Origin of the sequence: Falsiroseomonas oryzae (assembly GCF_027856955.1) — a bacterium.
Taxonomy (GTDB): Bacteria; Pseudomonadota; Alphaproteobacteria; order Acetobacterales; family Acetobacteraceae; genus Falsiroseomonas; species Falsiroseomonas oryzae.
Genome location: NZ_JAPSMD010000003.1, coordinates 1 through 57,671, shown reverse-complemented (window position 1 = coordinate 57,671; position 57,671 = coordinate 1). Strand labels below are relative to the sequence as shown.

The window sequence follows — 57,671 nt, the reverse complement described above, 5'->3', positions numbered from 1 at the left end:
ATGCTTACTACGGAGCTGGAGACGATGCCGCGATCCGAGGCGCTGGCGCTCGCAGCTGCCTGCCGCGGCCTGATCGCCGCCGCCGCTGCCATGGCCGCCGGAACCACGCCGCTGCTCGCCAGCGGGACGTCCGTGCTGCGGCTGGCGCAGCTCAGGCGCGTCATCGAGGAGAACCTAGGTTCTGCCCGTCTCGACGCGGAATGGCTCTGCCGCACGCAGGCCATCTCGCGCGCAACGCTCTACAGACTGTTCGAGCCTTTCGGCGGCGTCGCGGCATATATCCTCGAGGCCAGGATGCGGAAGGCGCATCGGTCGCTGGCCGCGCGGGACGATATCCGCTCAATTGCGGAGATCGCCATCAGCGTCGGCTTCTTCGACGCCGGCGCCTTCGCCCGCGCGTTCCGCCGCCGATTCGGCTGTACTCCGCGCGAATTCAGGGTAGACGCGTTGACGGCGCTCATTTGCGCGCCGGAACCGATGCGGGGTGCGACTGCGGCGCCGCCGTCACTCACACGCCTGCTGGTGCAGCTGTAGCGTCTCCGCACCCGCTCCGCCGAGGCGGCGTGATGCACCTCCCTTCGCCGATCGTGCAGTGCTGACGCCGACGTCGCGAGGTCGGGTGTTAGCGCAAGTTTTATGCTTTCACCGCCCGTGGGCTCAAGCTACACGAATGACTGTCGGGGTCGCCTCAGAGAACGGTTGGCGTGGGTTCCCTTTCCTACGCCACTCCGCATGAAACTGAGAACCTGAGTCGGCAGTCGACTGAGGGCGGTGACGCGCCACGGCGCCAGCCAGAGCTGCGGTGGGGCCGGATACCTTGATCTCCGTGTCACCGACGACGACCTGCCGGACGAACAGCCTGACGTAGGCCCGCCTGAACTCCGGTGTGCCCGTCCGGAGCGCCTCGCGGATGGCCATTCCGAGCCGCTCGATCTTGGCCGGTGTGATATTCTGAGGCTTCGCCTGAAGCCCTTCTGTTTCGAGAAGTGCGATCTCCTCCTCCGCCCGGCGTCGGCGCGCCTCTGTGTTGCGGAGCTCCTCCGCCAGCTGCGGATCATCGGGTTCGACGGCCCCCGCGGCGACGAGCTTCATGAGGCGGGCCTTGGTGCCGACCGCCCCTGTCGCGTCCTTGCGGGCCCGCGCCAAGCGCTCGCGCCGAGCGACGTCCCCCTCTGCGCTCCGGGCAAGGTAGGCCTCGAGGATCCTGCTCAGGCGCTCTGGCTTGAGAACAGCGTCGGCCAGGACGTCGACGACAGCTTGGTCAAGGCCGTCCATGGGGAGGGAGCGCCCCGGACAGACGGCCTTCCCGGAATGCGCCGCTGAGGCGCAGGTATAGTACCGGTAGCGGCCCGACTTGCCGGTACGCAGGGTCATGCCTCCGCCACAGGTCGCGCATGTTGCCAGCCCGGTCAGAAGGACTGGGCTGCTCGTGATGCGAGGCGGGGTCTTTTTCGGGGCGCGAGAAGCGAGGACCTCCTGCACCCGGTCGAAGTCCTCCTTCGACACGGTAGGTGGCACTGAGACTGCCACCCACTCTTCCCGGGGACGCAGAACTCCTGTGCGCGCGCAGATCCGATTGTACCAGAGCGTTCCAGCATAGACCTCGGACGTCAAAATTCTATATACATTCGAGGTCGTGAAGCGCTTACCACGAAACTTCAGGCCTTCGCCGTGGAGACGCTCCACGATCCGCTTTAGGCCTAGTGGCTCCCCTTCACGACCGAGGCACATGGCATAGGCGCGCCTCACGATGCTCGCTTCATCTTCGTCGATATCGAGAATTTTCTTGACCCGCGCGCCCTTCTTGCCGACCGCATTGGCGTGGAACCCGAACGGAGCGATCGATCCGTTGAAATAGCCTTGCCGCGCATTCTCCAGCATGGTTCGGTGCGTATGCTTCGAGTTTTCGTGCGATTGGAATTCGTCGAAAACGGCGATGATCTTGCGCGTCAGTTCACCCGTTGTGCCCTGACCGACATTCTGCGTGATCGAGATCATTCGCGCACCCACCTTGGCCAACTGCCTGTGGGCAAGCTCGTTCGCTACGCTATCGCGGGCGATCCGGCTGTATGAGTGCACAGCGACGACTTCGTATGGGCGGGGCAGCGCTGTCGCAGTATCGATGAGCTTGGTGAACTCCGGCCGGTTGTAGTCGGTCGCCGTCGCGGCTTCGGTGTAGATCGCGACGACCTTCCAGCCCTTTGCCTCGCAGTACTCCGTCATGCGAGCGATCTGGTCCGGCACAGACAGTTCCCCCGCTGCTTGGCGCCCTGTGGACACCCGCACGTACAGGGCGACACGAACGGTACCGTCTGGGCCTTTGCCGATGACCACGTCTGAGGCGAGGGGGAGCTTTGATGTCTTCCGCATCTGATCCTGTGTCCATCAACCGTCACGAAGACTGGGCCTGAAAAGATCGAGCCAGCCGAGCACCAGTACGCCGACTGGTCACTCTCGGATTTCGCACCGCGAGGCGCCCGCCGACCGCGCGTCCGAGTGTCACGACGCTACGTCATCCGGCATCGTCGACGATCTCTGCGATCTCGCGGGCGAGACAGTGCATCAGGAGGGAGACCTCGTCCGGCAGTGGCTCATCGCCGAGCAACCCAGCCAGATCTCCCTCGAGCGTCGCGTTGAACACCTTGGACGGCCGCTGACCTCGATCGCCGCAGGCACGCGTCGTAGTCTGGCGTCGATCCGGCGGCAGGCGGGTTTTCGAAACACGTCGAGCAGGCATGGCCCACTCGGAGATGCCGCTCGACAAACGGCTCGCCACAATAGTCGGCCGTTGGTCCAAGTTGCCGCCAAGCCGGCCCATCGCAAGGGCAGGTGTGGCACGCGCCCAATACTTGAGAGGCTAGGTGGTGGGCGCCCTGAGGCAGACACACGCCGCGCCTGAGGCGGAGACGAAGGTGATCCCTTCCTTCTGCAGTGTGTCGACGAGCGCCTGCAGCATCATGCGCGATATGCGGCCGCCGTCCCGCTCGGCTTCGGCGACGGTTGCGCGAGCCATCACGGCCCTCTCGGCCAGTTCGCGCTGTGACCAGCCTAGCAACGCCCTGGCAGCACGCAGCTGACACGGTGTGACTTCCATGTGCACATCGTAGTGCTTCGGCGTGCCTGGGCAACCCAGGGCCGAGCATCAGCGTGGAGTTTCCGACGCCTGTCTCACCATCAGCCATGGATGTCGCCCACGCCGGGTGACGTGGAGGAGAGCTGGAGACCATGGCTATACAGCATGCATGCCCGGAAGGGCGCGATCGCGGTGGCGCAACCGCTGGAACGCTTCAAACCGCCACAGCCGGGAACCGCTGGAACGCGACAGTAGACGAACGGTGCGCGGCGGGGCTGACCGAGACCGATCACACTGCGAAGCCAACGCGAACCTGGCTCACGCAGCAGGAGTACCTCTGCCGCTACCACGCGCTGCGCGACAGGGCAGCAGAAGTCGGAGTTGGCCACGACGACCACCTCGGGTTCGCAGAATGGGTCGTTGTGGAGCGCGCCAGGATGCGGCCCGCCTATTGGCGGAAAGTGCGCCAGGCGGCGCTTGCTGGCCTGGACCTGTCGGGTGCGGCGTCGGCGCGACAGGCAGAGCGCATGATACGAGATGCCCCGCCGCCGCCTTCCTTGTCGACGCCACGGCGAGCACCGCGAGCCAAAGGGATCAAGCAGAATGATCTCGCCAAACTGCTGCGGAAGCTCAGCGAACAGGCGAAGACCTCCCGCATCGCACGTGTCCTGATCTGTTGGTTGATCGCCGGGCACGCTACCGGGCTCCGGCCGGTGGAATGGCGGGACGCCGAGTTGCTTCAATCGCCGAGCGGCGATCCACTCCTCAAGGTGCGCAACGCAAAGGCAACCAATGGCCGCGCGCATGGTGCCACGAGGACCCTCAATCTTGGTCACCTGCTGCCGCAGCAACTGGATGCGGCTTCGGAGTTGCTCAAGGCCATCCAGATCGAGGGCGTCACAGGCTTTCGCCGCTTGCACGCGTCCTGTTCCGACCTCCTCTACAAGGTCAATCGGCTGATATGGCCCCGGCGCAAAGCCATCATCGGTCTCTACAGCGCGCGGCATCAGTACGCGGCCAACGCGAAGTGCGCTCGGTCTGCCGCGGAGGTCGCCGCGTTGATGGGCCATGCCAGCAGTCGCACCGCCTACGTCCACTACGCCCGCAGGTCGCGTGCAGAACTGACGTTCGGGCCCGATGGTGAGCCATGCCTTCCAGTGCCTGCACCGGAAGAGGTCTGCCGGGTACGGGTCAGCAGGCGCTCGCCCCCGATGCAGCCGCCTCGGATGGCTCAGCACGATTGTGGTGATGGCGGCTGATCCAGCGGACGGCCGTCACCCATGGTCCTGGCGGTGCGGGTACCCGAATGGGGAGCGGCGCCGCCACCCTTTCTGGCCCGCCGTAGCGGTCCTGCTTGGGTCTTGCTCGTGGCAGCGCTTGGGTGACCCTGCCTGGATCCAATGCTGATGAGCGCTTCCTGCAGCACCCTGATCTGCTCATGTGCTGCTGCCACCTGGTCGGTACGCGCGGAAAGTTCGCCTCGGAGCCGTTCATGCTCGCGCAACTCCTGAAGGACGGCGTGGTCCCGCGAAACGCCCGCCGCCCGGCAGGCATCGAGTTCGGCTTGAAGCGCATCTTCCCGTGACCCGCGCAAGGCCAGCTCGGCGCCAAGCCGCTCGCACCGGGCCAGAGCTTCGTTGCGCTCATGCTGGGCCTGCCGGAGCTCCTGCTCCAGTTCCAATGTCCTGGCCTTCGCGCTTTCGGCGTCGTCACGTGCCGTCTGTGCGTCTGCCTGGCTCCGCTGCACGAGGATAGCCTGTTCGGCTTCAGCTTCCCGACGTCCGGAAAGCCGAGCGTCGGCCAGCGCACGGCCCGTTTCGTCATGCCGCTCCTGCAGTAGATCCTGCAGCTTGAGCGTCAGCTCCCCGAGTGCGGTCATCACGACGTCAAGCAGGCTTGCGGCCGCCCGGTCCGCCCCGGAGGCCTCATGCGCCCTCAGTCGTTCCCCAGCCATTTGGAGAGCAATCGCCCTTTGCGCCTCCCGCGCCAATTCGTTTGCGATGCGACGGTTGACCCCGAGCCGTGCCACGAGAGCGTCCGGTCCGAAGCTGGATCCGGGACCTTTCGCCAGGTTCACCGCCGTTTCCAGGTCGGTAGTCATGCTGCTTTCCTCGTCAGGTTCGCGATTGGTGTCGTGCGTACCGATGGGCGCGGGACAACTCGCGCCCATCCGGGAAGCTTGCCGTGGGGCGGCCGAACGCAAGCAGTCGGCGGGGCGGTCCGGCTGCAAGGGCGGACCGTCGCGGCCAGACCTCAGGGGCTCGGACGAAGCCTGCCGGCTGGCGCCCCAGGCAGGCTGGGTCAGTGCTATGCCCTGCCGCCAAGGGGGCGGTTGGCTGCCCGCCACCGCTGCGTCGTGGTCAGCGGCTAGCTGTGGTCAGCGGCCTCTACCTGCTGCGCCCACCTCAGACCGGCGCAACCTTTCTGCCGTGGGACGACAGCCTCGTGCTCGGCGTACCATGACCTCAGCGACTTCAGGCCGCATCCGCGACGAGCGATGGCCTCGGTCTCCGCACACTTGTAGATGTCGGACCAGCGTGCGGTCATCTGCGTCGGATCGCCCTCGCCGGAGACGAAAGCGCAGATGCGGCGCACGATCGGAGATGCGCTCTCGTCGCTGGAATTCAGCCATCTCGAACCGGCGGAACCATCGCAGCCAAGAGCGAGGCCGTAGTTGCGGCGGCTGATCACGCACCCAGCCTCCTGCAGCTGGAGGTATAGCTCTCTCGGACTGGCGACGCCCATGCGACGAAGAACTGCGTGGGGCCAACGCTCGAGCCAGCGCAGCAGGATGGCTTGCGATGGCCCAAGCAGTGACGGAGGACCGTCGCTTGTGTCGTTCTGCACGGCAGCCCAGCCGCCACCGTCAAGACCCAGGAGCCACGCGGCTTCCAGTGTGCTGTGGAGCCGTTCCTTCACAGGGCGATCAAGCCCGAGTGCCGGCACAACATCCGTCGTCAGCAGGGGCCGGTCGACAGGCAAAGCCATCTGCACTTCTCCTTTCCGCGACATGTCAGGAGGTCTGCAGCTGGTTCCACGCGTGCCGGAGTTCGGCACAGCGTGGTGTCGGACGCCGCGTCACGTCGGTCCTGCGAAGGTCGAAGACAAGCAGCGGGTCGTCCGGTTCTGCATTGAGCGCGAAAGGCAACACCCAGACGGCAGCCACGCCGTGGCGCAAGTGGTCGGCGATCGTGTTGCCCGGTGTCGCACCGCACTCAAGGCAGACCGCCGGCACCCCATTTTCTTGCGGCATGATCGCGAGGTCCGGTCGGCGCCCGTAGCTCATGGTAGCCTCGATGACGAGGCGTTCCTCTGCGCGCAAGGCGGCCAAGCCGAGGAGCAGGGCGGTGAGCTTCAACCTCGCGTGCTGCGGACCTTCCGCGACGTCCGTTGAGCCAGCCATTGCAAGCAGGGTCCGCACACGCTGATCCGGCAGAACAGGCAACTGCCAAGCCAAGGCGGTGCCGCCGAACTCGACGAGGCCGGCATCCAACTGCCGGGCAAGCCGGGTTGCGCGTGCGTGTCCCCGCTTTCCCTGGGAAGCTGTGCCATGGAGCAGGACCGACAGGTCGCGTTCTCGCCAGCCTCCAGCGCTTGCGCCCTTATCCGAGAGAAGGGCGTCAGTTGGGACAATCGCCGATCCGCCCGCTCCGCGGCCGTTAGTTGTGTTACTAGCAATCTCAGCCATGCACTGGGCTCCTGAGGCTCCGTGTCTGGTCAGGCCGGGTTCGCGGGTACCAGCCGCTAACCCGGCCGCTTCAACCTTGAGACATTGTCGCAAGGTAGTAACAGAGGTGGTGGTTTCCCCTGACCGTGTCAAGGGAAAATGATAACGGTGTTACTATGCTTTCAGCCGCTCAATGCCGGATGGCACGTGCAGCCCTCGGTCTCGGAGTCCGGGAGTTGGCAACGCTTGCCAAGGTATCGCCGAATACCATCGCGCGCCTCGAGCGCGGCGATCGCCTCTACGCGCGGACGACCGAGGCCGTCCGCGGTGTACTTGAGGAGGCTGGCCTGATCTTCCTGCCGGGTGACGATACCGTCGGACCAGGCGTCCGATTGAGGGCGTCGGAAGTCTCCACCACCGATCGCGGTAGCGGTCCGGAGTGACAGTCATGAAGCCGAGCGGCCGGCAAGCTGACGGCTGAGCCGCACGTCAGCGCCGGGTGGTCCCCGACGTCGGCCGGATCAACGAAGTGCAGCCAGCCACCCGACGACCCTCGCGAATGGGTGGGGCACGACCGCCAGCTTTCCGGCGGGCAGCATCAGAAGTGTGCCGTCGTCCAGCGCCGAGGCGGCGGCTACCGCATGGGCGGCGATCGCAAGCTGCCGTCCCTCGGCATCGCGCAAGACGAGGTAACGCCCGATTCGCATCCCGTCCTGCAGTTCCTGCCCGTCCTCGGCTGGGCAGGAATAGGTTTCCGGTCGCTCCGTATCGAGGTCGCGAGCGTCTCCGATGGAGGCATCATTGCTCATGAGTTCAGGCCTGTCTCGCAGCTGAGACCGTTTCCCGCACTTCATCCGCGGTCAGACAATCGGCAACCATCAATCGCTTCGCCACCTGCTCGACGGAACTGGCCTCGTCCCGCATGAGGCAGAGGGCGCGCTCGTAGCCTTCGTGCAGCATGGCCTCGACCTGCCGGGCGATCCCAGGATGCTGCAGCAGGAGCCGCGGGACATCATCGACATCCGGCAGGCCACGCCAGACGGGGGCATGACTGCCGCTACCGTCCAGCCCAAAAGCGGAAACGGCGACCGTCGCAAGCCAGGTCGCCATCGCGATATCGCTGCTTGGCGATCCACCGGCGCCCGCGCTGACCTCTCCCTGCAGTTGCCATTCGGCGGCCCGTCCGGCGAGCCGCTCGGCAATCGCGTTCAGGATTGCATGCCGCGTGATGGGTGTCCCCGGACCAGAACCGCAGAGATCCGGTGCTGTAGCGACGACGCCCAGCACGCCCGTATCTCCTGCCGTTCGTCCGACTGACACAGACCTCAATGCTTCTGGGCGGAGATGCAGGATTGCGACGGCGTGACCGGCCTCATGGACGGCGATCCGCCAGCGCATGTCTTCAGACAAGATGACCTTTGCATCCGACAGTTCGGAGAGAAGGTCGTTCATGCATGGAGCCCGGGCCTCATGCCTGGCGCGCTGTCGCATGCCCCGCACCGCTCGCTCCACATCCGCACCGGTCATCCCGACGCGCGATCGCACAATCATCTGCAGATCAGCGTCAGGCAGCTCCTGACCAAGATGGTGGCGGAAGATCTTCTGGAGTTCCTCGGCAGAGGGGAGGTCGATGCGGATCATCCGGTCAAGGCGTCCCGCTCTGATGAGGGCAGGGTCGAGCGCCTCGGGACGGTTGGTGGCGCCGACGAACACGACGCCGTCCCTAGCTTCGAGTCCATCCAACAGCTCAAGCATCGAATTGAGCACTTGCGTGCTGTAGTCACGATTGCGGCTATCGAACCTGCTGCGGTCCCCGAGGCTGTCGATCTCGTCCACAAAGAGGATGCACGGAGCCGCTGCACGCGCCTCGTCGAACGTGCGGCGCATTGCCTTGAGCATGTCGCCCAGGTGCCCAGTTCCTGACGCCTGCCACTTGGCCACGCTGCCCTGGATCAGCGGCACCGAGCAGGACGCAGCAAGCGCGCGGCCGAACGTGGTCTTGCCGGTTCCGGGCGGGCCTACGATAAGCGCTCCCTTGTCTACGTCACGCCACGGCAGCCGGCCGCTGCGGTAAAGCGCAAGGTCGGTGCGCAGACGGAGGCCCCATTCCACAACTGCCTGCATGCCGTGAAGGTCTTCAAGGCGAAGCTGACCGACGGCGGCTTGATGCCGGCGGGAGACAAAAACCATCGCTCTCCGCAGGTGCGCGTCCGGGTCACGATCCGGCCGGTGGGTGAGGAGCAGGTCGGCCGGCAAGATGTTCACGGAGTTCGCGTTGGTTGGCGTCCAGGAAGGCGCACGGCCGTAGTGCAGTCCCAAGGCCTCTGCGAGATCCGCCCCGTCCGGCCACTCAATCGCTGCGGTTGCATTCGCCAATTGGAGCAACTCCGGCAGCAGCTCACGATCAGGCGCGCACGCCAGTGCGTGGACTTGCCTGCCTTCCGCGAGCGCCGAAGCAATCCGCCTGACAAGATCCTCTCGATCGCGACCTCCCGGCAGCGTCGTCGTGCCGCGGATCATCAGCGCGTCCGCCGGCATGGCGGCATCTGGTTCATCGATTGATGCCTCGCATGCTACGCTGCGCCACTCTGCCGACCATGCATCCACGACGGCCTGAGCCCAACGCTCATCTGGTGCGCGGATTACGATGACCGTTGATCCGGCGCGGGAGAGCGTACGAAGGGTGGGATTGGCGTGCAGGGCACGGCGGACCATCACATGCGCGGTTGCGCGAACAGGGCACAGCTCCGGGGCTGTTCTCTGCGTGGTGCTCGGTGCGGAGTTCTCGGCGTCGCAGTTGGCGTCGAGCGCCCCGTTGTCGACCGAACTCTCTTGCTGATTGTGCCACATCGCTGCGTCACCTCGCTGCAGCCTGGGAGGTGATATCTGTCGGGCATGCCGGATCGCCGAGCCGGTAGAGCCTCGACATCGTGCGGGCCCAACCTGCCGTCGGCGCGATGACCCAGAGGTCACTTGTGATGATGCGGGGCCCGCTTGCTGTCGGGTGTCCGCTGACGACACCGGTCAGGCACGCCGAAGGGCGTGACGTGATGGACCATCCGTCAAGCTGCGGCGCACTGCGGAGGTGGCCAGGATCTGGCGGCAGGCCGCCAGCAATGCGTCTGAGATCGTGGAGGAGCCCAGCCAGCCGCTGGATCTCGCCCGCAACGGCACCTTCGATGATGCCGTTCGGACCGATGATGATCGTCATCGTGTGCAGTTTCCGCTCGAGGTTTCCGGGAGCCGTCATCGACGGCAGGCCGCGGTCGCCCGAGCGAGCAGGGAAATCTCCCAGAGTGGCTCAGGCTTGCGCGGCAGCCCGGGCTATTCGAGCGGAGAAGGAGGACAGCATGGTCCCAACTGCAGGCAACTGTGTGCCGCAGAGCTGGGTGGGCGCGCACCGGGTCGAGCGCTCATGTGTCATAAGAGAACATGATAGGAACTTGATGGCTCGGCGTCAACATCCCTCCCGCCGCAAACGTGAGTACCTAGTGGAGCAACCGGAACAGGCTGGTTCAGCCGGCGGAGGCGAGGCTCTTCACGATCGCTTCCATGACGGGGGGGGCAACGCCATTGCCCAACACCTTGATCCGGTCGCGTCGGCTGCGAACGGCAGTGAGCGAGTAATCGCCGTCGAAGCCCATCGCACGTGACAGCTCAGAAGGCTGGAGCATCCTGATCATGGGCTCCTTCCCCTGCCACGTCACCAATGCGAAGCGGTCCAGGGTCGTGATTGTTCGAAGGGGTCGGTCAAGCGGCTGCCACCCCCCCGATCCATCGCTGCCATAGTAAACGATGAGGAAATCCTCATACATCCCAAGCTCGGTCATCCCCCGCTCGGCCCGCTCGATCGTCGCGGCTGCCCTGCCTGGGGTGTAGAGCGGCTTGGTCGGCCAAAGGCCGGGTCTGTCCAGGATCCCCGCAGCCGCAGGTGCGCGCCCCTTGCGTTGGGGGATCGGCGGAGGTTCCGCCTTTCGATCTCCCACGATGAACAGGCGGCGTCGCGATTGGCGGACCCCGAACTTTGACGCGTCGAGCACTTCGACGCGGAGGCAGTAACCGAGGCGCTTCAGTTCTTCCAGAAGACCTGGGTAGCCATCCCAACTCTTCATCTGCACCACATTCTCCAGGACGATCCAGCGAGGTTCGAGTGCGGCAGCGAAGGTGAGCACGTAGCGTGCTGTTGCGCGGCTCTCCTCGTCCCGTGGACGGCTTCCCCGGGCACAGGTGTGATTGGTGCATTCGGGGGAGGCCAGAAGCAGGTCAATGCCGCCGAGATCACCGACCTCGCCGACCGTCGTGCGATCGGTCATTCGCAGCTGGACAGTGCGCGCCTCAGGAAAGTTCGAGCGGTATGCCGTGATCGCGACGTCCCAGGCATCGACCCCACAGACGATCTGTGCGCCGGCACGCCTCGCCCCGTAGCTGCTCCCACCGCCGCCGCAGAACAGGTCAAGTGTTCGAATCGTCATCGAACCTGGTCCTACCAGGCTTCCGAGGCGTCGACCAGCAGGCTGTCTATAGTTGGCCGGCGGCCTGACCGTCCGACGCACGTTCAACAAGGAGAAGCACCCGCGACAGGCATTTCGCTGGATCCCGCTTCACCTGATGCTCCCACAGGCGGATCACTGCCCAGCCCAGCCGTCGCAGACGTCGGATGTTCCGCCTATCCCGCTGGCGGTTGGCTTCGATCTTGGCCTCCCATGCTGGCGAGAGCTTGTCCCGCCATTCCGGGAAGCGCCAGCCGTGCCAGAAGTCCCCATCCACCAGGATGGCGACCTGTCGGTCACGCAGCACGAAATCGGGCCTGCCCGGCAGGTCCCGGGCATGGCTCTCGAAGGTCAGGCCGGCGTCTTGGAGCAGCCCTGCGACGATCCTTTCGGGTCCCGTATCCCGCCCCCGGATCTTCGCCATGACGGCGCTGCGCTTCTCGGGGGACATGATGTCGCCGCGGTGCCGGCGTGTGCTGCTGGAATCGAGCCGTTGCCCTTGTCCGGGCGGTGTGTCGCTTCGTCTGGTGATGGACTGCTTTCGCGGCACGCTCTGCCCCTCGCTGCGGGCTTGAACTTCTGGCCGCCAGGGCCGAATCTGTTCTACATCAGAATGGACCAGGGGGCGGCCCGGCGACTTGCCGGCCCGTAGGAAGTGTTATCAGGTAACGTGGACCATGCGCGCGGGGAAGGCTGCTTGAGCACGTCGCCTAGCCTCGGGACGCTGTTCCGGCTGACCTTGGCCTCGGGTGTTGCGGCCGCCGTGGAACTCCATCTCAGACGCGGCGCGCCGATTGACGGTCGCGACGCCCAGGGACGTACGCCCCTCATGCTGGCGGCGATGCGTGGTCACCTGGATGTCTGTCGGGTGTTGCTGCAGGCCGGTGCCAACCCAGCCCTGCGTGACTTGAGTGGTGACGACGCGATCTCGCTTGCGCGGGTGAAGGGTCATTCGCCCGTCCTGGCCCTCCTAGCGGCACACTCGGCGCCAAGCCTGCCGGCCTCGGCTGAGCCGCCTGCAGCTATACACGACGATGGTGAAGCAGCCTCACTGCTGGGTGCCGTCTCACTGCAGAAGCAGGCTGCAGAGCAGCCTGAGGCTCCTGCTGCGTCTGGCGTGGCGCCCCCACCAGCAACGTCCAACGCCTCTTGCGCCACCGACGGGCAGGCTGAGGCTCGTGACGTCTCCGTGGTTCCGGACGGCGCTGATGCATCAGACGGCTGGGTCGTCGAGGATGACCGGAGTGCGGCTCGGACAGGCTCTGGGCCTGATGACGGGGAGGCACCAAGGTCGGCGATTGAGGTTCCTGCTGCAGAGGAAGCCGAATTGGCTGACCCGCTCGTAACGGGCGAACAGGGCAGCCATCATGGCGTGCAGTCCGGAAAGGCCGCCCCTGGTCTGCTAAACTCCTATCAACTGCCGTTCGCATCTGCCGATGTGTTCACCTCCGTGGGTGTGACAGCTCTTCAGGGCGGTGGTGACGTCCCCACTATGCCGGCCGACGTCCTACTGCACGAAGGCAACGCGCCGCAGACTGGAGACCGCCCATCCGGCTGGGCGCAATCCCACGAAACCACCATCGACACGTGCGGCATCGACACACAAGCCGCGGCTCAGGATGTCTGCTGGGTTCCGGAGGATGGTGGGGCGTCGACGGAGTGGGGCTGTCAGCAGGATCCTGGGCCGCCTGTAGTGAGCCCAGGGCCCAGCGACGGGCCCCTGCCGAGACCGTCGAATGACGCGCCCCTTGAAGATGGACCCGAACGCCCGAGCGCCGAGCCGGCTCATCCGTTCGTCGAAGACGAACAGGCCTGCCATCCGGCCACGCTGGCCAGCCGGACCACCACTGACTGGTCGGACCTTACTCAGGAGGCGCTGTCACCTGTCGGCCTCTCGATGATGCGTGGAGCGGCAGCCACGCTGCGACAGGCTCACAATGGTTCATCGGAAGCTACCGGGATGTCGAACGCAGTCGACATCCTGGCGAAAAGCATAATCCCGGACGAAGCTGTCGAAGCAGCATGGGAGCCCGAACCTGAGCCGGACCTGACGCCTTCCGGGGCGGATATCGCCGCTGCGGCAGCACAGCGCGAGACGGCAGTCAGCCGGCATGCAGCTGCTTTGCCGGATGCCGACTGGGCTGACACACACATCGACCTGCCTGACACGGCACCGGACTGGACGGACGCGTTCAGGGAAGGATCTGACGGCTTTCGCGCAGTCACCCACCTGGTCTCGGCTGGTCTCCGCGAGGGCTGCATCCTTGTCGAGGAACTCGATGCCCTGCGTGAAAGCCTGGTCGACGGCGAACGGGGGCACCGCCTTGTCGCGGCGCTCGAGATCCTGCTGGAGGACCTCGGGATCCTCGTGGAAGACGAGCATGCCATCGACTGGACGCGCATGGCCGTTGTCGAGGGCGATGACCTGCGGACGACAGGGACCGGATACGAGGTCGCAGCAGCAGCCGAACGGCTGACCGAGATCTGGGGCGCGTCGCCCGATGCTGAGCGTCTTCTGCTCGAAGCCGCGGCACGCGCGCCGGTTCTGTCCAAGGCGGCGGAGACGCGCCTCTTCCACGAGATCGCTGCATCGCTGACTTTCCTGCAGCGAGCTGCTTCCTCCAACCCTCTGGTGGCATCGCTTCTTGAGAAATGGGCGGATCAGCTCAATGCTCGTTCCGTGCTTCCGCGGGAGATATCGGAGGCCGACTGGGGCGCAGACGACCAGGACGGCGCGGACGCATCGGATCCTGATCAGGACACCCAAGCGGAACCGGGAGAGAAGGCCTTCGCCGATTTTCCTGGCGATGCAGGCAACCCGGCAGCAGACGCCCTGGCTGCGCATCTTCGTGCGACCGCGAGGACACTCCTTCAGCGAGGCGCGGCGCAGGAACTTCTGGCTGCTGCTCGACTGACGCCTCGCCGTATCCTGGAGCTGACCGAGGCATGTCTGGGTCGGAACGGCATGTGTGGCCGTGAGGGCCTGCGCGCCAGCATCCGGCGCCCGGATGACATTGGCCACGAACTTGCCGTTCTGCGGCGGCCAGCCTTCAGGGTACAGCAGCCGGCTGGACCGGCAGGCCTGAGCGATGTCTTCCAGCGCTACGTCGACGCGCGACAGGCGATCGTCGAGGCCAATCTGAAGCGCGTGGTCTGGTTGGCTCGCCGCTATGCCCGTGCCGCCGTGCCCTTCCTCGACCTAGTCCAGGAGGGCCAGATCGGACTGCTGCGGGCGATAGACCGCTTTGATCCAAATCGCGGCTTCCGCTTCGGGACCTACGCGACATGGTGGATCCGGCAGTCGATCAGCCGCTACGTGCAGGACCAGGGGCGCACGGTTCGCGTGCCGGTGCATATGCTGGAGCGGATCGCCAAGGCGAAGCGTGTTTCAGAAGCCCTGCGCGTCAAGAGCGGGCTGGAGCCGACACCACGGGAGCTGGCGGACGCGCTTGAGACAGACGTTCTGTCCGTCGAACGCGCCCTGGCGGCGGATCTGGAAGGTATCTGGTTGGACGATACGGGGACGCGGCCTGACGAGGAGGCCGCAGTCCCAGCCCCCCTCGTAGATGAAGCAACGCCTTTGACTGCCCTGCTGCACCATGACCTGCGGCGGCTTCTCGCCGCCAGCCTCCGCAATCTGGACGCCCGACAGGCCCGCATCATCGATCTTCGGTTCGGTCTGACGGACGGCAATCCGCTGACCCTGGAGGAGGTGGGGCAGGTCTACCGCGTGACCCGCGAGCGGATCCGGCAGATCGAGGCCAAAACGCTTAAGCGCCTGCCGCGCCTTCTGCCGAACCGTCAATTCGAGAACCTGGTACCATGACCGGCAATCGCCCACCCCGCCGGATCCTGGCGCCGCCAAAGGCGACAGCGATGATCGAGGCCCTCCGTGGCCTCGGCTACTCGACGTCCTCGGCCCTGGCAGACATCATCGACAACAGCATTGCCGCAGCAGCATCGAAGGTCGACATCGAGTTCGTCTGGGCTGGCTCGTCTTCGTATGTGACCATCGTGGACGATGGCCGCGGAATGAGCGCGGCGGACCTCGAGCGGTCCATGCGTCTCGGCGACCGCAATCCGCTCGACCCACGCGCCCCTGGTGATCTCGGACGCTTCGGCCTCGGCCTGAAGACGGCCTCCTTCTCACAGTGCCGGCGGCTGACGGTCGCGAGCCGACAGGCAGGGTCAGTGTCCTGCCTCCGCTGGGACCTGGACGAGATTGCTGCGACCGGTGGTCACGAATGGGAACTCCTCGAGGGACCAGCACCGGGATCGGAACAGCTGCTCGCAGTGCTGCCGCCGGAAGGGACGGGGACCCTTGTGGCATGGGAGGTTATGGACCGGATCCTGACTTCCGGCTTCCGCGAGCAGGACATGCTCGATCTGATCGATCGGGTTGAGCGCCATCTCGCGATGGTCTTCCACCGCTACATCGAGGGTTCACGCCCGCGCTTCAGGATCACGCTGAACGGCCGTCGTGTGGAGCCATGGGATCCCTTCCTCAAGGATCATCGGGACACATGGTCTTCTCCGGAGGAGCGGATCCAGAGTTCGGCCGGTGCGATCGTCGTCCAGGCCCATGTGCTGCCGCACAAGGATCGCCTTGACCCCCGTGCCTACGCTGCCGGAGGGGGGCCTGATGGCTGGACCGCGCAGCAGGGCTTCTACGTCTATCGTCAGGAGCGCCTGCTCCTCGGTGGCACATGGCTCGGACTGGGCCGGGGGCGTGCCTGGACCAAGGAGGAGGCTCACCGCCTCGCCCGGATCCGGGTCGAGATCGGCTCCGGCGCAGACGAAGCCTGGAAGATCGATGTCCGCAAGTCGACGGCCCGTCCACCGGTAGAGGTCCGGCCCCGGCTCACGGCACTCGCGGAGGACACGCGCGAACGTGCGCGCAGGGTCTTTGCATGGCGCGGGCGGGTGATTGCCAGACGGACGGGGCAGCCGGTCGTCCAGGCCTGGACCGCCCAGCATACGGCAGACGGCGTGCGCTATCGGATCGACGAGACGCACCCTGCAGTGGCTGCCGTGCTCCACCAGGCAGGCGATCTGACGCCGCTTGTCCGGGCAATGCTTCGCGTGGTCGAGGAGACGGTCCCCGTGCAGAGGATCTGGCTCGACACGGCGGAAGCGAAGGAGACGCCGCGCACCGGCTTCACGGCGTCGCCACCTGCAGAGGTCCGTCAGGTTCTCGAAGTGATGTACCGGAATCTCGTGAGGCGACGCGGCCTCAGCCCTGCCGAAGCCCGTGAGCGGCTGCTCCTGTCGGAGCCGTTCGACGGCTACCCGGACCTCGTCGCTGCACTTCCTGACATGCCTGCCAATGAGGCCTGAGCGCGAATGAACGCAACGCCGGAAACGCACGCGCAGAAGGTGGTCAAGTTCGTGCAGGAACTCCTGCTGGAGGAGACTGACCGCAGCAGGATCGGGCCGGCGCTGATTGCCGACCAGATCGATCTCGTTCTCAGGATGAAGCCGTCATGGGGCGAAGGCCTTGACCGTGCAGCGGTCACCGAGGAACTCATCCGGCGCTTCTCCATGTGGATCGGCCGCGACGGAACGCTGAAGAACGATGCCGGACATGTCGCCTGGCTGGAGGCTGCGCGGAAGAAGGATTGGCGTCTCTGGCAGAGGTACCGAGAGTGGCTTGAGCGCGACCTCCCGCTTGATGCCATCGACGCTCTTGACCGATCGACCGACGGCATACTCGGGCTGCTCGAGGATCCCCGGCGTGAGGGTGACTGGGATCGCCGCGGCCTCGTGGTCGGCCATGTGCAGTCGGGGAAGACGGGCAACTATACCGGGCTCATCTGCAAGGCGGCAGATGCCGGCTACAAGATCATCATCGTCCTCGCGGGGCTTCACAACAACCTGCGTGCGCAGACGCAGATGCGCCTTGATGAGGGCTTCCTGGGATACGCGACAGCTCCCCTGGCAGGTGACACCGCGCCGATCGGCGTCGGTGAGATCGACGGGGATCCCGCGATCCGACCGAACTATGTGACCAACCGGACCAACAACGGCGACTTCTCGACTGCCATTGCGCGGAACCTCGGCATAAGCCCCGAGCAGCGGCCGTGGCTCTTCGTGGTCAAGAAGAACAAGACGGTCCTCACGCGCCTCCTTGCCTGGGTCAGGAACCATGTCGCCGACTCGAGGGATCAGGAGACAGGCCGTCGGCTTGTGACGAAGTTGCCGCTCCTGCTTCTGGACGACGAAGCGGACCATGCGTCGGTCGACACCGGCGAGCAGGTCTTCGATGAGCAGGGGAGGCCGGACGAGAACCACTCCCCGACGGAGATCAACAAGCTCATCCGGAGGCTGCTGCACTCGTTCACGCGGTCGGCCTACGTCGGATACACGGCGACGCCCTTCGCCAACATCTTCATCCACGAGCGAGGCGCCACTCGCGAGGAGGGGCTGGACCTGTTCCCGAGTGCGTTCATCGTGAATCTTGCGGCACCTTCGACCTACGTCGGCCCGGCGCGGATATTCGGCCTCCGCACCACGAACGGACGCGATGGCGGCCTTCCGCTGGTCAGGGTTGTCGCCGATCACCAGGACGCCGCTGTTGCCGGCGGGTGGATGCCACAGGGTCACAAGAGCACTCACAGCCCGCCCGCAGTCACTTCTGACGGGGTACCGGCTTCTCTCAGGACGGCGATCCTTTCGTTCCTGCTGGCATGTGCCGCGCGGACGGTCCGAGGCCAGGGCAATCGGCACTGCTCGATGCTGATCCACGTCACCAGGTTCAACGCCGTGCAGACCGAAGTGCATCGGCAGGTCGCTGACCTGATGCGCGGCATAACCCAGCGCCTTCAGCGTCGCATCGACAGCGCACGCCTGGTCGAGGACCTCCGGAAGCTCTGGGTGGAGGATTTCGTCCCGGCCACGGAAGCAGTGCGAGCGCGTGTCGACGATCCCTCGATCCGGCCGGTGAGCTGGGAGCAGATCGCAGACGTCCTGCCTGATGTCGCATCGGACATTGAGGTCCGGATGATCAACGGCACGGCGAAGGACGCGCTGGACTACGTCGACAATGCGGCCACGGGCCTCAAGGTCATCGCCATTGGCGGAGACAAGCTTGCGAGGGGGCTCACCCTCGAGGGCCTCTGCACGAGCTACTTCCTCCGAGCCTCGCGCATGTACGACACGCTGATGCAGATGGGGCGCTGGTTCGGCTACAGGCCCGGATATCTCGATCTCTGCCGCCTCTACACCACGTCCGATCTCATCGACTGGTTCGGGCATATCGCCGATGCGTCCGAGGAACTGAGGGAGGAGTTCGATCTCATGCAGGCCAGCGGCGGGACGCCGCGCGACTACGGCCTGAAGGTGCAGTCACATCCGGTGCTGATGGTCACATCGCGTCTAAAGATGAGGTCGGCGAAGACCCTCATGCTGTCCTTCAGCGGGCAGGTGGTCGAGACGGTAGCCTTCCATCGAGACCCTGGAGTGCTGCGAGGCAATCTGAAGGCGCTGCGTGCCCTGGTTGACGCCATCGGGGTGCCGGATGAGAGCCCGCGGATCGAGCGCATCCGACCATCGATGAAGCACGAATGGGAAGGTGCACTCTGGCGGGCTGTTCCGGCGGACCGGATCACTGCATTTCTCGCCGCGTACAAGACCCATCCGGATGCCTACAAGACGGATGCTCGCCTCCTTGGAGAATTCATCGAGTCGATGTCGAGGACGGGAGAGTTGACCTCATGGACGGTCGCTATTCTCGGCGGAGGTGATCGTCGTGTGATCGAGCTCGGCCAGGGCGTCGCGGTGAAGATGCCGCAGCGTAGCCAGCGCACGTTCACCGCGGACCGCTTCTCGATCGGGCGACTTCTGGCGCCACGTGACGAGGCGATCGATCTGGATCATGCCTCCTGGGCGGCTGCACTCGACCTGACCAGAGAGGCGTGGAAGGCGGATGCTGGACGCAACCAAACCAGCGAGCCTGATGCGCCTAACGGCATAGCTATCCGGCGCGTGCGCGGCTTCGGTGCTGATGGCGTTCCGCCGAGATCCAATTCCGGATTGCTTCTGCTCTACGTCCTTGATCCCGGCAGGACTGGTGTCGAGTTCCCGGCCGATGTGGAAGGGATCGTCGGCCTCGGCATCAGCTTTCCCGGGAGCCGGTCCGGCGTGAAGGTGGAGTACAAGGTCAACAACGTGCTCTGGGAGCAGGAATATGGCTCCTCGGAGTGATGGAGTTCGCCTCGCTGAAGCCTGGCGGGCTCTGGCCGGCGATGCAGGAAGCTCTGGCTGGCGGATCGTTCATCTGGTGCGGCTGGGCGAGGTAGCCGTTCTGGCCGGTCGGCAGAAGCCCGACGACCGTGAGGCGCTGCTGATTGGTTTCCACCAGGCCCGTCTGCCCGCTCCAAGCCAGTTGCCGGCCAGCCGCGGCTTTGCTGTCGAGGCGATCCGGCATCCCACTCTCCCGAACCTCCTGCTGCTGGCACTGACGCGGCAGCAGGGCGCGAGGTCAGACCTTTTCGAGGCCATGGCGCAGGACCTCATCGGCCTGCTTGCCGACGCGCTCCATGACGATGAGCAGGCAGTCGCGGATGCCGTTCTCGCTCGTATCCGCGCCTGGCAGGACTTCATGTCGTATCAGCGCGCCGGGATCCTGAGCGAGGACGAGGAGATCGGTTTGCACGGCGAGCTGGTCGTGCTCGAACAGCTGCTGGCAGCGCTTCCTGACAGCGCGGCGGTCGTTGACATGTGGCAGGGTCCCCTGCGCGGCCTGCACGACTTCATGCTTCCTGTCGGGGCGCTGGAGGCCAAGGCGACGACTTCGGCTATTGGCTTCAGGGCGACGATCGGCTCCCTGGAGCAGTTGGACCTCGCGATCAGGTCGCCAATATACCTCGCCGCTGTGCGGTTGGCCGGCTCCGATGCCGGATCGACACTGCCGCACCGTGTGGCCCAGCTCCGAGCGCGGCTGGCCGCGTGTAGTGGCCATGCCGGTCAGAGCTTCTCGGCTCGTCTGCTCCGCGCAGGCTACATCGACGCGTTCGCCGACCGATATACGCGGCGCCTGACCTTATCTGACCTGCGCTGGATCGAGGTGGGTAGCGATTTCCCGCTCCTGACCGCTGCGTCGGTGCCTCGCGGTGTGGTGTCAGCGCGGTACGTGATCGACCTCGACATGCGTGCACTTCCGACAACCTCGCTCACGACCATCCTGGAGGCGGCAGGCCTGAAATGACGGTTGAGGATTTCCTGAAGCAGCTCCAGACCGATATCCGCGAGCGCATGGCGGAGGGTGATGCCCCGCCATACAGCGAGATGGTCTTCGCCGAGCTTGTCATGGACCATATGGCGGAGATCGGCATGACGTCCGATCCGGTGGTCTGCCACTACGCTGCACGCGTGGATCGCGCCGAGCTCAGGCTGAGCGGCTACGCGGTCAGTCGGGACGACGAGCAGCTCGACTTGTTCGTCAGCCTCTACGATGGGATGGAGACTGTTGCACCCGTCCCGGACAGCGAGACCACGCAGGCGGCGGGCCGCTGTCTTGCCTTCCTTGCAAAGTGCGCTGAGGGGCGCCTCGCCAGCCGGATCGACGAGGCGAACGAGGCCCACGAGCTCGCGCAGATCATCGAGATGATCTTCCCGAAGCTGGACCACATCACCATCCACGTGCTGACCGATCGGGTCGCGAAGTCGAAAAGCTTCAAGAGCCGCGAGGTGAATGGGAAGACCGTGCGCCTGGAGGTCATGGACATCGAGCGACTGTATCGTCACCTTTCCGAGGGAAAGCCGCGGGACGAGATGGTGTTCGACTTCAAGTCCCTTTCGGGGGCTCCCCTCCCTTGTGTGCTGATACCCGGTCAGGAGACTGTCTACAGCGTTGCACTTGCCGCGCTGCCAGGCGAAGCGCTGCGGGTGACCTACGAGAAGTTCGGGGCGCGGCTGCTGGAGGCGAATGTCCGCTCCTTCCTGAGTTCTACGAACAAGGTGAACCGCGGCATACGTGACACGCTTCGGACAAGCCCCGAGCACTTCATGGCGTTCAACAACGGCGTGGTGATGATCGCCGACGAGGCCGGGTATGAGGCTACAGCTGATGGTGGACCTGGCATCGCGTGGCTGCGCGGCGTTCAGATCGTGAACGGTGGGCAGACCACCGCGTCGATCTACTTCACAAAGAAGAAGGCGGCAGACACCGATCTGCGCTCGGTGCGGGTTCCGGCGAAGATCATCATCCTCGGTGCTGGAGGGGAGGACGGCGAGGCCGCGCGGGAAGCGCTGGTGTCCAACGTCTCGCGCTTCGCGAACAGCCAGAGTGCGGTGAAGGTTTCCGACCTCTCCGCCAACCGGCCATTCCACCGCCAGCTCGAGCAGCTGTCGCAGTCGACCTTCTGCCCTGATGGGACGACGCGTTGGTTCTACGAGCGGGCGGCGGGCAGCTACAACGTCATGCTGGCGCGGAAGGGCGATACGGCGTCTCGCCTCAAGAAGCTGAAGGCAGAGTTCCCGCCGGCGAAGAAGTTCAACAAGACGGAGTTGGCCAAGTGCCTCATGACCTGGGCCGGGTTTCCGCAGGTCGCCAGTTTCGGCCTTCAGAAGAACTTCGAGAGGTTCAGCCAGCTGCTTGACGAGGAGGAGGGGGCGGCGCGGTGGCCGATCTCCAACGCTTCGGACTACAAGCGTATCGTCGCGCAGGTCATCGTCTTCCGTACGGTTCAGAAGCTGGTGCGGCCGCTGGTTACCGCCTTCCAGGCGAACGTGACCGTGTACACGGTGGCGCTGATGTCAGAGAGGCTACGGGCACACATCGATCTTGACAGGGTCTGGACGGAGCAGGCCATGACGCCACAGGCGGTCGCCGTGGCGACGACCTGGGCGAAGCAGGTGGACGAAGCGTTGCAGGCGTCGTCGGCAGGCCGCATGGTTTCGGAGTGGGCAAAGAAGCAAGATTGCTGGGAGTACGTCCGCTCTCTGAACCTGCCTGACCAGCCGACGGCGTGACGCTCCCGGAAGTGTCCATAAGGGAGGACCGACCGTTTGCCTTCTGATCAACAGCGTAGCCGTGAGCGGCGCTGGATCCTTCTCGGAGATGATGGTCGGTATGTGACGCTTGGCCGTCACTCGGACCCCTCCGAGACGGAGATTGTCGAGGCTGAGAGCAGCTTGCAGCGGCTCGGCGTCGGAGGATGGCTCGCGATCATGGAAGGCAACCCTTATGAAGGACCGCCTCCGTCGGTCATGATGGTGCGCCCCTTGGCGAACCCCTCATGCGCCTTTGCCGATGCAGCAGAGATCTTGCGTAATAAACTACAAGCTCAGAAGCCGGATCTGACATAGCTTCAGCCGGCTTCAGCTTCGACAGAGCGCATCCATCTTCACCGCATGTTATTTTTCTTGGGCTTCTTCGCAAAACGCATTAAGTTCACGCAGAATTCGAACCAGATCAGGATCAAAATCGCTTCTTTGCATGGCATCGATGACGGACGTGTCGCTGATGCTCACGCCGTGGCGGCCGCGAAGCATTCCCAGAAGCATGCTGAACGTCTCCTTGCCCGGAACCAAGCCGCAGGACTTCCCGAGGTCATCCCAGGCTCCAGAGAGTTTTCTCACGACACTGCCGGCGATGGCCCCCTCGTCGATACCTTGGTCGACGCGCTTCGCATATCGAATCGCGTGGCCAATCATTTGACCTTCCACGAGGTGTCGGAGCTCGGACACGGCATCGTTCAGCAGGATGTCGATTGCGCCGTCGGGCAGGAGGGCTGCTGCCTTTCGCTCGCCCATCCGATGAAGGACGGCCCTATGCAGCGCGCCCGAGACCAGCAGGAAATTTTCGATCTCGTTGCGGGGTAGAATGAAGCACTGCATGTTCTCGGCTGGCTGATCGGAAAGGAACTCGTCGATCTCCAAGTCTGACCGATATCCCCTGTCAAAGACACAGGCGATCTGTATGTCCATTTGAAGGATGCGGCCGAGCGCCGACACAGCGCTGGTGGCGCGCTTCAAATCGCTGAAGTCGCCAAGCCTTACGATCGGCACGCTCTCGGCCTGGGCCAGGGCAGAAAAGCCGAGCCGTGATGCGAACCTCCGTAGCAGCCGCCCATCTTCACCTTCGACAAAAATCACTTTCTTCGCCTTCGCCAGCCGGGCGAAGGCGGCGTTCTCTCCTGAACCGATGTATCGATAGACGGATTGGTAGTCCTCGTCAGTGCGCACGCGCCGCGCTGATTTCTGCCTGTTGTTGATGGCGACGATCTCACCCGCGTCCGCCTCGTTTATGATCTCTATGGCATGCGTGGCCATGACGTACTGCGGAAATCTCGTTCGGATATCAGAGAGGAGGCGCCTCTGCAGATCGGGGTGTAGATAGACATCGGGCTCGTCGATGACGAGGATACTGTTTTCAGTGGCTCGCCGAATATGCGTCTGGATCTGCAGCCAAGCTTGAAAGCCGAAGCCAGACCACTGTACTTCCCGATCAATCCTATTCTCGGCATAGTACATCCGCAGGAAGGTGCGGTCTTCGGCGCGTTGCAACTCGGGCTTCTTGATCTCGATGCCCGTCCACGCCGACGCTATCTCCCGGGCAAATTCGTCAAATTCGCTGTCGGTTCTGCGATACCAGATGTTGCGGAGCACCCGACTGGCGAGGCGGTTGCCCGCGTTCCTGCGGACGGTCTCATCGCGAACAAGCTGCTCGTCTGGCTCGAGCGGCGAGAGAGTTGGAATAAGAACAAAATCGACCGGAAACGCAGAACGGAATTTGGCTCCCGTACTGAGGCGTGCTGTTGATCCCTCAACAAAGAATTTTGTGTTAGATTGAGGGTCGAAATGGATTATTGCTGTTGTGCCATTAGCGTGCTGGAAGGTCAGTATGGCCGGGTCGTCTGTGTAGTTGTAGGTCGCGTTCGCCATGCTGAACGGGAAGGCGGTGTCGGGGATTTCGTAGCCTGCGACTACCCCGTGTCCTGGTGCCGACATCATAACAGGGGTCTTGTTTGTGGTGTAGCGGAAGCAGGCCTCAAGGAGACGCAAGGCATCTAGGATTGATGATTTTCCGGCGTTATTGGGGCCGACCAGAATGTTCCCAGCTTTCAGCGCGATGCTGAATTCTTGGAATTTTCGGAAGCTCTTGAGTGTCAGATGCTCAATCATGGTGGATCGACTGCGAATGGAATTGCATGGGCCGAACTTGCAACACCGCAACGGATTCGGCCAGCGCAAAGGCAGTGGTGTCGATACACGCTGGGCCTGTCGCGCCCCTAGGTCACGTGGACAAACCTGCCGAACGGGGATTCCCAGCCGGACGCGGTCGTGATTCCAAGCTGATCTCTGGCATGGAGATCGGCGTTGATCCGCGGGCTGCTGACGGACGAAGAGTGGTCTTTCTTCGAACCCTTCTTGGTGTCGGCCAGCCCGCTTGGCGGCCGGCCCGCCCGCGACCACCGGCGCGTGCTGGACGCGATCTTCTGGATTGCCCGCACCGGCGCGCCATGGCGTGACCTGCCGGTCGAACTCGGCAACTGGAACTCGGTGTTCCGCCAGTTCCGGCGCTGGACCGCCTCCGGCTTGTGGGATGTGGTGCTGGAAGCCTTGGCCGACGGCGCCGGCGAGGCGGACCTCCTGCAGATGATCGACAGCACCAGCATCCGGGCGCACCACTGCGCCGCCGGCGGAAGGGGGGGACTCATCGACAGGGTCTTGGGCGCTCGCGAGGTGGCTTCACGAGCAAGCTCCACATCCGCGGCAACGCGCACGGCTTGCCCATCGCCCTGCACGTGACCGCCGGGCAGGAGGCGGACTGCTCGAACTACGACGCGCTGATGGAAGCGCGCGACAGCGATCCCGCCATCATGCTCGGCGACAAGGGCTACGACAGTGACCCGATCCGGCGGGATCTGAGCGACCGCGGTGCCGTGCCGGAGATCCCGACGAAGCGGAACCGCCACCTCCAGCACTACGTCAGCCGGCCCCTCTACGCGCTGCGCAGCCGCATCGAGTGCTTCATCAACCGCCTGAAGAACAGCCGTCGCGTCGCCACCCGCTACGACCAGACTGCCGACAGCTTCCTCGGCTTCGCCGCCCTGTCCTCGATCCGTCTATGGATTAGGTTTGCCCACGTGACCTAGCATCCTCTTGCGCGTTCCAGTGGCTGGCGAAGGTCAGTTCATGGGCTCGGTGGCATCAGAAGGTCCTGAGAGAGTTGGCGGCCGGAGGCGGATTTTCCGACGGTTCCGCGCCGGGTCACTGAACAGGTCTGCCCCGAAACTCTCGGCAGCCTGCCACACGGCGTTGCGCTCGGTCATGCGGAGCGCGGTTTGTCAGGGAACTTGCGGAGAGAGTGCTGCCGGGATGGAACGGGCTGTGTGCGTCCGTAGATCGGACGGCACGATGTTCTCCCCGGCAGCCGAGAACGCCAGGGGTTCAAGCCCAGAGGCGGCTGGTTGGCTTTAAGCCGGCGTGGGGCAACATTGACTGTGCCGGGAGAAGCTGTTGTCACTCCGCCACGTGGCCAACAGAGATCGTTTTTCTGCAAATGGAGTAATGGGACAGGCGATGGACAAAGAATTGACGGTCCGCCAAGCCGGGGAGCGTCGTGTCGTGGCCGAGATAACTAGCCTGATGACCGCCCCCAGCATCCTGGTCGACGGATTCGGCCACGATGCGGCCTTCGTCGATCTTCGTCTTAGGGACGACGAGTTGCTGGTGCTGAACACAGACAGATCCGGGCTCAACGCTGCCTACGGGCTCGGGTTGGCCGGCCCAGAATGTGTTGGAGACTTTGGCGTTTCCCATGCCATCAGCGATATTGTCGTCGCCGGTGGCATTCCGCGCACAGTGACCGTGGCCTTGCTGCTTCCCGTCGACAGTACGCTCGGGTTCGTCCGCGGTGTCATGCAGGGCGCCGCCGATGCCGCCAAGCGCTACGGCGCCGAGATCGTCGCCGGCGACACCAAGCAGAACCCGAAATTCGCCCTTATCGCCACCGCCCTGGGCACGGTATCGCGCGAGAAACGCATCCGCCGCTCGGGTGCCCGGACCGGCGATGCGCTGGTGGTCACGGGCGTCCTCGGTTCGATGCTGCTAGGACTGATCGCCTGCAAGCGCGCACTCCCGCTCGGCGATCGCGCCCGCCGCATCGTCGAACGGGCGATCATCGAGCAGCGACCGCCCTTCAGCCTCGGCCGCACCATTGCCGAGGCTGGCATACCGCACGCCGGAACCGACATCAGCGATGGCCTGCCCGGGGCAATCCACGCGATATGCGGCGCAAGCGAATGCGGCGCCCTTGTCGATGAGCGGCGCATCCCGATGCATCCCGACCTTGACGAACTCATTTTGGCGTCGGGTCTCTCGCCGCTGCAGCTGGGGGCCGCGGGCGGCGACTGGCAGTTTCTCTATGCCGTACCGCCCGAGCACCTGTTGGCGCTGAAACAACTGGCCGCAGCGCAGGATGCAAGGGTCACCGTTATCGGCAGCGTCACCGAGAGCCGAGAGATCGCCGTTCGCCATCTCGACGGCGCCTGGCATCGGCTCGAGCGCATCGAGCACGACAGTTTCGCGGATGACGGTAATGGCAGCGGCCATTTCTCGCGGATCGAGGCGGCCGCCTCACGGCGCGGCGCGACGCTCGAACCGCAGCACTTCGAGGCGCTCTGGAACCGAAACTTCTGAAACGGGGGGCCATTCTCATGCAGCATGACAAGCCAGCCCGGCCGCCGGGCATCCATGCGCAGACCATCGGAGAATGCTGGCTCGGGAGCATCCGCTATGTGCTGAACCACGGACAGCCCCATCACGACGGAGAGGTCGGGCTGATCGAACTGCTTGGGCTGGCCGTCGAGATCACGGCGCCGAGGGAGGAGGATCCGATCATCTTGGCCCATGGTGATCCGGCGGTCGTGACCCGGACCCTCGCAAAATTCGCGCGGGGCGCCTCCATGCCCGAGCGTCCCTTCACCTACGGCCAGCGCATTTTCGACATGGACGGCGTAGATCAGCTCGACTGGATGGTCGAGCGGCTGCTACGCAAGCCCGACACGAAATCCGCAACAATAAACCTGTTGGTTACCGGCAGCACCGCTGCCGGCCTGCCTTGCCTGACGACGCTTGACGCCAAGATCCGGCGGGGGCAGCTGGACCTGCAGTTTTTTTTCCGCAGCCAGAACATCTTCGGTCGCCAATACGCCAATCTAGCGGCGCTGGCGCGGCTGCAGAGCGACTTGGCGCGGCGCTGCAACACAGTCAGCGGCGTGCTGCGCGGCTATGTCGCATCAGCACATATCTATGCCTTCGACATCGACGACGCCCGCAAGCTGATTGTCGGCGCCCCGATCAGGATTGCCGACAGATACCATGAACTCGGCCCGCGGCCGTCCGGGGCATGATCCCGCTGGTGCAGCGCTAATCGATGCAGCGCCCAGACTCAACCGCAAAACCCCAACTCTGCCGTTTAGCGTCAAATCTCGCGGTAATCCTCACGTCGAGTGCCTGACCCTCGCGCAGCCCGTTGCCGTCGGTTACGGCAATCTTCGAGAGCAGACAGAAGATTTCCTGCTCGAAATCCGGGTGCCGGGCAAAACCAAAACCCCGCTCGGCCGTGATCCGCTTCAGCACGACCTTCCAGCGCGTTTTGGCAAGTTCGGCGTTGACCTTAATCCGGGAATTGGCGTCGCCCAGAATCGCGGTCGTAAACCTGCCCCCCCCCGGTCTTGCGGCCGGGGCATGACGCGGCGACGGGGCGGCAACCTTGATCCGCTCGCGCAACTTCGGTGGCAGATCCTCTGAATCCAGCAGGCCTAGTTCGATCGCCTGCCGGAGCTTGTCGGATTTGGTGTCGCTGTCATGGATAAGACTGTCATAGACAAGGCGCGCCCGCGTCGTTGCGTCGATATCCGCCCGCCGCAGCAGCCCTGCCCGGGTCAGCCGGATCGCGTTCATCATTGACATGCGCGCACAGACATTCGCCAGAAAGCCAGGTCGCTCGCGAAGCTCGCCGGCGCGCACCGCACCCGCGCGCAGCAGGATGCTGAGCACCCGCGGTGACAGCTCGGGCTCTACAGCAATCCGACGCAGCTCGGCCCTGTAGCGCGGTAGCATGCCGCGCAGGATCTCGGTCAACTGCTTCTTCTCGGTGCGCAGAATATCCAGCAGGTCGAGATCCAGCCGCTCCGCCCGTGAGCGATCGAGCGCGGCCTTCCATGAGGAGACGAAGGTCTCTGGCGAGATCATCTCGCGCCTCCGGAGGGCGCAGAGCTCGGAGACAGAGGCCGAGGACAGCACTTCGGTCAGGGTCGGCGTCGGGCTCACGCCTGCGATGGCGCGCAGCGCCGGCGAGAGCCCTTCGCCCCAAGCCTCACAGCCGACCAGCGCATCGGGCAACAGTTCGATCCAAGGGAAATCGGGGCCGCAGACCAGACCGCGCAGCCGCTCGAGCCTAGCCGCACCGGCGGAATGGGTCAGTGCCGAGTACCAGAAGCCGCTTCCGTGCAGGCTGGCCAACAGATCGCGCGAGATCGGATACTTCGGCGGCAGACGGGCAATGATCGAGATTGCGCGGGCCTGTGCGGTGGCATCCTGCCCGAGCAGAACCTTCAGCACCGCCCGGATCCAAAGGTCATCGGCCACCTCTTCGGCGCGATGGGGCGCCGCGTCTCGGGTTCCGGCGGCCACGATCAGCGGCTCAACCCTCCAGGCCGCATCCATCAGTGCCGGCGACGGCTGTGCGAGCATCTCAAAGGCGAAGGCCAGCGGCATGGCCCAGATGCCAGGCTTGGCATCGGCGCGCAGAGCCAGAATATCGCCATGCATGTCCTCATGCCGCGCCACGAGGTATTCGGCGCAAAGATACTCCTGGATCGTCTCGTGCTCGAAGACCAGATCCTCTTGGCCGGCGGTACGCACCAGCACGGTGCCCTGCGACGCCCAGTCAATGAAGCGCTCGGTATCCGCGCCAAGGCGAAAGATCAGCAGGGCGTGGGCCCTGGCCAAGGGCATTCGGCCGCTGCCCTTCCGCCGCGCCTGAAAGGCCAGCTCCGCCAGCGCGCCGATGGTCAGTTCGCGATCCCAGGGCAGCGCTTGGCCGCTGCGCTGCGCCGTCTCGACCTCGCGTCGGAACCAGGCATCGAAAAAGCGGCGATAGAGAGCCGAGCGCTCGGTCGGGATCTCGTGGCTCTCGCGGGCAACCTCGGCGGCGATGCGCAGCAGCATCGGGCTGCCGGCGATCGCGCGGCCACCGGCATGAAGGTGCAGTTGCGCAAGGATCGGCTCGACCTGCTGCGGCTGCCCGAGATAGCTCGCCAGAAACGTGCTCTGCCCCGCCCGGTCCATCGGCTTGAGCTCGAATGTCTCGAGCCGCAGTCCCGCCGGCAGCTGGGCAGTCCGGCTGGTCAGCAGCACACCCGCGGCGGGATATTCGCGCAAGATCCCCTCGATCTCGGCCAAGCATTGGTCATAGAGCGGGTCCGGACATTCATTCAGTCCATCGAGACAGAGGGTCAGCTCGCCCGCTTCGATCCGTGGCGCCAGATCCTGCCAGTCGATGCGGCTTTCGATCGCCAGCAACCCCCGAAGCCCCTCTGCCGTATAGGCCGAGAGCGAGACCAGCAGCGGCCAGGGCCGGCCGGGCTGCCAGTCGCGCGCCGCATCGTGAGCGAGCGCTGCAACGCATCGACTCTTGCCCGATCCACCCTCGCCGATCAGCAGCGCCCGGCGGCGTTGTCCGAGCAGTTCGGTCGCCGGCCCTTTGCGCGGCTCCGGTTCTGTCCGCAGCAGCTCGCGGCTCTCGCTGGCGCGCGAGGCGTCGCTCCGGGCCCAATTATCGCCATCATCGCGCGCCCACGCCTTGCCGTCGGCGTTCGGCCCTGTGCCGCGGCGCTGCACTGCCACAAGCGGGGTGAAGCTCGCCGCGGCCGGCGCCAGCCGCGCCTCAAGGGCCGCGACATAGCGGCGAACATCCGGCAGGAGTTCCTCGGCCGAACGGGCAAGCCGGCCACTCTCCTCGAAGCGTTTCCAGAGCAGCGGTATCTCGGCGGCAAGCTGCTGGCGCTGCGTCTCATGCGCCGCTATGGCATCCACCTGATCCGCGGTCAGCGCCACGACCTGCCCGACCGCGCCGCGCTTGCGCAGATATACCACCCGGCGGGCCGCCGCGGCATCCTGCCGCGCCTCGACCTCGACAAAGCCATAGCCCTTAGGCGCCGGATCCACGAAGATCGCCAGCACGCTCTGCTCGCCGTGAGGGATCTCCTCCAACGCCACCAGCCGCTCCAGCAAGGCGGCATTCACCAAGCGGAATTCTCCCTGCTTGCCGGTCTTCCAGCCGTTGGTCCGCAGCAGCACCTGCTGCATGATCACCTCGCGGCGAAACGCCTCAGCCCCCTTCGACCGCCGCCGGCACTTGGGATCGCTGGCCTCGATGCCGACCACGCCGCCATCGTCGGCGACCCCCAGCAGCACCACCCCCCCAATCGAGTTGGCCAGTGCAATGACCGCCTTCGCCACGTTCCAGCGGTAATCGTCCGCATTCGTCCCCTGCTCGAAACGGCCACCCTCGGGATAGCTCGAGGCCTTCAGTTCCAGCCATTCCGTTTCGCTGTTCCCCAACAGCTGCAGCAGCGTCTCCACCCCTCCACGGGGATGCAGAAGAACATGTTTGGCTAGTCGAGGCGCGAGGGACGTTTTGAGAAGAGACATCTGTCTAACTGCTGCTGTCAGGCGGTACGGCGCGCTGCTCAGTGGAAGTTGAAGGGAAGGCATCTCGCGAGATGCGACCAGATCCGGTCACGCGGCATTCCGCCCTGCGCGGCCTCGCCGGCAAAGTCGGCTAGCGCCGACCAGGGCGCATGCGGCAGGCGGTTGCGCAATCCAGCCTCTGCCGCCCACTCGGAACCGCCAGGCGGCAAGCAGATCGCCTGTGCCAGGATATCAAGAACTCGTGCCATCCACTCGAGCGTCGGACCGTGTTCATCGTCGCGACAGACCGCAACCGCCTCTTCCAGCCAGGAGCGCGCTTCTGCCGTCTCGCCAGAGTCGTTCAGCAGCCAGGCCCGATAGGCAAGGATCAGCGGCCATGGGTGATCGCTCCCGGTCTTCCAGTGGTCGCGATTGTCGAGATAGGCCGCGCGGGCACTGGCCATTTGGCGGGGGAAGCGGGCCATCGCGCGAAGCCACAGATGATGTTCGAAACGCCCGGCCTGATCGGACGTGGACAGCGACCGGCTGATGGCCTCCGGCTCGCGGTTGCCGAGCAATTGACGAATGGCGTCCAGCACCGTTTCGACCTCGGCGGACTGCTCGCCGCCGGCGGCGCTGAAAGGCATGGCGTCCATCCGTGCGATGATCTCGTAGATTTTGGTCTGGCGCGTCTCGCGGGTGACCTGCTGTGGATCGCTTAGACGGGCAAAAGTCGCCGTGGCTGCGTGGAAACAGGAAACGGCTGCGGACGGATCTCCCGAAAAGGCACGCATCTGGCCCTGCGTCGATTGCAGTTTGCCGTAGTTCAGCAGCCCCGCCACCGCGATGGGTTTCGACAGCCAATCCTCGACAGCGTCTTGTAGCGCGCTGAACTCGAAATTATTTGTCATGGTGCTTGCCATGCGCAAAAGCGCCTCGGCCGCCAATTGCGGAGCCTCGTCCTCCAGCTTTCCAACCCAGTCGAGGCAGCGGAAAACCAGATCAGCCTGGATCTGCCCGCGGTGGTTGGCCAGCGCAAGGTTGCTGCTTTCAAGCTGTAGCCGGAGCGTACCCGGAATGATCTGCGACGGGTCCGCATACTGCTGCAGCCAGGCGATGGCATGGCCCAGCTCGGCAAGGGAATATTGCTTGCTCATCAGACGCGTCTGCACCTCTGCAAGGTAAAGCTCCCAATGCCTCGGAAAGCGCACCATTGCCTTGCCGAGGCGCTCGAGCTCGCGGCGCAGGAAGCTGTCCTCCTGATTATCTGCCGCCGCACAAAGCTCATACCAATCAGCCGGTGCCAGCGGCCCGCCCTGCGTCAGTGCCAGAAACAGGTGGTGAAGGCTGCGTTCGGTAGCCTCGATGAAGCAATGGCCGAGCAATTGCGATTTTCGCAAACGCTCCTTGTTCCATCTGTCCGAACTGCCCCAGGTAAAGGCCACGGTATCGACATAGCCGGTCATCGAATGGCTTTTGTCCATGAACCCCATGTCCAGCGCCAGTCCGTCGAATCGCCGCGGATCAATCGCCGCAACCTCGCTCTCGATGGCCTGGGCCATGGTTTTCAGATCTGTCGACGGCTCATAGGCGTCACGCTTTTCTATCAGGATGCGAACCCGGCTTTTGCGGCCATCGGTCGGCAACGGCAGTTGAAGCAGCGTCCAGCGCACGAGATGGAGGACATGGCCGATCCAGTACCGATGTCGCGCAGTATCGTCTCGAACGCTGAAGCCGAAGATGCCGACCGGCGCATCGAGAACGCGTTGCAGCACCTCGTCGACCTCGGCAAAGGTTCGCTCGCTGGCATGAAACCCGCTGCAATCGGGCAAATCGACGCCATCGGGGACAGCTAGGGCCACCATACGGCCCACTCGCTTCGAGTCGGCGGGCAGTTCAACCGTGCCATCGAATACGGCTCCGGTTTCGTCGACGTAGATCGCCCAGGAGTCGGCTGGTTGCAGCGCACGCAGACAGTTCGGGTGCCGGCCATCCAACAGGGTCGTCCGTACCCTCGTCGGCTGCCCGTGGCGGTTACGAAGAGTGTGCCCGCGCGTGATCCGCTCGTTGAGCTTCAGTTCCAGACTTCTGACAATCCTGCTGTCGCTCAGCCAGGATCTCTTCGCCTCGACAAGCCATTGTCGGGCAGCATGCTCCCCCCGAGTGTCAAACACCTGCTCGAGTTCCAGCTTGGCCTGGTAGGCTTTCTCCCCTGCAGCGCGTGCGGCCCGGAACGCATCGACTCCGCCCGAGCGTCCCTCCGCGCGAACCCTGTCCTCGAGGTCCTGCAGTTCTCTTTGTCGCTCCGGCGAGGGGCCCCAGGATGCCCGGAGATAGGCCAGCCAAATCGGGTCACTGTCTGTCATCGCGCGAGCGTCTTGCCTGCCGTGTTGAGATACCGATGGTACGCTGGCGGCAAGGATCTACCCTCGGAGCGGTCCAGCGTTTGCACTGTAGGCATTGTTTCATAATGGTGCCTACTATTGCATCCGAAATCATCACTGACGATGGTGAATGCTGTCACCTGGACACCTCCAGAAACCCGTTGATGGCGGCCGATGAGGTCAGCGCAGGGCTGGTGGCCGTGTGATTGGCGATTGGAGACGAGGCGGCGGCACCTCGCCGGGGACCGCTGGTCTGGTCAGCGGCAGATTGGGGCGGTTGCTACACCGGCGCGGGCCTGCCGCTGAGCCAGACAAGGCGCTTGATGTTGTAGGCTAGGTTGGCGAGGCCGATCTTCACCCTCGCTCGGGCGATGCCGATGGTGCGCACCACCAAGCCCATCGGCCCCTTCTGCCGGGCAAAGACGTGTTCGACCGCGGAGCGCACGGCGGATTTGCGCGCATTGGCCTGCCGTGTCCGCGCCGACATCGGCCGCCCCGGCGGCTTCTTGCGATGGATGCGCGAGACCGAGCCACGCTCGGCCAGCCAGGCCTCGTTCTTCGCCGAGCGATAGCCAGTATCGCCCCAGACATCGCCAGCGGTGTTGCCGGCATCGACCACCTCCGCCAACCGTGCCCCGTCATGGGCCGCGGCGTGGCTCGCGGTCCAGCCGCGGATCAGGCCATGCCTGCGATCGATCGCGACATGGTTCTTGTAGCCAAAGGCCGGTACGGCGAGATCGACCTGCGGCGCGCCATCCTCGCGCGGCTTGGCCTTGGAGAACTTCACCGTCCAGCGCGCGTCGCGGTCCTTCTGGCGCAGCTTCGTGGGCTTCTCCGCCCAGCCCTCTGGGATCTGCGCGCCCATCGCTAGGTAGCCGGCGCCGCGCAGCGTGGCGTCGAACTGCGCGAACAGCCGCTCGACCGCGCCTGCCCTCTTCAGCGCCTCGCGGAACGCCCAGATGGTGTTGGCGTCCGGCACCGAATCGGCCAGCCCGAGGCCGAGGAAGCGCATGAAGGAGAGCCGATCCTTGATCAGGTACTCGCAGCGTTCATCCGACAGCCCGTGCATCGCCTGCAGCAGCGGGATCTTGAACATCAGCACATGATCGAAGGCAGGCCGGCCGCCCTTCGTGCCGTCGGCGCGCGGCACAGCCCGTTCCAACTCCCGCCGGAACAGCGCGAAATCCACCAACGCCGCGATGCGTTCGAGGTCATCGCTCTTGGCCGGCAGGTCGCGCAGCCGCTCCTCCACATCGAAGAACCCAGGCTGCCGAACCATCGCCATCCCCCGCGCTGATCCGCGTCAGTGAATCAGCCAGACATTATCGTGACGAGAGGGTTTCTGGAGGTGTCCAGCTGACGCCGCAACGGTCACAGTACTCAGGGGTTGAAATGCCGATCCCTGGCGGGCTTAAGTTAGGACAGCTGTCGGGTATCCGGATTTCACACCGGAGCCGACCTCAGGCGCTGGCCTCCGGGGACCAAATGGCGTTCGAAATCAACGACCATGTTGAGCGGCTTCACCGTTACCTGCCGTTCGACGTGTCCTTCGACCAGATCTACGAAGAGAACCGGACGGCTCGCGACTCCCTGGAGATCGAGACTCGAGCACTGCGATATCTGGCCGCCGTGCTCGGTGACGAGCCCACGCTGATTGTGCTCACCGGGGACGCCGGACACGGCAAGACGCACCTTTGCAACCGGATCCTCCGCGAACATCTCGGCTACGATGAGGCAGCTGCACGGCGCGCAGTGCGCGAGGCGTGCGATGGACGCAGGCTCGAGCCGCTGGAACTGCGCCAGGGAGCGCGTGCTCTACGTATCTTCAAGGACTTCTCCGAACCAACCCCCGATGCGGCACGGGATCTCCTGACCGCGGCTCTGGCCGACACCACTTGCGCCACGATAGTCTGTGTGAACGAGGGGCGCCTGAGATCCATCCTGGCTGCAGCGGAAGACACCTCGCTGCACAGGCTGAGATCCGCCTTCCTGAACTCTTTTCAGTCAGGCCTAGCCTCAGATGATGGCCGCCTTCACATCGTGAACCTGAACTACCAGTCGGTCGCGGCCGAGCCAGATTCGATCGCCGAGCGCGTGTTGTCGGGTGAGAGCAGGATGTGGGGATGGCTCGACCAGCGGCGCTGGAACATCTGTGACAGTTGCGACGCAAAGTCCGGTTGTCCGATCAACCGGAACGCCACGCTGTTGGGCGGGCAGACAGGTGCCGTCCGGCGGCGGCGGCTGAAGGAGCTGATGGCGCTCATGGAGCGCCTGGGAACGGTCATCACGATCCGCGAGATCCTCATGGCGCTTGCCTATGCGCTCACTGGCGGGCTCCGGTGCCGCGACGTACGCGCCGACGCGCACCGGCAAGGCTGGCAGCACGAGTACATGTTCTACAGCACGCTTTTCTTTGCGCCGCGCAGCATCGGTCGCGACAAGCTGGCAAGGATTCCTGTCCTGAAGGAACTGGCAGCCCTGGACCCAGGCCGTCTGGCCGAGCGTCGCGTCGACGAGCGCCTCATCAACAACCCTGACGGCTTCAAGGATGCCGGTTGTGAGCTGCTGTTCACGCGTCGGATCGGAAGCCGGACGATAACGATCGACGCCACCCGAGGCATCGACGACATAGTCGGAGAAGGACGAAACAGCGATGAGCGGCGTGCTGAGGCGGCCTTTACCAGGGACGTCGTGAGCGCACTTCGCCGTCGGGACTTCTTTGAGCATTCGGATGGCGAGGATTTCGAGGCCCGGCGCCTCGGCGTGAGCCATTACGGCGACTTTCAGTTCCTGCTTTCAGACGAGAACGATGTCAGCCGGCGAGTGAAGATCAAGAACAGGCTGATAGCTGGCCTACATACGCTTCAGGGCCTGAGGCTGCCGTCGTCGGAGGCCACCCTGCATCTGGTGGATCCCGCATTCGGGCGCTCGATGGGCCAGGCGGCAATCATATCGCGCAAGATCTCGTCGAATCAGATCAGGCTCCTGCGTCAGTCTGATGGCTGGAGATTGGTGGCTGGCGAGCCGCATGCGCTCCGCAACGCGGTGGACTGGATCGAGCGCAGCATCCTCCTTCTCGTGGAGCTGGGAGACGGAGTTCAGCGTCAGCACGCGCTCGATCTGCTGGCCTTCGACTGCGTGATGCGCGCCGCCGCTGGCTATCTGCCGGAGACGTTTTACGCCCCGGACATCCGGCGGATCCTCAACTTCCTAGGGCTGCTTGCCGAGCGGAGCCGACAGGATGCTCACGACAGCATCAGCATAATGGTGCATGGAGCCTTGCATACGGTGGCCCTGGAGGAGGGCGGCGTGATCGTCGTCGGGGGTGGCTGACGTGAAGACCCCGCAGATCTCGCTCGCCCTCACCGGCGGCATTCTCGTCTCCGATGCAGCCGGCCACTATCCTGGGTTGGAGCTGTTCAACTACGTCTACGGCACGGCTGACGATATCCTGACCAGCACAGACACGCCGACATTCACGAGAACGGGCCTGGATTTCGCACGGCGCCTCGTCTGGGATCCGGAGCGATTTGCAAAGCTCGGGCTCGGCGAGAAGTTCTTCGTCGGCGAGAACGCCGACGAGATCCTCCGGCATCTCCTCAGCTGCCTTCAGCTGCGCGTGCCCGATCGAAAGACCCCGAATTGGGAGGCGGCCCACTTCTTCCCTTACAGCCGATCGCTCATCCACTGGGACGCACGCAACGCCCGATCTCAGGGGCGCGGAGACGTGCAGGTCGAGCGCCGCTACCTGCGTGGTGGTGGCGCGCTCGCATACAAGGTTCTGAGGACCGATCCGGATCCAAAGCGCCGCGCTGAGCTGATAGCTGGCTTTCGGGAGCTGATGCCCAAGCAGGCCAACACGCCGTTGGAACGTCTGGCTGCCGTCCTGGCTTCCCACAGCAAGTACATCAACGTCACAGGCGATGAGATCGAACAGGGCGCGCAGCCGCAGGGGGACGAGCTGGATGAGCAGTTCCGCGCCGGCATGGCGCGAATCCTCTCGCATACCGACATCTCGTCGACGGCGCGCGTAAAGGCTGTCGTAAACTGGACGGGAATGTGGCTGACCCTCGTGCAGCGTGACCGGGCAGCACGCCGGCTCGGACAGGTGCGTCCGCCGATAATCGTCGACTGTGGATCAGGTCCCAGTCAGCTTCGCCGGGAGTCCGCGCGAGCGCTGAAGGACGTCGTGGTACTGATCGGCGACGCCGCCGAAGCGTGCCTTCCTGACGGTACGGACCTGAAGCCGAAGGCGCGACGCGACCTGACTGGCTTCTTCACGCGCACCTGTGCATGGACGCAGCTCGTCAACGCGTTCACGGGCAAGCGGCACTTTACGATCGGCCTGGATCTGCTCGAAGCACTGGTGCTCTCCCAGATTCCGGCACTGGAAGAAGTACCGTTCGAAGCATTCATCGACAAGGTCCTGAACAGACGCTTCGGTATCGTTGTTGGGCGTGAGGCCGCAGCCCGCGAAGGTCTGCTGAGCCGGCTGGACGCGAGCATGTTCGAGGATAATGAAGACGCATTTGCCGCTCAGCTCTCCGCGGCAGGCTTTCTCAAGGCCTACTCGGACTCGACACGCATGGTCGGCTTTCGGAACGTACGATGACTGCGAACCTTATCGCTTGCCTGGCTTACGAGACGGCACGTCACTTCCTCCTCAATCCTGGCGAGAAGAGCGCCGACGGTCGTCCGGCTCTGCGGCTCAAGAATTTGCTGCCAGGCGAGGTCGGCGATCTACTGGAGCTCTGGACAAGACACGCTCACACCGACGGGCTTGCAGCCATTCGGGTCGTGATCGCGCGAGACAGCGAGATCGCCTGTGATGCTCGCTATTTCGCCGATCCGGACAAGTCGATCACGTGGTACCGAAACCACAACGAGACGGGGCTTCTCTACCTGCAGACCAAGGTTGAGTCGGACGAGCAGGGTCTCGAGTCGATGTTCACGGTGCTCGACCGCAACTATCTCGACGGATCCCTGGAAACGCAGGGCTTCTCGCCGCTGCGGCGTCTGATGCAGCTGGGATGGGAGGCCGTGTGTGGCCTGGGCGTGGAGCCTCCAAAGCAGCTGCCGGAGCGTCTGGAGATCGTCAGGACCGCGCTGCGGGACAGCGGCATCGCCGTCTCCGTCAGACCCTTTGCCGCATTCGTCGAGCGTGCTGCGCGGGAGATCCTGGCGTTCAGGCGCAGCGCAATAGACGAGCAGACGCTGGACCGCGGGATCGGTCGGGCTCTGCCCATGCTTCAGCTCTTTCCTGATGAGGCATGGAGCGAGGACAGCGACCCCAGGAGACGGCTGGCGCTCAATTTCCGCCTTGCGGATCTCATGAACCCAGCCGGTGTGGATCAGGACCCCGATGAGCTGACCGAGCTGATCGAACGCACGATTTTCAAGAACGGCCAGCAGCCCCTGACGGGCGAGGAGCTTGCTCGATGGCGTCGGCTTTGTGTTGCGTACGTCCACGAGCGCTCTGACGCCGCCCGAGAGGCGGTCCCATTTGCGGTCTATCGCCAGATCTTTGCAAAGTCGGCCGTGACGGGCGTGACGCTGGGCGACCGCGTACATGAGGAGATCCTGGCCGCAGCTCCCGAGCGGATTACTGAGTTCGAGGCGCTGGGCGTGCAGGATGGCCTCAACCGTCGTGAAGGAGAGGCTGCGCGAGCCCTCATAGAAGCCGTACCGCCGGAAGACACGCCTCCGCTCGTCGACGGCCTCCCCATGTCGACACAGAAGCTGCTCCAGAGGCTGGCCTATCCTCGCAACCGTAGCTTCGACAACATCTTCACACAGATTGTGGAGATCATTCGGAGCGTGCCCCACGAGGAGGCCGCTCGGTGCGAGCTGCGCTGTGGTCGACTCGAAGAAGCCGATCGAGCCTCGCTTGGGCTGTTCGCCTTCCTCTACGGGCCGAGCCTGGCAGAGATGGCAGAAGGATCGGCGCTCCAGGCGCCCGGCATCCTGTTCGTGACCGATCCTGAGCTGACCTCCATCGTCCCGCCGCCTGAACCGCGTGCGAGGGAGGGCCATGCGGAAGGGACATCGGACGAGCTGGAAGAAGGTGCTACCGACCTACCGCTGACCTGGACAGGCGTCCCGCTCGAGTTGCGGATCATGCGGGCAGACGGGACGGTTCTGGAAGAGAACGCCACCCTGCGTTGGCGTCCTGATGACATCGAATGGCTGGCATTCGGCTGGCTGATGATGGCGGCGGTGGACGCGCCTCGTAGCGACGGGCCCCTCGAAGCTTCGACCGAGTGGCCCGATCTTGTCACACAGGCCGCGCAGCGTCTGACCCCGCTCGATCGCGCATTCGGGGCCGCTGGATCCAACGTTGCATACGCATCCGATCCCGGCATCCACGAGCTTCAGCGGTTGCGCAGGGATTTCCTCACCGAGGTCGCTCGCTCCGGCCTTTCCGTATCCACACTGGCTGCGTATGCGGAATCCTGGGGAGAGCTGCTGCATCGTCTTCGCGGAGAGTACATTCCGAATGGCGTGCTGGACCCTCGGCTCCGGCTGCTTGCAGGACAGGACGTCGTGCACTGCAACTCGCGCCTTCGGGCGCTGATGCTCATGTCGCACCCGCTGCGTCTACGTTGGTTCTCCGCTTATCTTCGAGAGCTCATGAATGTCACCATGAGCGCGCTTGGTGGCCGCTTGCGACTGAACAGCATCAATGAGACCTACTATCTCGACAAGCTTGAGCGGCTTTCGGCGCACGGCCAGCCGCCGATGCTCGCCACCGATGCACGCACGCTTCTCGTGCCGGTTTCCGAGCATGGGGTTGCCGAGGCGTATGCTGCAATCAAGCAGGAAGGGCAGATAACGACGCTCTGGAAATCCGAGCTCGACGAGACCTCACTGGGGGACATTTCACAGCAGGTGCTGGAGTACCTGCGCGCTCACCCCCATAAGGCCGACGGGATCAGCCTCCTGTTTGTTCTGCCTTCGGGTGGCTCGGTTCCTGGTCGGGTGGTCCAGCTGATCCGAAAAGGCGAGTGGAGAGATCTGCCGGTCCGCTGCCACGTCGTGGCGCCGCGCGCGAAGTGGCCGGGAGTGATCGAGCATTTTCAGGTGCTCGAGACGGAGAGCCGGATGGCGGGCGCTGGCCGCCTAAACCCTCCGCTCCAGCTTGAGCTCCTGGACTGGCAGGGCGAGGTATCTGCCAGCCAGCTGCTGAGGCAGCTTTCGTTCGACGTCGCCATTGTTCCCAACTTTTTTGGCGATAAGGTCGACGTCAACGAGCATGCCGAAGCACCTCGGGCCGGGCGGGGACGCTTCGATCCGCTTTACGACGCGCCGGTTCATGTCGATGTGGACGCTGACCCCGGGTCGGTCTCGATCGTGCTCACGCCCGATATGCCCGACCCTGTTCTCGACGACTGGTCGACCATAAACGTTCGGCTCCTCCGGTCGGAGGCGATCGTTCCCTCGTCGCCCGAGTGGACCGACTTTGTGAAGCTGCGCATTCGTTTTGAAGAGGCGGCAGCGCTCTTCAGCAGCCTGCACGAATGCAGCCATTGGGTCGTGACCCTCGATCGCTACGTCGGCCGGAGCCAGATCGAGAGCCTGCCGCAGCGGCCGGACGTGCTGACTGTGCGCGAAGGCGTGGGTCAGAACGGGCTCGCGACCCTTGTGGTGTCTTCCAACGCCGGCCGAAAATTCGTCATTCAGCGTCTCGCCCGCAAGCTTGAACGACTGTCCGGCTCCGTCTCCGGGTTGGACGTGTCGAAGCTTGCCACACGCATCTACGACGAGATCCGAGAGGTTGCACCAGGCCTGATCCTCCGATCGATGGGCATATCGCGGATAACGGAAGAGGTCCTTGGCCTTATGGTGGCCAAGCTGATCGCAGATCGTGAGATGCCCGCGCCACCGGGGGCGACGTCGATCTGGATTTCTCTGGACGAGCATTCGGACTGGTTCGGCGGCGACCATGGTGTCCGCGCGGACCTTTGCCGCGTCGACCTCGCTCGGCAGGACGATCCTCAGACTCGTATGGGCCGTCTCCAGATCGGCATCGTGGCAGTCGAGGGCAAGCTTCGTCAGCAGTTTGATCCGTATGGCGTGGCTCAGGCGTCTCGGGCGGCAGCGCTCATCCGCGGGGGCCTCGCTCCACGCGTCGAAGGCTCGGACGAGAACATGGCCGATGCGCATTTCTGGCGAAGGTCGATACTGAGTGCTCTGCGCGGCGTGAGCGACAAGGCGGCGGTGCATCATGTTCGCAGCGGTGGTGATGCCGTCGCGGCGCGACTGGACATCGAGGACGCAATCGACATCCGCGCGGGATCGTTCGAAGTCGTATCGCAACGGGCACTGTACTCCATCTGCCTCTATGAACGGCAGGGCAAACTGGATAGGGAGATGCTTGAGGGCGTCACTGTCTTCCGCTCTTCAGCCAAGCACCTCCTCGAACTTGTGGAAGCGAACCCCGCTCTTGGCGGCCGCGCAGCTCCCGTGCGGCAGAACGAAGCCGAGATGTCAGAGGGCACCGATTCCATTGCGGGTGGCAACACCGACCTTGAGCCGCGATCCGCCGTCACAGTCACAACGGTGAAGACACCCAGCCTAACTTCAGGCCCGACAGCGACGGCACTTCGCGGCGGGATGGGCGATGCGAGAATGCAGGCGGCCTACCAAGTCGTCCTCGACACCCTGGCCGAATTCAAGATCTCGGTTCAGACGCCTGATGACGGCCGTTCGCCGTTCATCGAGGGACCAGCCTTCGTTCAGTACCGCGTCCTGCCTGCAAGGGGGGTAGACCCAAAGCGGGTTGCTGGCTGCGAGGATGCGCTGCGCCTCGCCCTTAAGCTTGAAGAGGGCAAAAGGCTGCGCTTCGCCATTGGTGGCGGGACGGTCAACATCGACGTCCCCAAACTTGATGCAGACCGGTACTTCGTAAGAGCCGAGGATCTCTGGTCGGCTTGGTCCCGGCCCAGCAGCGGCCAGCTGGCCGTGCCGATTGGGGAGAATCAGCTGGGTGAGGTGGTCGCTATCAATTTCTCTTCCCCGAACTCCCCGCACCTGCTGATCGGTGGAGCGACAGGCAGCGGAAAATCTGAGGCACTGAACACGGTGCTTCGCGGCTTGACACGGTTCTACTCGCCCGACGAGCTGCGCCTCGTGCTCGTCGATCCAAAGCAGACCGAGCTGGCGCCCTTCGAGGGTAGCCCGCACCTGTTGGGGCAGATCGGGTATTTCGAGGATGATGCAATCGAATGCCTGGAGGCGGCCGTAGAGGAGATGCAATCTCGCTACCAGCGCTTTCGCACCGAACGCGTGCGCGACCTGCCAGAGTACAATGCGAAGTTCCCCTCGGACCGGCTGCCCTGGCAAGTCGTCGTACTGGACGAGTACGCGGATCTCGTGTCGGAAGGCGAAACCCGCAGGCAGGTTGAGGCAGCCGTGAAGCGGCTCTCCCAGAAGGCGCGGGCTTGCGGCATCCACGTGATCATCGCCACTCAGAAGCCAAGCGCCGAGAACATCAGCACCACAGTCCGCTCCAATCTTCCGGCACAACTTGCTCTCAAGTGCCGAGGCGTCGCGGAGAGCCGTGTGGTGATGGATGAGCCTGGCGCCGAAACCCTGAACGGAAAGGGTGACGCGTTCCTCAAGGTCGGCGATCGTGTGGAGCGGGTTCAGTGTGCGCTGGTGAAATGATGAGCCGGGCTGTTCCTAGACGAGGCTGCCGCAGACTGCGCGCGGCCCGGACACTCGACGACTTGCGGCGGGAGCGCGCTCCAGGGCGGAAGCTGCCTTGACCTGTCACGGTGGGCTTTGATCACCACGTCCGAGGCAACTTCGCTGTGAAGGCAGGCGGCCGGGCAGCGCTGATCGATTGCACCAACCTCCAGCCCGTCAGGCCTCGGCGATCTGGCGATCCGTCTCGCGCTCCGGAGTTGCGCCTGCGACACCTTTCAGGGTGTCAGCCATGGTGCATGCAAGCTTGAAGGCCAGGAGCGGCGGCACCGCATTGCCGATCTGCCGGAAGGCCGCGTTCATCGCTCCATAGAACCGGAACCCGTCCGGGAAGCTCTGCAGGCGAGCCGCCTCACGCACGCTGATCGTGCGTGCCTGATCTTTGGCGTAGTGGATGTGCGTGTAGGAGTCCTTTCCGAGGTGCGCGAGCAGGGTGCGACTGGGGCGATCGGGAATGAGTTTCCACCAACGGTTCGGATAGCTGCCCACAGGATAAGGCGGGACCATCTTCTTTCGCAGCTTTTCGGCAGTCATCACGCCGGCTTGGCGCCCTGCCTGTCGTCGAGCCTTCAGCTCACGCTGAACCAGCCGTTCGGCTGCCTCCAGAGCTTCGGGATACTCGTCGCCTGGGTTCATCTCACGAAAGATCGGAAAATCCCGCGGAAGATGTCTGATCACGTGATCGGAAATCCCGTCCGGCGCCTCGAAGCCGGGCCACTCCCGCATGTCTGCCGCATAGGTGCGTGATGCCGCTTGAGCGGCGTACGGCATCGCCGTCGTAAAGCGGCGCGGCCCCCGCTTGGCCTGCTCCGAAAGATGTGCGGAGAGGAGCGGCAGATCCTGCAAGGCCTCTTTCGCTGAAATGGCGGCCGGCGCATCGCGGCGCGCGGCGGGCGGGACCGTGTAGTCTTGCGTGGAGAAGAGGTCGACCTGCTGTAGCGCAGTTGCCAGCGTGCCTCGGTAGCCGATCGGTAGCTCGGATTGGTGTGTTCTCTCGGGAAACGCCGGGATGATGCCGAGCTCCTCCCGGTAGGCCATGAGGAACACGCGCAGCCTGATCTGAGGGACGCCATAATCAGCCGCGTTCAGGATGCCGTAGCGTGCGACATAACCCAGCGCGTGGAGACGGTCCGCAACCCTCTGAATGACGTTCTCGCCGCCGTAGTTGAGGGCATCGGGCACATTCTCCATGAGCAGGGCCAGAGGCCGGAGCCGCTCGACATAGTGGAGATAACGCCGATGCAGCTGGCCGCGCCCGTCGGTCAGGAAGGCGTCCTTGGCACCGGAAACCGCAGCGAGCTTTGCACGGCCCACGCGCGCATAGGCTTGGCAGGGAGGACCGCCCACCACGATGTCAATCGCTTGCTCAGGCCGCCCGGCGCACCCAAGGTCCGCCAGGAGGCCCTCGGGCTCTGTTGTCTCGATGTTGCGCGGCTTGCGCAGCCTAGCCACGGTGTCCTCGCCCGTTCCGGCATGGAAGTTCAGCGCATGCGAGGCGATGGCTTCCGGATCCCGGTCTATGCCGGCCACTATTTGGAACGCGGCTCGCTGGAAGCCGACCGACATGCCGCCACATCCGGAGAACAGGTCGAGCACCCGCGGAGCGCCTCCGTTTCGCAGCCTCTCGATCTTTGCAGCGATGGCGGCGTCCATCGCCTGCCTACCCCTTCTCTGCCTTTGCCATGCCTCGGAGTCGCGCTCCGAATGGGGCAGGATACTGCGAGGTGCTCCCGTCATCAGCAAGCGCTGACGTAACTGCCCGATGCCCGTGTCTCACGGAAGCCGGTCGTGTCATATCGCGTGGTGTAGGAGGGCAATGATCCTCGGCGGGTTGCACCGCGGGGTCAGGCGGGCACGGCCAAGAGCCTGACGGTGGCACTATCGCTGACGGTGCTGATGGCGTCGAGGGTCATGTAGCGCGAGCGCTGGGTCGCCCAAGCATCGCATTCCTCCGCAGCTTCGCGCCGAGCGTCATTTGCAGTCCCGCCGAACTAACTCCATCGCGGAAGATGGGACGCTGTTTCGCCAAGCATCTTCGGATTTGGTGCTGACACGCACCAGTTCTCAGTTTCGTCGCAGACGGGACGCCACCTCACGCCGCAACGAACTCTCTCCCGGAAGCATGCCGGCGCCGTAAGGCGCAGATTTTCCGTGGGTTTGGCGCGCGGACTGGCGGATGCGCCGGCGGAACGAGGGCCAAAAACGCCTCTCTCCGGCCCCGGCTTCTCCAAACCTGGCGACTTGGCCGATTTACCCGCCAGGCTGAAAGCCGCGTAATTCCTCGGGGTTCTGGGGCGAAGGTGTGGCGGAGTTGGAGAAAGCGATCGGGGACCAAAGAGGACAACCGCCGAATCGTTGATTGCCGAATCACGGCGTCCGCGTGAACGTCCTCCGTGAGCGAAGACGAGCGGGTATGTCCGCTCACGACCGAGGCTGTGTGGAAACTCGTCAGGTCGATTGAGGCCGGCGTCAGCCGGCGCCGGAGCCCGGCGTTCGACAGACTGGCGGTGACCTCGCAGGCGCTGGGCGGGCCGGGTCCGCGACCCCTACCTGGCTGGGATGGCTTCCAGGAGCGGCCCGATGCCCTTGATCGCGATCACCCGCTTCATGTTGTAGGCCAGCACCTGCAGGCTCATCTCCGTACTGACCCGCTTTATGGTCCGCGTCAGGAAGTGCGCGGCGCCCATCCAGGCCTTCAGCGTGCCGAACGGATGCTCAGCCGTCTGCCGTCGCAGTCGCATGGCGTCTGGCTGGGCGTCGAGCCGGCGCTGCATGGCATCTAACACGCCCTCGTGCTCCCACCGCGTGATGCGGCGCAACTTGGCCGGCGTGCACTTGGTCTTCAGCGGGCAGGCCGGGCACCTGGTGGTCCAGTAGTAGCGCAGCGTCATCCCGTTCTCGTCGACGCGGTTGAACCACCACTTCATCGTCTCGCCGGCAGGACAGCGGTAGACGTCCACCTCGGGCAGGTAGACGAAGTCCTGCTTGCCGAAGCGACCGTCCGCCTTCGCGCCGGAAGTCATCGGCTTGGGCACAAGCGGGATGTGGCCGGCCTCCGTGCACGCCAGGACCTCCTCGCCGGCGAAGTAGCCACGGTCGGCGAGGACCGTCAGCGCGTTGTGGCCCATCGCCTCGCCGGCCTTCGCCGCCATCGTCGAGAGCTGGGCGCGGTCGCTGCCGATGTTCGTCACCTCGTGCGCGACGATCAGGTGGTGCTTCGTGTCGACTGCGGCCTGCACGTTGTAGCCGACCAAGCCCGTATCCTTGCCCGTCGTCGCCATCGCGCGCGCATCCGGGTCCGTCAGCGAGACCTGCCCATCGGGTGCCGCGCGGACCGCTGCCTCCATCTCTCGGAGGTGGGCCATGCGCTCATCGAGCCGAGCAAGTCGGTCCTTCAGGCGCTCAGTCCGTGCGCGCGCCATCTCTTCCTCCTGCCGGTCCGCGCTCTCCAGCTGGGCGAGGTAGCGCACGACACTCGCCTCGGTCTGCTCCATGCGATGCCGGACGATGTTGAGGGTGTAGTTACGCTCTCGGGCGTTCACCGCCTTGAACCTGCTGCTGTCGATCGCGACCGAGGCCCCCGACAGCAGATCGAGCTCGCGGCAGAGAAGGACGAAGCGCCGGCAGGTGGCGCGGATCGCCGGGCCGTTGTCCTTGCGGAAGTCGGCGATCGTCTTGAAGTCGGGCGCGAGCCGGCCCGTCAGCCACATCAGCTCGAGGTTCCGACCCGCCTCGCGCTCCAGGCGGCGGCTCGAGGGAATACGGTTCAGGTAGCCGTAGATGTAGATCTTCAGCAGCGTCGCCGGGTGGTAGGCGGGCCTGCCGGTGTGCTCGGGCACGACGCCCTCGAAGCCGAGCTCGGCAAGATCGATCTTCGCGACGAAGGCATCGATGACCCGTACTGGATTCTCCTCGGACACGTAGTCGTCGATGCACGGGGAAGCAGTGCCGTCTGGCGGCGGTCCTCGCCTTCGACGAAGCGCTTCATCCCGGCCTCCCCAGCAGCGCGGGAATCCTATCACGTCAGAGAGTTTTCACACGGGCTGGACCCAAAGCGGACGTCCGCTTCCGCCGAGACGGAAGATCGAAGACGGGGCGCGTTCAGCCTCTTGGTGCTGCCCGCGGCAACGCCGACAGCGCGCTCGGGCGTGCAGACCGAATCGATTTCCTTGAATTGGGACGGGTCACCGGCGGCCGCGGCGAAGTGCGGCAATGCCTTAGGTCGGATCAGGCAGTTCGGCGTGAATTCCTCGCTCAGCTTCGCGTCGCTCGGTGAAGCCCACGTCGAACACGACCGACACGTATCCACTACCCGCCCGTGAGCGCGCGAACGGAGTGGAGGCTTGGCGGCGCCTCCAGCCTGGCGTCGGACCGACGCCCTAGGTCGGGGACTCATTTGACCCAGTCTGCGACGGTGGCGACGAGAGCGAGCGCGGCGATGTAGTTGCGGGCCAGGCGGTCGTAGCGTGTGGCGATCCGGCGCCAGTTCTTGAGCCTGCCGACAAGGCGCTCGACGAGGTTCCTGCGGGCATAGGCTGTCTTATCCAGCGGGTAGGGTGTGCGCCGGGTGGCGTTGGAGGGGATGACCGCCTCGGTGCCGCGCGTCGCGAGCCAGCGACGGAGGCTGGCGGCGTCGTAGGCCTTGTCCGCGATCCCGCGCCAGGATGGCTCGACGGCGCCGAGCAGGCGCGGTGCGATGGTGATGTCGGCGACGTTGCCAGGCGTTAGCGCGAGCGCGACCGGTCGGCCGCGATCATCGGCCAGGAGATGGATTTTCGAGGTGCGGCCGCCCCTCGAGCGCCCGACTCCCAGCGTCCACTCCCCCCTTTTCCACCCGCCGCCGAGCGGTGCGCCTTCACGTGGGTGCTGTCGATCATCAACTCGGCCGGCACCTCGCCCAAGGCGGCAACCCGCTCGAACAGGCGGGCCCAGAGGCCGCGCTGCGACCATCTGTTGTAGCGGTTGTAGACGGTGGTCGGCGGGCCGTAGTCGGGCGGCACATCGCGCCACCGGCAACCCGTCTTCAGCACGTGCAGGATGCCGCTGATGATCCGCCGGTCGTCCACGCGCGGTCGCCCCGGCTTGCCCCGCGGCAGGTGCTGCGCGACCACCGCCCACGCTTCGTCCGACGGCCAGAACAGCCGCGCCATCGCCGCCTCCTCAACAGGTGGAACCCATTCAGAAGGCAAGAACGCAAGTCACCTCAGAAGGTTGTTTGAGGTCCCTACCTAGGCGGCGGTCCTGCTGTGCGTTTTTCCCCCTTCGTCATGGCGAGCCTCTGGGCTTGCAGGAAGGCATAGGCGATCATCGTCATCAGCGCGTGGCGGTGCAGTCCGGCCCATGATCGGCCTTCGAAGTGATCGAGGCCGAGTGCTTCCTTTAGCTGCTGATGCGCCTGCTCACAAATCCAGCGTGCCTTGATGGCGGCGGCGAGGGCGCGCAGGGAAGTGCCCGCGGGAAGATTAGAGAGATAGAACTTCCGCTCATCACCGGCGCGTCGCTCACCGACGAGCCACACCTCCTCACCCGGCATGTGCTGGTCGCCCAGGTCGCCGATCCGCTGCGTCGGCCCGTCGGCGATGCGCACGCGCAGCGCCGCGAAGCGCGCCGAGAGCCGTCCCTAGGTGCCGCTGCGCCAGGAAACCGACTGCCAGGTCGCGCCGGCGAGGATCGCCTCGGCTGCCTGCGACGTCTGGTCAGGGATGTGACGCTGGCGCGGTCGGCCGCGGCCAGCGCCGGGAAAGATCAGCGCGACATCGGCCAGATAGACCTTCTGGTGGCGGGGGATGCCGACCGCCCAGCGCAGGTCGCGCCCACTCAGCGCCTGACGGAAGGGTGCGCTCAGGCCGGAGCCGGCATCGGCCAGCACCGTGCCGAAGCGCAGCCGCGCCGCGCGCAGACGGTCGACCTCCTCGATGGCGATCTCGGGCTTCGTCCTCGCGGCCTGGAACTCCACCGGCACTCCGGCGCGCTGCATTCTCTCGGGATTGGCGGTCCAACTGTCGGGCAGGAACAGCCGCAGCCTTACCATCACGGGGATCGCGCCGCGGGCCAGGGTGAGCGACACTAGTGTTTGGCAGTTCGCCTGCTTGCCGAGCGCCGAGGCGTATTGCGGCGCCACGCCGACCGAGGCGCTGCCCTTCTTCGGCAGCGCGGTGTCGTCCACCACCAGCACCGCGTCATCGCTACCGAGCAGCCCATCGGCGTCATGGGCCAGTCCCTCCAACAGCGGCGCGGGGTCCCAGGTGCCGGCCGAGACGAAGTGGTGGAGCCGATCGTGCATGCCGAGGCCGAGCCGCTCGGCCATCGGCTGGATGCTCTTGCGATCGCCAGGCCCGATCAGCCCGGCAACGTAGAGCGGGCACATCCGCTGGCGCGCCTTGTGACCGAGCAACTCCAGGAAGGGCGCGAGCCAGCGCTCCAGATCACCCCGCCAGCCCGCGCTGATACCCTCTCGCGCCATGATCGGCTCTCCGACGCCGATCCCTCATGAATCACGCAATAGCCGACAGGGGAATTCGAGATCGGCAGCCGCCCGCCCAATTCTGCCAAAGTAGTGCTAGCCGAGCCCCGACCGCTGGCGTCCCCCGGTGTCCTCCCGCGGCTCGCCGCGGGAGGCGGCGCTATGCTGCCGAGGTCGACGCCATGCCGGGGCCCCCGCGGCAACGCGAAGCGTTGTTGCGGGGAATTCAGTAGCACCCCGCCGCGCGGCCGCGGGCGCGGACCAGGGCGAGGACGGTGCGGCAGGTCGGGACCGGCACCTCGACCAGTTCCGCCAGCTCCACCACCACGCCGAGTAGCGCGTCGATCTCCATCGGTCGACCGCGTTCCAGGTCCTGCAGCATGGAGGTCTTGTGCGCGCCGACCTCCGCGCCGCCGGCGATGCGCTTGTCCACGTCGATGGCGAAGCGCACGCCGAGCTTCTCGGCCACCGCCTGGCCTTCCAGCATCATCGCGCGCGCGACCCCGCGCTGCCCGTCATCGGCGATCAGCACGTCGAGCGTCGCGGTGGTCAGCGCGCTGATCGGGTTGAAGGCCATGTTGCCCCACAGCTTCACCCACATCTCGTCGCGGATCTTCGGGCGCACCGGGGCCTTGAAGCCGGCGGCGATCAGCGCTTCGGACAGGGCCGTCGCGCGCGGCGTCTTCTGCCCGTCCGGCTCGCCCAGCGTGAAGCGGTCGCCATAGGTGTGCTCGATCACGCCGGGCTCCGGCACCTCGGCGGCGGGATAGACGATGCAGCCGATGGCGCGCTCGGGCGGCAGCAGTTCAGACACCACGCCGCCGGGGTCCACGCTCTCCACCCGACGGCCTTCCCAGGGGCCGGCCAGCTTGTGGAAGTACCACCAGGGAATGCCGTTCACCGCGGAGACGATCGCTGTCTCCGGCCCCAGCAGCGGCTGCATCTGCTTGGCCGCGCCGGGCAGCGAATGCGACTTCAGCGTGACGACCACGTAGTCCTGCGGCCCGGCTTCCGCCGCGCTGGCCACGGCACGCACGGGGATGACGGTCTCCGTCCCCTCCGTGCGCAGCGTCAGGCCGCGCGCCTGCATCGCTTCCAGATGCGGGCCACGTGCGATGACGGTGACCGCGACGTCACCCTTGGCGGCGAGCTTCGCCGCCATCAGCCCGCCGATCGCGCCGGCGCCGAAGACGCAGAGCTTCATGGTCCGGTCCTCAGAGCGCGATGCCGAGCTTCTCGGCCAGGCCGATGCGCATCAGCTTGCCGGTGGCGCCCTTCGGGATCTCCGGCACGAACACGACCTTCCGCGGCACCTTGAAGTCGGCCAGCTGCTTCGCGGCGAAGTCGCGCAGCTCGCGCTCGGTCAGCTCCATTCCCTCGCGCAGGACTACGGCGGCGCCGACCTCCTCGCCCAGCTTGGCGTGCGGGATGGCGAAGCAGAGCACCTGCGCCACCGCCGGATGGGCGGAGAGCACGCCATCCACCTCCAGCGGGCTGACCTTCTCGCCGCCGCGGTTGATCAACTCCTTCAGGCGCCCGGTCAGCAGCAGGAAGCCGTCCTCGTCGAACAGGCCCTGGTCGCCGGTGCGGAACCAGCCATTGGTGAAGGCTTTGGCGTTGGCCTCCGGGTTGGCCTCGTAGCCCTTGGTCACGTTCGGGCCTCGGATCACCACCTCGCCGATCTCGCCCTGCGGCAGGATGGTGCCGTCATCGGCCATGATCGCCACCTCCGGTCCGGCCGCGCGGCCCACCTTGCCGGGCTTGCGCGGGCCTTCCAGCGGGTTGGAGCACATCTGGTGGCTGGCCTCGGTCATGCCGTAGCTCTCCACGAGCGGGCAGCCGAACACCTTCTCGATCTGCTCCATTACCGGCCCCGGCAGCGACGCCGAGGAGGAGCGGATGAAGCGCAGCGGCACCCGCCTGATGATCTCCGCGTTGCGCTCCGCGCGGCTCAGGATCGCCTGGTGCATGGTGGGCACCGCGGTGAACCAGCTCGGCTTCTCCTCGTCCATCCAGCGGAAGAACTTCAGCGCGTCGAAGCCCGGCGTGCAGACCACCGCCCCGCCGGCACCAAGGCTGGACAGCACCGCGGCGATCAATCCGTGGATGTGGAACAGCGGCATCACGTTCAGGCAGGTGTCGTCGCGCGTCAGAGAGAGGCTCGCGCCGATGTGCCGCGCGCTGGCCGTCACGTTGCCATGGGTGAGCGGCACGATCTTCGGCCGCGCCGTGGTGCCGGAGGTGTGCAGCACCAGCGCCACGTCGTCCTCCTGCGCCGTGCCGGGCAGGGCGGCCTGGCCGGCCGCGCCGCCTTCCAGCGTGAAGTCGCCGGCGGCCACGCCGGGCACGACCTCCAGGATGGGGACACCCAGCTTCGCCGCGGCCGCGCGGGCCGGGGTCTCGACGCCCCTGGCGACGACCAGCGCCTTGGCCTTCAGGTCGTCGATGTAGAAGGCGAACTCGTCCTCCCGGTAGGCGGGGTTCAGCGGCGCGGTGGTGGCGCCGCAGGCGACGCTGACGAAGACCGCCGCCATCTCCGGCCCGTTCGGCAACACGATCGCCACCCGGTCGCCGCGCCCGATCCCCTTGGCGTTCAGCGTCGCTATGGTGCGCGCACCCAAGTCGCGCAGCGCGGCATAGGTCAGCGGCGCGCGGCCCTCGGTGGCGCGCAGCGCCGGGCGTGTCGCCTCGCCCACCTCGAGAAGCTGGGGCACGGTGCGGAAGCCGGACATGCGCGTCTCCGAAAGGGGCGCCGGACCATATCCGCGACGACCGGGAGCGCAAGGGGGCGCGAGCCGGACCGCTACCGAGGGTAGGTCTGGTCCTGCACGGTGTCGATCAGCACCGCCTCCATCCCGGCCGGCGCCAGCCGCACCGTCTCGACATGGTCGGCGTGAAGGCGGTGCAGCAGCGCGCCCGGCTCGCGCCCGCCGGGGATGCCGGCCTGGTCGGCCGGCTTCACGTAGAAGGACAGGGCCGGCGCCCAGACATGCTCCACCTGCCCGCGCCGGACCTGATGGTGCAGGTGCAGATGGCCGGAGGCGACCAGGCGCAGCCCGGGGTGACCGAGCAGCGGCGCCAGCGCCGCGCGGGCCTCCGGCGGCACCGACCAGGGGTTCCAGGGCTCGTCCGCCGCGGCCAGGAAGGGCGGCTTGTGCAGGAACAGCGCGATCCGCCGCTCGCCGGCGTCGGCGGCGGCCTCGGCGATGAAGGCGGCCTGGGCCGCTTCTTCGGGGTGGCCGGTGCCCATCACCTCGGAGTTCAGCCCCACCACGCGCCAGCCGGGCAGGTCCACCACGCCGCGCCCGGGGCCCAGATGCCGGCGCCAGCGATCCAGCCGCGCGTCGTCCACCGGCTGCTTCGGCTGCAGCCGCGGCTCGCTGCCGATGTCGTGGTTGCCGGGCAGCGCCAGCAGCGGGGCGGGAAAGGCGCGGTGCAGCGCCGCCGCGAGCTCCATGTCGGGCTCGCGGTCGGCGCCGTCCAGCGAGAGGTCGCCTGTGGCGACCACGAGGTCGGGCGGGTCCGCCGCCACGGCTTGGCGCACACGCTCCAGGTTGGCGCGGAACAGCCCGTTGCGCGGCGAGAGATGCGCGTCGGACAGCTGCAAGATGGTGGGCACGGCGACCGGCCTCAGCCTTCGCGGGGCGCCGGCGGCCGGCAGGTGCTGATGCCGAACAGCGGATACACCGGGCAGACACCCGTCAGCCCGGTGACGAGCGGCAGGAAGCCCAGGATCCCCCACCAGCCCAGCGGGCCGAAGATCCACATCATCACCAGCGCGGTCCCGACCGCGATCCGGATCGTGCGGTCGAGCTCCCCGATGTTGCGCCCGCCGCCCTGGTTGCCGCCATTCCCCGTCGTGGCGCCCACGCCGCCCTCCCGCGTCCAAGGCCAGGCGACAGCACAGACCTTGCGGGGCGCTTCGTCCAGTGGTTGAGCGACGGAGCGCGCGACGGGGGGTCAGGCTGGACGCGTCCTCCGCCACCGGGCCATGCTGCCGGGCGAGGAACGGAGCACGGAATGCCGATCGAGGTCTGGACCTGGCCGACGCCGAACGGACACAAGGTGCACATCGCGCTGGAGGAACTGGGCCTGCCCTATACGGTGGTGCCGGTGAACATCGGCGCCGGGGAGCAGTTCAGGCCCGAATTCCTGGCGATCACGCCGAACCACCGGATCCCCGCCATCGTCGACCCGGACGGCCCTGGCGGGCAGCGCATCGCGTTGTTCGAGTCCGGCGCCATCCTGATCTACCTGGCGGAGAAGGCCGGCGCGCTGGTCCCGAAGGACCCGGCGGGCCGCTATGCCTGCCTGCAGTGGCTGATGTTCCAGATGGGCGGCATCGGGCCGATGTTCGGGCAGTACGGCCACTTCCACACCTACGCGCCGGAGAGGATTCCCTACGCGATGGACCGCTACGCCAAGGAGGTGCAGCGCCTGCACCGCGTGCTGGAGAAGCGGCTGAGCGAGACGCCTTGGCTGGCCGGCGCCGAATACTCCATCGCCGACATCGCGACCTTCCCCTGGGTGCGCCTGCCCGAGCGCCGGGGCATCGACCTCGCCCGGTTCCCGGCCGTGAAGCGCTGGCACGATGCGATCGCCGCGCGGCCGGCGGTGCAGCGCGGGGTCGAGGTCCTGTCCGAGCGTCAGCGTCGCGGCCAGATCAGCGACGCCGAGCGCGAGAATCTCTTTGGCTCCACACAGTTCCAGGTGCGCTGACCATGGCCGAGATCGACCACATCGTCGTCGGTGCCCGCACGCTCGAAGCGGGCGCCGCTTACATCGAAGCGCATCTTGGCGTCAGGCCGGGTCCGGGCGGCCGGCATGAGGGGGTGGGCACGCACAACATGCTGCTGGGCCTCGGGCCAAGCTGCTACCTGGAGGTGATCGCGCCTGACCCGGACCAGCCCGATCCGCCGCATCCGCGCCCCTTCGACCTGGACGACCCGGGCGTGAAGCTGATGCTGGAAGCCGAGCCCCGCCTGGTCGCCTGGGTGGCGCGCACCCCCGTCCTGGACGCCGTGGTCACCCGGCTCGGCACGCACCACGCGGGCGAGATCCGGGCGATGAAGCGCGGCAAGCTCTCTTGGCGGCTGGCGATGCCGCCGCAGAACCAGGACATGAGCAACCTGATCCCGGCGCTGATCCAGTGGGACGACCATCGCCCGCGCCTGCCCGATTCGGGCGTACGGCTGGTGGCGCTGGAAGCCGAGCATCCCGAGGTCGACGCGCTGCGCAACGCCCTGGCGCAGCGCGGCCTGGAGGAGGCGCTGCGGCTGCGCCGCAGCCCTCAGGCTCGCCTGGTCGCCCGCTTCACCCGCCCCGACGGCCGGGAGGCTGTGCTGGCCAGCCGCTGACCGTCGCTCGGCCGCCTTGCCGGACGTGATGGAACCGCGCGGGCCGGTGGTCGATTCGGGCCAGCCATGCTACCGTTGCGTGCCAGCGCGAAGCTTCCGTATCGCGCTTCGCAAGTGGGCCGCGGGGCGCGCGCGGCCGCGTGCCGGAAGGACCCTCATGCCGCCGCGGCGTCCCGCATCACCGCTCGGGCCGATAGCGCCAGACGCTCGCCGGCGGGATGTTCCACGGCGTCCAGGCCTCGCGCGTCGCCTGCAGGCCCAGCTTCCGGTAGGGCAGGGGCGAGGTGATGCAATAGGTGTAGAGCAGGAAGCCCTTGCCCGGTGCCACGCTCTCCACCGCATCCACGAAGCGCCGCTGCTGGGCCAGCGGCAGCATCACCAGCGGGATGCCGCAGATCGCCGTGCCGACCTTGCGGTGCAGCCGCGCCGGCAGGGCATGCGCCAGGTCGAAGGCATCCCCCTGGATCACGTTCACGCCCGGCAGCACCCCGCGCAGGTGCTCGGCCATGTCGCGCACGATCTCGACCACGACCAGACGCTCCGGCGGCACCCCGGCCTCCAGCAGCGCCCGGCTGATCACGCCGGTGCCGGCGCCGAGTTCCACCACCACCTCGTCCTCCGCCAGCTCGACCAGGGCGGCGATGCGCCGGCAGAGCGCCGGCGAGGACGGAATGACCGAGCCCATCTGCAGGGGGTTGGCAAGCCAGCGCCGCAGGAACAGCGTCGTGTTCCGCACCTCCCCATGCGACCGGCCGGCGACAGGCTCCCCCCTCCGCTGGCGACCCGCGGCGATCTCCGACATGAACGACTCCTCGACAAGCCCGTGACAGAGCGCGGAGACGGCTACCGGGGCGCCGTTGGCGGCGCCCGCCTGCTTCCGCGTCACCCGCGTGACAAGTCGCGGACTCCGGCGCCCGTTCGCGGCGCAACTCTCACGGTTCGGCGAGGCGCCGCATGACCGCGCGCGTCCTGGTGGTTGACGACATCCTGGCCAATCTCCGCCTGCTCGAGGCGAAGCTGCTGAACGAGTACTACGATGTCGCCATCGCCTCCTCCGGGCAGGAGGCGCTGACCATCATCGGCGGCTGGATGCCGGATGTCGTGCTGCTCGACGTCATGATGCCCGGGATGGACGGCTACGAGGTGTGCCGGCGGCTGAAGGCGCAGCCGGCCACGGCGCACATCCCGGTCGTCATGGTCACCGCGCTGACCGACCAGGCGGAGCGCGTGCGTGGGCTGGAGGCCGGGGCCGACGACTTCCTCTCCAAGCCGGTGGACGACGCGACGCTGTTCGCCAGGCTGCGCGCGCTGCTGCGCATGAAGCAGGTGCTGGACGCCTGGCGCCTGCGCGCCGAGACCGCGCGCGACCTGGGCTTCGAGCCGCCGCCCGGCCCACCGGCCTCGGTCGCCGGTGCCCGGGCGCTGCTGGTCCATGCCGATGCCGGCGAGGCGGAGCGGCTGGCCACGGTGCTGCGGCTCGACGGGCTCGAGGTCAGCGCCTGCGCAGACCCGGCCGCGGCGTGGGAGATGCTGCTGGCGCATCCGCCCGATGTCGTGTTGCTCAGCCTGTCGCTGGACGGCGGCGACGCGTTGCGACTGGCGTCCCGGCTCCGGGCGGATGCGGTCACCCGCGACGTACCGGTGGTTCTGGTGGCCGACGCTGCGCAGAAGGGCCAGGTGCTGCGCGGCTTCGAACTGGGCGCCAACGACCATGTGCTGCGCCCGGTGGACCCCAACGAGCTGCGCGCCCGCGTGCGCAACCAGATCCGCCGCAAGCGCTACCAGGAAAGGCTGCGCGCCGAGCTCGACCGCTCGCTGGAAATGGCGGTCACCGACCCGCTGACCGGGCTGCGCAACCGCCGCTATGTCCGGCGGCACCTGGATGCCGTGCTGCGCAGCGCCGGCGCGGCGGTGCTGCTGATCGACGTGGACCGCTTCAAGCTGGTGAACGACACCCACGGCCATGCGGCCGGCGACGTCGTGCTGCGCGAGATCGCCGAGCGCGTGCGGTCGCATCTCCGCGCCGCCGACGTGGTCGCGCGCTATGGCGGCGAGGAGTTCATGGTGGTGATGTCGGGCGCCGCCGCTGACGAGGCACGGCTGGTCGCGGAGCGGCTGCGCAACGCGATCGCCGCCGCCCCGATCGAGGCCGGCGGCCACCGCCTGCATGTCACGGCCAGCGTGGGCCTTGCCGCCGGCGAGCCGGGCGCCTCTTTCGAGGCGGTGGTGGGCGCAGCGGATGCGGCGCTCTACCGCGCCAAGAATGGCGGCCGGGACCGCGTGGAAGCGGCGGACGCGGCCGACTGGCCGCACGGTGGCGGGATGCGCCCGCGCCTGCCCTGAGGCAGGGGCCATAAAGGCCACGAAACAGCAAGGCCCGGCCGAGTGGCCGGGCCTGGACCAGCGGACGAGATCAGGGGGCGGGCAGGGTGCCCGCGGGGATCACTTGATCTTGGCTTCGCGGAAGGCGACGTGCTTGCGCGCCACCGGGTCGTACTTCTTCAGCTCGAGCTTGCCCGTCGCCGTGCGGGTGTTCTTCTTCGTGACGTAGAAATAGCCCGTGTCGGCGGTGCTCACGAGCTTGATCAGGACGGTGTTGGCCTTGGCCATCGGTCTGGTTCCAGCAGGCGCTGCAGGGGCGGTCCTGGAGCGGGTCGAAACGGGAAGCTCCGCGCGACCCCGGGCCGCACGGCGAAGGCCGGCACCATAGTCGGCCCGGTCGCCGGGTCAAGGCCGAACCGCGCGCAGCGCCGTCGCGTAGGCGGCAGGCGTCTCGATCAGCACGCGGGCGGCCGCCAGGTCGGCGGCGCGGCCCTCGGCCGGCGGGCATTCCCCACGCAGCGCCGCGACCTCCGACGGCAGCACCGGCGGCCGGGCCGCCCGCTGCC

At 65.8% G+C, this 57,671-nt stretch carries 39 protein-coding genes and 3 pseudogenes (1 of these 42 running past the window's edge); 17 read left to right on the top strand and 25 right to left on the bottom strand.

Annotation, left to right across the window (positions count from 1 at the left end):
* Window positions 1–534, top strand: the 3' portion of a protein-coding gene (locus tag OZN99_RS01070; protein ID WP_270933307.1) for a helix-turn-helix domain-containing protein. Its footprint begins 519 nt before the window's first position; 534 of the gene's 1,053 nt are visible here — the last part of the coding sequence; its start codon lies off the left edge, out of view; the stop codon is at window positions 532–534.
* Window positions 535–657: 123 nt separating this feature from the next.
* On the opposite strand, the gene OZN99_RS01065 is transcribed toward OZN99_RS01070, so the two are convergent.
* The 3 genes from OZN99_RS01065 to OZN99_RS01055 form a co-directional block, all read right to left on the bottom strand.
* Complete coding sequence (locus tag OZN99_RS01065; protein WP_270933306.1) at window positions 658–2,370, bottom strand: recombinase family protein; 1,713 nt, start codon at window positions 2,368–2,370, stop codon at window positions 658–660.
* 142 nt (window positions 2,371–2,512) lie between these two features.
* Window positions 2,513–2,641: a hypothetical protein gene (locus OZN99_RS01060; protein WP_270933305.1), complete on the bottom strand. Its 129-nt coding sequence runs from the start codon at window positions 2,639–2,641 to the stop codon at window positions 2,513–2,515.
* Window positions 2,642–2,857: 216 nt separating this feature from the next.
* Entirely contained in the window at window positions 2,858–3,094 is a 237-nt protein-coding gene (locus tag OZN99_RS01055) for a helix-turn-helix domain-containing protein (RefSeq protein ID WP_270933304.1), read from the bottom strand.
* A 131-nt stretch (window positions 3,095–3,225) separates the two neighbouring features.
* On the opposite strand from OZN99_RS01055, the gene OZN99_RS01050 reads away from it, so the two are divergent.
* Window positions 3,226–4,332, top strand: coding sequence for a hypothetical protein (locus OZN99_RS01050; protein WP_270933303.1), 1,107 nt, complete (start codon window positions 3,226–3,228; stop codon window positions 4,330–4,332).
* On the opposite strand, the gene OZN99_RS01045 is transcribed toward OZN99_RS01050, so the two are convergent.
* The 8 genes from OZN99_RS01045 to OZN99_RS01005 form a co-directional block, all read right to left on the bottom strand.
* A complete protein-coding gene (locus OZN99_RS01045; RefSeq protein ID WP_270933302.1) occupies window positions 4,305–5,174 on the bottom strand; it encodes a coiled-coil domain-containing protein in 870 nt (289 codons plus the stop codon). The genes OZN99_RS01050 and OZN99_RS01045 overlap by 28 nt on opposite strands.
* 266 nt (window positions 5,175–5,440) lie before the next feature.
* Entirely contained in the window at window positions 5,441–6,061 is a 621-nt protein-coding gene (locus tag OZN99_RS01040; RefSeq protein WP_270933301.1) for a hypothetical protein, read from the bottom strand.
* A 25-nt stretch (window positions 6,062–6,086) separates the two neighbouring features.
* Window positions 6,087–6,566 (bottom strand): hypothetical protein, encoded by a 480-nt coding sequence (locus OZN99_RS01035; protein ID WP_270933300.1) that lies wholly within the window; start codon window positions 6,564–6,566, stop codon window positions 6,087–6,089.
* A 695-nt stretch (window positions 6,567–7,261) separates the two neighbouring features.
* Window positions 7,262–7,549, bottom strand: a complete 288-nt coding sequence (locus tag OZN99_RS01025; protein WP_270933298.1) for a hypothetical protein — start codon at window positions 7,547–7,549, stop codon at window positions 7,262–7,264.
* Window positions 7,550–7,553: 4 nt separating this feature from the next.
* Complete coding sequence (locus OZN99_RS01020; protein ID WP_270933297.1) at window positions 7,554–9,590, bottom strand: AAA family ATPase; 2,037 nt, start codon at window positions 9,588–9,590, stop codon at window positions 7,554–7,556.
* Window positions 9,591–9,597: 7 nt separating this feature from the next.
* Window positions 9,598–9,951 carry a DUF6634 family protein gene (locus tag OZN99_RS01015; RefSeq protein ID WP_270933296.1) on the bottom strand — a complete coding sequence of 118 codons (354 nt, stop codon included), beginning with the start codon at window positions 9,949–9,951 and terminating at the stop codon, window positions 9,598–9,600.
* A 304-nt stretch (window positions 9,952–10,255) separates the two neighbouring features.
* Window positions 10,256–11,212 (bottom strand): DNA cytosine methyltransferase, encoded by a 957-nt coding sequence (locus OZN99_RS01010; RefSeq protein WP_270933295.1) that lies wholly within the window; start codon window positions 11,210–11,212, stop codon window positions 10,256–10,258.
* 46 nt (window positions 11,213–11,258) lie between these two features.
* Window positions 11,259–11,681: a very short patch repair endonuclease gene (locus tag OZN99_RS01005; RefSeq protein WP_270933294.1), complete on the bottom strand. Its 423-nt coding sequence runs from the start codon at window positions 11,679–11,681 to the stop codon at window positions 11,259–11,261.
* 204 nt (window positions 11,682–11,885) lie between these two features.
* Here OZN99_RS01005 and OZN99_RS33470 point away from each other — a divergent pair.
* The 6 genes and pseudogenes from OZN99_RS33470 to OZN99_RS00980 all read left to right on the top strand — a co-directional run.
* Window positions 11,886–12,200 (top strand): annotated as a pseudogene (locus OZN99_RS33470) (ankyrin repeat domain-containing protein); the annotation flags it as partial.
* A gap of 357 nt (window positions 12,201–12,557) precedes the next feature.
* Window positions 12,558–15,056, top strand: a complete 2,499-nt coding sequence (locus OZN99_RS01000) for a sigma-70 family RNA polymerase sigma factor (RefSeq protein WP_270933293.1) — start codon at window positions 12,558–12,560, stop codon at window positions 15,054–15,056.
* Window positions 15,057–15,106: 50 nt separating this feature from the next.
* On the top strand, window positions 15,107–16,567 hold the full coding sequence (locus OZN99_RS00995) for an ATP-binding protein (protein ID WP_270933292.1): 1,461 nt from the start codon (window positions 15,107–15,109) through the stop codon (window positions 16,565–16,567).
* A gap of 6 nt (window positions 16,568–16,573) precedes the next feature.
* The gene (locus OZN99_RS00990) at window positions 16,574–19,432 is read left to right on the top strand and encodes a Z1 domain-containing protein (protein WP_270933291.1); all 2,859 of its coding nucleotides are present in this window, start codon (window positions 16,574–16,576) and stop codon (window positions 19,430–19,432) included.
* A complete protein-coding gene (locus tag OZN99_RS00985) occupies window positions 19,416–20,435 on the top strand; it encodes a PD-(D/E)XK motif protein (RefSeq protein ID WP_270933290.1) in 1,020 nt (339 codons plus the stop codon). The genes OZN99_RS00990 and OZN99_RS00985 overlap by 17 nt, the downstream gene beginning before the upstream one ends.
* Window positions 20,432–22,201, top strand: a complete 1,770-nt coding sequence (locus OZN99_RS00980) for an AIPR family protein (RefSeq protein ID WP_270933289.1) — start codon at window positions 20,432–20,434, stop codon at window positions 22,199–22,201. The genes OZN99_RS00985 and OZN99_RS00980 overlap by 4 nt, the downstream gene beginning before the upstream one ends.
* Before the next feature lie 384 nt (window positions 22,202–22,585).
* On the opposite strand, the gene OZN99_RS00975 is transcribed toward OZN99_RS00980, so the two are convergent.
* The gene (locus tag OZN99_RS00975; protein ID WP_270933288.1) at window positions 22,586–24,355 is read right to left on the bottom strand and encodes an ATP-dependent nuclease; all 1,770 of its coding nucleotides are present in this window, start codon (window positions 24,353–24,355) and stop codon (window positions 22,586–22,588) included.
* A 177-nt stretch (window positions 24,356–24,532) separates the two neighbouring features.
* Between OZN99_RS00975 and OZN99_RS00970 the strand changes: the two genes are divergently transcribed.
* The 3 genes from OZN99_RS00970 (at window position 24,533) to OZN99_RS00960 (ending at window position 27,588) form a co-directional block, all read left to right on the top strand.
* Window positions 24,533–25,329, top strand: a protein-coding gene (locus OZN99_RS00970) for an IS5 family transposase (RefSeq protein ID WP_270933316.1) whose coding sequence is annotated in 2 segments (ribosomal slippage) — window positions 24,533–24,875 and window positions 24,875–25,329 — 798 coding nt in all. Because the reading frame shifts where the segments join, the coding sequence is not laid out codon by codon here.
* Window positions 25,330–25,756: 427 nt separating this feature from the next.
* Window positions 25,757–26,875, top strand: a complete 1,119-nt coding sequence (locus OZN99_RS00965; RefSeq protein ID WP_270933287.1) for a thiamine-phosphate kinase — start codon at window positions 25,757–25,759, stop codon at window positions 26,873–26,875.
* Window positions 26,876–26,892: 17 nt separating this feature from the next.
* Window positions 26,893–27,588 (top strand): thymidylate synthase, encoded by a 696-nt coding sequence (locus OZN99_RS00960; protein WP_270933286.1) that lies wholly within the window; start codon window positions 26,893–26,895, stop codon window positions 27,586–27,588.
* 16 nt (window positions 27,589–27,604) lie between these two features.
* On the opposite strand, the gene OZN99_RS00955 is transcribed toward OZN99_RS00960, so the two are convergent.
* The 3 genes from OZN99_RS00955 to OZN99_RS00945 all read right to left on the bottom strand — a co-directional run bounded on the left by OZN99_RS00955 (window position 27,605) and on the right by OZN99_RS00945 (window position 34,537).
* Window positions 27,605–30,826, bottom strand: coding sequence for an RNA-binding domain-containing protein (locus OZN99_RS00955; RefSeq protein ID WP_270933285.1), 3,222 nt, complete (start codon window positions 30,824–30,826; stop codon window positions 27,605–27,607).
* A 107-nt stretch (window positions 30,827–30,933) separates the two neighbouring features.
* Entirely contained in the window at window positions 30,934–33,240 is a 2,307-nt protein-coding gene (locus OZN99_RS00950; protein ID WP_270933284.1) for a hypothetical protein, read from the bottom strand.
* Between the two features lie 298 nt (window positions 33,241–33,538).
* Window positions 33,539–34,537: an IS5 family transposase gene (locus OZN99_RS00945; RefSeq protein ID WP_270933315.1), complete on the bottom strand. Its 999-nt coding sequence runs from the start codon at window positions 34,535–34,537 to the stop codon at window positions 33,539–33,541.
* Between the two features lie 206 nt (window positions 34,538–34,743).
* Here OZN99_RS00945 and OZN99_RS00940 point away from each other — a divergent pair, with 206 nt between their 5' ends.
* From OZN99_RS00940 to OZN99_RS00930, 3 genes are read left to right on the top strand one after another with little or no spacing between them, the layout of a single operon-like run.
* Window positions 34,744–36,591, top strand: coding sequence for a hypothetical protein (locus OZN99_RS00940; RefSeq protein WP_270933283.1), 1,848 nt, complete (start codon window positions 34,744–34,746; stop codon window positions 36,589–36,591).
* On the top strand, window positions 36,584–37,870 hold the full coding sequence (locus OZN99_RS00935; protein ID WP_270933282.1) for a hypothetical protein: 1,287 nt from the start codon (window positions 36,584–36,586) through the stop codon (window positions 37,868–37,870). Before OZN99_RS00940 ends, OZN99_RS00935 begins: the two co-directional genes overlap by 8 nt.
* On the top strand, window positions 37,867–42,924 hold the full coding sequence (locus OZN99_RS00930; protein WP_270933281.1) for a DNA translocase FtsK: 5,058 nt from the start codon (window positions 37,867–37,869) through the stop codon (window positions 42,922–42,924). The genes OZN99_RS00935 and OZN99_RS00930 overlap by 4 nt, the downstream gene beginning before the upstream one ends.
* A gap of 198 nt (window positions 42,925–43,122) precedes the next feature.
* Here OZN99_RS00930 and OZN99_RS00925 read toward each other — a convergent pair whose 3' ends face one another.
* From OZN99_RS00925 to OZN99_RS00890, 8 genes and pseudogenes are all read right to left on the bottom strand, one after another.
* On the bottom strand, window positions 43,123–44,616 hold the full coding sequence (locus tag OZN99_RS00925) for a DNA cytosine methyltransferase (protein WP_270933280.1): 1,494 nt from the start codon (window positions 44,614–44,616) through the stop codon (window positions 43,123–43,125).
* An 893-nt stretch (window positions 44,617–45,509) separates the two neighbouring features.
* Window positions 45,510–46,951: pseudogene (locus tag OZN99_RS00920) on the bottom strand (IS1182 family transposase).
* A 404-nt stretch (window positions 46,952–47,355) separates the two neighbouring features.
* A protein-coding gene (locus tag OZN99_RS00915; protein ID WP_270933279.1) for an IS5 family transposase occupies window positions 47,356–48,113 on the bottom strand; the annotation gives its coding sequence in 2 pieces (ribosomal slippage) (window positions 47,356–47,780 and window positions 47,780–48,113; 759 coding nt in all).
* A 74-nt stretch (window positions 48,114–48,187) separates the two neighbouring features.
* Window positions 48,188–49,426: pseudogene (locus OZN99_RS00910) on the bottom strand (IS701 family transposase).
* Window positions 49,427–49,652: 226 nt separating this feature from the next.
* On the bottom strand, window positions 49,653–50,630 hold the full coding sequence (locus tag OZN99_RS00905; protein WP_270933278.1) for a 2-dehydropantoate 2-reductase: 978 nt from the start codon (window positions 50,628–50,630) through the stop codon (window positions 49,653–49,655).
* A gap of 10 nt (window positions 50,631–50,640) precedes the next feature.
* A complete protein-coding gene (locus OZN99_RS00900) occupies window positions 50,641–52,158 on the bottom strand; it encodes an acyl--CoA ligase (protein ID WP_270933277.1) in 1,518 nt (505 codons plus the stop codon).
* 71 nt (window positions 52,159–52,229) lie between these two features.
* Complete coding sequence (locus OZN99_RS00895; RefSeq protein ID WP_270933276.1) at window positions 52,230–53,045, bottom strand: metallophosphoesterase family protein; 816 nt, start codon at window positions 53,043–53,045, stop codon at window positions 52,230–52,232.
* 11 nt (window positions 53,046–53,056) lie between these two features.
* Window positions 53,057–53,296 carry a YgaP family membrane protein gene (locus OZN99_RS00890; RefSeq protein WP_270933275.1) on the bottom strand — a complete coding sequence of 80 codons (240 nt, stop codon included), beginning with the start codon at window positions 53,294–53,296 and terminating at the stop codon, window positions 53,057–53,059.
* Between the two features lie 150 nt (window positions 53,297–53,446).
* On the opposite strand from OZN99_RS00890, the gene OZN99_RS00885 reads away from it, so the two are divergent.
* Together OZN99_RS00885 and OZN99_RS00880 are read left to right on the top strand one after the other, a co-directional pair.
* Window positions 53,447–54,145 carry a glutathione S-transferase family protein gene (locus OZN99_RS00885; RefSeq protein WP_270933274.1) on the top strand — a complete coding sequence of 233 codons (699 nt, stop codon included), beginning with the start codon at window positions 53,447–53,449 and terminating at the stop codon, window positions 54,143–54,145.
* 2 nt (window positions 54,146–54,147) lie between these two features.
* On the top strand, window positions 54,148–54,783 hold the full coding sequence (locus OZN99_RS00880) for a VOC family protein (protein WP_270933273.1): 636 nt from the start codon (window positions 54,148–54,150) through the stop codon (window positions 54,781–54,783).
* A 178-nt stretch (window positions 54,784–54,961) separates the two neighbouring features.
* Here OZN99_RS00880 and OZN99_RS00875 read toward each other — a convergent pair whose 3' ends face one another.
* Window positions 54,962–55,585 (bottom strand): class I SAM-dependent methyltransferase, encoded by a 624-nt coding sequence (locus tag OZN99_RS00875; RefSeq protein ID WP_270933272.1) that lies wholly within the window; start codon window positions 55,583–55,585, stop codon window positions 54,962–54,964.
* A 152-nt stretch (window positions 55,586–55,737) separates the two neighbouring features.
* Between OZN99_RS00875 and OZN99_RS00870 the strand changes: the two genes are divergently transcribed.
* A complete protein-coding gene (locus tag OZN99_RS00870) occupies window positions 55,738–57,126 on the top strand; it encodes a PleD family two-component system response regulator (RefSeq protein WP_270933271.1) in 1,389 nt (462 codons plus the stop codon).
* 99 nt (window positions 57,127–57,225) lie between these two features.
* Here OZN99_RS00870 and rpmG read toward each other — a convergent pair whose 3' ends face one another.
* Window positions 57,226–57,393, bottom strand: a complete 168-nt coding sequence (gene rpmG / locus OZN99_RS00865; RefSeq protein WP_270933270.1) for a 50S ribosomal protein L33 — start codon at window positions 57,391–57,393, stop codon at window positions 57,226–57,228.
* Between the last annotated feature and the right edge of the window lie 278 nt (window positions 57,394–57,671).

Excerpts from the sequence above, each read along its gene's own strand:
- OZN99_RS00880 (WP_270933273.1), top strand. The coding sequence starts at position 54,148 with ATGGCCGAGATCGACCACATCGTCGTCGGTGCCCGCACGCTCGAAGCG.
- OZN99_RS00965 (WP_270933287.1), top strand. The coding sequence starts at position 25,757 with ATGGACAAAGAATTGACGGTCCGCCAAGCCGGGGAGCGTCGTGTCGTG.
- OZN99_RS01005 (WP_270933294.1), bottom strand. The coding sequence starts at position 11,681 with ATGTCCCCCGAGAAGCGCAGCGCCGTCATGGCGAAGATCCGGGGGCGG.
- OZN99_RS00925 (WP_270933280.1), bottom strand. The coding sequence starts at position 44,616 with ATGGACGCCGCCATCGCTGCAAAGATCGAGAGGCTGCGAAACGGAGGC.
- OZN99_RS01020 (WP_270933297.1), bottom strand. The coding sequence starts at position 9,590 with ATGTGGCACAATCAGCAAGAGAGTTCGGTCGACAACGGGGCGCTCGAC.
- OZN99_RS00945 (WP_270933315.1), bottom strand. The coding sequence starts at position 34,537 with ATGGTTCGGCAGCCTGGGTTCTTCGATGTGGAGGAGCGGCTGCGCGAC.
- OZN99_RS01040 (WP_270933301.1), bottom strand. The coding sequence starts at position 6,061 with ATGGCTTTGCCTGTCGACCGGCCCCTGCTGACGACGGATGTTGTGCCG.
- OZN99_RS01015 (WP_270933296.1), bottom strand. The coding sequence starts at position 9,951 with ATGACGATCATCATCGGTCCGAACGGCATCATCGAAGGTGCCGTTGCG.
- OZN99_RS00870 (WP_270933271.1), top strand. The coding sequence starts at position 55,738 with ATGACCGCGCGCGTCCTGGTGGTTGACGACATCCTGGCCAATCTCCGC.
- OZN99_RS00875 (WP_270933272.1), bottom strand. The coding sequence starts at position 55,585 with ATGTCGGAGATCGCCGCGGGTCGCCAGCGGAGGGGGGAGCCTGTCGCC.
- rpmG (WP_270933270.1), bottom strand. The coding sequence starts at position 57,393 with ATGGCCAAGGCCAACACCGTCCTGATCAAGCTCGTGAGCACCGCCGAC.
- OZN99_RS00980 (WP_270933289.1), top strand. The coding sequence starts at position 20,432 with ATGACGGTTGAGGATTTCCTGAAGCAGCTCCAGACCGATATCCGCGAG.
- OZN99_RS01045 (WP_270933302.1), bottom strand. The coding sequence starts at position 5,174 with ATGACTACCGACCTGGAAACGGCGGTGAACCTGGCGAAAGGTCCCGGA.
- OZN99_RS00885 (WP_270933274.1), top strand. The coding sequence starts at position 53,447 with ATGCCGATCGAGGTCTGGACCTGGCCGACGCCGAACGGACACAAGGTG.
- OZN99_RS01055 (WP_270933304.1), bottom strand. The coding sequence starts at position 3,094 with ATGGAAGTCACACCGTGTCAGCTGCGTGCTGCCAGGGCGTTGCTAGGC.
- OZN99_RS00990 (WP_270933291.1), top strand. The coding sequence starts at position 16,574 with ATGAACGCAACGCCGGAAACGCACGCGCAGAAGGTGGTCAAGTTCGTG.
- OZN99_RS00995 (WP_270933292.1), top strand. The coding sequence starts at position 15,107 with ATGATCGAGGCCCTCCGTGGCCTCGGCTACTCGACGTCCTCGGCCCTG.
- OZN99_RS00905 (WP_270933278.1), bottom strand. The coding sequence starts at position 50,630 with ATGAAGCTCTGCGTCTTCGGCGCCGGCGCGATCGGCGGGCTGATGGCG.
- OZN99_RS00985 (WP_270933290.1), top strand. The coding sequence starts at position 19,416 with ATGGCTCCTCGGAGTGATGGAGTTCGCCTCGCTGAAGCCTGGCGGGCT.
- OZN99_RS00950 (WP_270933284.1), bottom strand. The coding sequence starts at position 33,240 with ATGACAGACAGTGACCCGATTTGGCTGGCCTATCTCCGGGCATCCTGG.
- OZN99_RS00940 (WP_270933283.1), top strand. The coding sequence starts at position 34,744 with ATGGCGTTCGAAATCAACGACCATGTTGAGCGGCTTCACCGTTACCTG.
- OZN99_RS00960 (WP_270933286.1), top strand. The coding sequence starts at position 26,893 with ATGCAGCATGACAAGCCAGCCCGGCCGCCGGGCATCCATGCGCAGACC.
- OZN99_RS00975 (WP_270933288.1), bottom strand. The coding sequence starts at position 24,355 with ATGATTGAGCATCTGACACTCAAGAGCTTCCGAAAATTCCAAGAATTC.
- OZN99_RS00930 (WP_270933281.1), top strand. The coding sequence starts at position 37,867 with ATGACTGCGAACCTTATCGCTTGCCTGGCTTACGAGACGGCACGTCAC.
- OZN99_RS01010 (WP_270933295.1), bottom strand. The coding sequence starts at position 11,212 with ATGACGATTCGAACACTTGACCTGTTCTGCGGCGGCGGTGGGAGCAGC.
- OZN99_RS01065 (WP_270933306.1), bottom strand. The coding sequence starts at position 2,370 with ATGCGGAAGACATCAAAGCTCCCCCTCGCCTCAGACGTGGTCATCGGC.
- OZN99_RS01025 (WP_270933298.1), bottom strand. The coding sequence starts at position 7,549 with ATGAGCAATGATGCCTCCATCGGAGACGCTCGCGACCTCGATACGGAG.
- OZN99_RS01050 (WP_270933303.1), top strand. The coding sequence starts at position 3,226 with ATGGCTATACAGCATGCATGCCCGGAAGGGCGCGATCGCGGTGGCGCA.
- OZN99_RS00900 (WP_270933277.1), bottom strand. The coding sequence starts at position 52,158 with ATGTCCGGCTTCCGCACCGTGCCCCAGCTTCTCGAGGTGGGCGAGGCG.